We start from the raw sequence: 57,671 nt of genomic DNA, 5'->3' as shown, positions 1-57,671 counted from the left end.
ATCACCAGTGGCACCACGGTAGCCTGCCAGCCCAGACGCGTGCCCACAATGAGCTTCGTCAACGGGAAAAGCGCGACGATACCAATAATGAAAGGCAGGGAGCGAACAATGTTTACCGTGCCGCCCACCACCTGATTCACCACGCGATTAGGGGTAAGCCCAGCCTTCGAGGTCTGCACGAGGAGCAGGCCCAGAGGCAAACCAAAAATCACAGTGAAGAAGGTAGAAAACCCCGTCATCAAGAGGGTGTCAATAATCGCGGGCACAAACTGTTTGGTCAGTGCAGGATTGTCGCCCCACGTGGGATCGTTCGGGCCCGCAGGTAACAGCGTGGCGGCCACTGCGGTGGCCTCGTTCAACGAGGCGAACGCCCCGTGAAGTTGGCTGGAAAAGGCGGACATGGTGGAGACAGCGGCACTCATGCGGTCCTCACTTCCGCGTAAATCTTCTGCTCGCGCAACTGGGTCACAATCTTCTCAGCGTGATAACTGGGCACCGACAAAGCCAAGCGCCCCACCTGCGTGGAACCAATCGACTCGAAACGGCCTGCGGTCACATCCGCACCCATCGAAGCCGTCAAGTTCAGCACTGTTGCACCGGTGGGAATACCCGGGCTGGAGGTAAAAATGACATCCAAAAGAGTGCGATCCTGAGGAATCACGGTGTCATCAACTGAAGGAGCGGGAACGAGCTCTCGCGCCAAGGGAGAGGCAACATCATTGAGGACAGCGTCAACCGTGCCCGATTGGAGGACTTGGCCCGCACCAAGCAGGGTCACAGAATCGCAGATTTCACGCACAACACCCATCTCGTGGGTGATGATGACAACGGTCACGCCAGCCAGGTCACGCACCTGACGGAGCAGTTCAAGGATCTGGCGAGTGGACTCGGAATCAAGCGCAGACGTCGGCTCATCACAGAGCAACACCTGAGGATGATCGGCTAAAGCGCGTGCGATACCCACGCGCTGGCGCTGGCCACCGGACAGTTGCGAAGGGTAAGAGTTACCGCGGCCAGCCAAACCGACAAGCGCAAGCAATTCTTCAACCCGAGCATCAATGTCGGCTTTCTTCATACCAGCCAGACGCAGCGGGTAGCCAATATTAGCTGCGGCGGTACGTCCGTCTAGCAGGTGAGCGGCCTGAAAGACCATGCCGATAGCGCGGCGTGCCTCGCGTAGTTCGCGCCCACGCAGGGTGGCAAGGTCAGTGCCGTCAACAACGATGGACCCAGCGGTGGGCTTTTCCAAGGCCGTCAGGCATCGGATAAGCGTGGACTTGCCTGCACCCGATTGGCCAACGATGCCGTGGATGGAGCCGCGTTCGACGTGCAGATTCACGTCGTCGAGGGCAACGACGTCGCTGCCGCCCTTGACGGGGTACACCTTACGGACCCCAATCAAGTCGATCATGGTGACAAACCTTCCCTACGCTGCCGGTGTGTTCGCTGTGAAAGCGTGCATTGAGCAGCCTCCAGCATAGGCTGGCCCGAAAGGCGCCCCAAATTGTTCGTTACATTGCTCCACATGCTGAAATCCCAGCAATTTTCCAGCCTAAGGCGCAGGCTCCCCAGGCAAACACCCAAACTCCAGCAAATATAAGGGCTCCACCCCACACATACCCTCGACGCACAATCATCCACGCATCAACAACAGCCGTCGAAAAGGTGGTGAACGCCCCTAAAATTCCTGAACCCGTACACAACCACGCAAAGGCAATAACACCCCGCTCTGCCCCCTGAGCCAAACACATCTGGTAGCTGCCAGCGACGAAGCCCGCCGCCCCGCTGCCCAGCACATTAATCACGGCAATTCCCATAAGCGGCGCAAGCACAGTGAACCCCCGCGTAAGAGTTGCCCACACGCACTCTTCTTTCCGCCTACGGCAATCAGCCGCGAGCGCAATTCTTTTCTGGACGGCAGTAAAACGTAAGGTCAGCCATGCATTAAAGCGCCAACGGAAGGTGGCGCCCACAATGCCCATAATCGCACCCGCCATGATGCCCAGGGGAAGCGGCACGGATGCCTCGTCAATCCACGACGGCGGCAAGGGGTATCCCGCACTCGCATGCGTCGCGCTCAAGGCGAGGGCTGAATAGGTGGTGAAGGAGCCGCAAAAGCCCGTGGCCCATATTACCCACGCTCGCTCGCTGATACCGCTATCTTTTGCGAGGAGCATTCCTCCCGTGGTGGACGTGGAAGAAGTCGCGGCCCGATGGCGCCGCGCTGTGAGTCCACACAGAAAAAGGGTGCCCAGCAGGTTCACTGCCACAGTGGAGGCAAAGACTGGAGCGTGCAGTGCGCTTGTAAAGAACGCATCCGCACTGAGCCGAGCCGCACTGCCAAGCAATGCGCCAATGGCGAGGGCCACCCACATGTTGTTGAGGCTCCTGAATGCACGAGTGTGAAGATTCATGGGCGCTCCTCCTTCCGTCTGTGCTTTCTTTCCGTCTGGCATTCTCTCCAGCAGTGTTTTCTTTCCGGCAGCACCCTCTCTGCTTGTGCCTTCTCCTGTTGACGGCGACTGTGCCCGTCTGGGCGGGCAACACTTTACGCCCGAGCCATAGTCTGAGCCCACGCCACAGCCCCGAGTCTGAGCCCGAGCCCGAGTGCAGCAGTGCAGCACTGCAGCAGGGCACAACAGAGCAGTGAAAGTGCGGGTTTATGCTACTGCGCTTATGCCTCCCCCAGAAGCGGGCTGGGCACTATTACTCTGACAGTATGTTGTTTGCATTCTCTGTTGCCCCCATGACCACTCCCCACGAAGATGGGTCTGTCACCGAAGCCGTAGCCCGCGCTGTTGATATTGTCCGCAAGTCAGGACTTCCCAATGAGACTTCCTCAATGTTCACCACCATTGAAGGCGAATGGGACGAGGTCATGCCCGTCATTAAGGCAGCCTGTGCCGCTGTAGCCGAAGTGTCGCCTCGTGTGTCGCTCGTGCTCAAGGCTGACCTGCGTCCAGGCTTCACCGGAGAGATGACAGCGAAGGTGGAACGCCTCAACTCTGCCCTTGAGCAGATGGACCAGTGAGCACCGCATCCTCCGCACAGCCGCCATTGCCGACAACTGCACCTCTTCCCTTTGAGGCTGCTCACGCAGGAGCTGGCCGTTTTGCCCCTTCCCCTACGGGTGATCTACATGTCGGGAATCTCCGCACTGCGCTGCTTGCGTGGCTGTGGGCACGCCAGAGTGGGCGGCGCTTCCTGCTGCGCGTGGAAGACATTGACCGCGTGCGGGCAGGTTCGACGGAACGCCAGCTTGAGGACCTTGCTGAGATTGGACTTGAGTGGGACGGCGAAGTTCTGATCCAAACCACCCGCACCGATGCCCACGAAGCCGCCCTTAATCAGCTTCGCGAAGGCGGGCACCTCTTTGAGTGTTTCTGTTCACGTAAAGATATTCGCGAGGCGGCCTCAGCCCCGCATGTGCCCCCAGGCCACTATCCGGGCACCTGCTTGCACCTGAGCAAGGCTGAGCGCACAGCTCGGCGCGAAGCATTCGCCAGCGCGGGGAGGATTCCAGCCCTGCGGCTGCGAGCGCCCGCCTCGTCCTGGACTGTCACCGACGAATTGCACGGACGCTACACCGGCCCGGTTGACCACTTCGTGGTGCGCCGCAATGATGGCGTCCCTGCCTATAATCTGGCGGTTGTCGTTGATGATGCCTTTCAGGGTGTTGATCAGGTGACGCGCGGGGACGATCTGCTGTCGCAGGCTCCCGCGCAGGCTGCTTTAGCTTCGTTGCTAGAAGTCAGCGAACCCACCTACGTACATGTGCCTCTGGCGCTGTCCCCAACGGGGGCACGCCTAGCTAAACGTGACGGAGCGGTGACCCTGCCCGATCTTCACGCTTTGGGGTGGTCAACTGCTGACGTGCTTGAATGGATTGGACGTTCCCTGGGTGTCGAGGGGGCGCGCTGCGCTGCTGACCTGCGGGAAGCTTTACCACTTGACGCCCTGCGCGGGCTGGGCACGCAGCCGTGGGTGGTACATCCGCCGCAGTTGTGAGCCCCGAGCGTGAGGTTGTGTGCGGCTCAGCGCCTTATGTACAGTTCAGTGCCTTGTGTACGGCTTAGCGCCTTATGTACATGGCATACCACGTACATGTAGCGCCAAGACGTACAAATCAGCCCCCCTTTCAGGGGACTCCTGACAGAGTCAGAGGATACTGACTTCCACCTGCCAGCTTCCGGCATCTGTTTGATGTGCGCGCGCACGGCTGGCCACCACAGCGGATTTTCCCGCCCGCATTCGCGCCAGAGTTGCTGCGGCATCCGCACCACAGATGTGAAGCGCCGTCACGCCACAGACGTCAACATCCAGGGCATCCTCAGTGACCGAAGAAAGGCTTGCCTTTCGGGCCAAAAGCAAGGCGTGGAAATCCACCGGATCAGTCAGATCCCACCCTTCTTTTGCTGCGCGCTTTGACAGGGCGCGATCTAACTTGGGTGAGACAGGCACATCAATCCAGTATTCGCCCTCAAGGACGGTCACTTCAGGAGGTTCAAATCCTAAGAGCTTTGCCCATAGATCCATCGGGGCCTCCTTTGAGATTGACGAACGGCCGTTGTTCGCATGATCTTCCTTGCGCCTGCTGGGCGGAGCGTTGGCATGATTCGACGATCGCCGCACGGGCGGGTATCGTCGAGAGATGGCAACAGATACGCTGAACCCCCGCCAGTGGATCACACCGACGGGGGCCGCTGCGCGCTCGAAGGGACTCGAACCCCCAACCTTCTGATCCGTAGTCAGATGCTCTATCCATTGAGCTACGAGCGCAGTGCCGTTTGGCTGAGAAATACTCTAAAGCACGTTCAGCCTCAGACACAAATCCGTTGAGTGGGCGATGGGTCACACTTGCGCCGGTCGGCGCCATTTCGACGCGAATCGAGGCTCACCCGCACACCCTCTCAAACACCCCGGATACGCAGCCCTAAGACTCCCACCCGGGTGAGAGGGGCAAAGGCACCTACACGAGGCTTGCTGCCTTCGTGTGTTCGTCAATAATGGCAAGTTCCTCGTCGCTGAAGTTCCAGGTTCCGATTGCCCCGACCGAGTCACGAATTTGTGCCACAGAGGATGCTCCCACCAGGACGGTCGTGATACGTGGATCCCGCAGGAGCCACGCCAGGGCCATTTGCGCGAGAGACTGGCCTCGTTCGGCGGCAAGAGCAGCCAGCGCCCGCAAGTGGGCGAGGCGATCATCAGTGAGCACATCGGGAGTGAGGAAACGCTGCTGTCGCATACGCGATCCTTCAGGAATACGTTCCTCACCAAGGTACTTGTTGGTCAGAAGCCCTTGGGCCAGTGGCGAGAACACCGCAAGGCCAAGGCCAAGTTCCTCGCACACATCCGTCAGCCCGTTTTCAATGCCGCGGTTGAGCATGTTGTAGATCGGCTGATGGACAACCAGGGGCAGGCGGATCTCTCGGGCGATACGCACAGCCTCGCGGGTTTGTTCAACGTCATAGGAGGAAATTCCCGCATAGAGGGCCTTACCTGATCGCACGGCCTGATCAAGGGCCAGGATGGTTTCTTCTACTGGCGTGGTGGGGTCGAAACGGTGGCTATAGAAGATGTCGACATAGTCGAGGCCCATGCGGGTGAGCGACTGGTCAAGGGAGTTGAGGACATATTTGCGTCCGCCGCCGCCTTGCCCGTAGGGGCCCGGCCACATGTCGTAGCCTGCTTTGGTGGTGATGACGAGTTCGTCACGGTAGGGGCGGAAGTCGTGGGCGAAGTGCACGCCGAAATTTGTTTCTGCTGAGCCGTAGGGCACGCCGTAGTTGTTGGCGAGGTCGAATTGCGTGATCCCTAGATCGAAGGCGGTGCGCAGGATGTCGCGTTGACGGTTCATGGGGGTATCGCCGCCGAAGTGCTGCCACAGGCCCAGGCTGAGGACTGGCAGGTCAAGGCCAGAGCGCCCACAGCGCCGGTAGTGGGCGCCTGCGGCCTCGTAGCGTTCGGGAGCGGCTAGCCACGGGTGGTCGATTTGCTGTGGAGCAACGGGGGTGCCGAGGTTGTGTGCATGATCCATGGTGGTTCCCTATCGTCGGGGCGTCTCGTCTGGGTTTGCCGCGTAAGTCAGCGGTGACTGCGCGCGAAAGTACCTTGTGACAGTATCGCACGGGGAGCGTTCTTCACCCTGTGGAGCGGCCGAAATTGGCTGGAAACAGCGGGGATGACAAACGAGGCGAGGCGCTCCCTGCGTTGTGGCCTCATGTTTGGGGGAGCCCCGGCCCTGTATGGTGCGTACAGGGCCGGGCCGGACTGTGCCCGTCAGCTCCATTGATAACGAACGGTCCGTTGCAGTAATGCGGCTCGCTTTTCATCATATGTAGGAGATGGCCCACATTTTGTTCTTTGGGGAAACGTAACCAAACTGTGACATACCATCTGGCGAACAGCGGCGTTTTACAGGGTGGGCAGGACTATTCCTCGCCACCCCAAAAGAGGAAGATAGAGGGGCATCCATCCCTTCTTTCACTTTGGAGAGACGTATGGCTTTCGCTACCGGCCAAAGCACTCACCCCACCCCCTCCTCCCCCACGGTTCAAGACCCTGTTGACGCCGTTCCTCCCGTTGCCAAGCTCACCGTCCTTGGCATCCAACACGTCCTTGCGTTCTACGCGGGCGCCGTCGTTGTTCCTCTTGTCATTGCCTCTGGCCTTGGTCTTGATGCTGAAACCACGATCCACCTTATTAACGCTGACCTCTTCACTTGCGGTATCGCCTCTATCATCCAATCGGCTGGCCTGGGTTCGAAGATCGGCGTGCGCCTACCACTGCTCCAAGGCGTGACCTTCACCGCTGTCTCTCCACTGATCGCCATTGGCCTTTCTGCGGGTGGAGGTGTTGAAGGTCTTGCCACCATGTATGGTGCGATCATTGTCGCCGGGCTGTTGACCTTCTTTGCGGCCCCCTACTTCGCCAAGCTTCTGCGTTTCTTCCCTCCCGTTGTCACCGGCACTCTGCTGACCATCATGGGAACCACTCTGCTGGCCGTCTCTGCCATGGATATCGTCCGTTGGGGCAGTGACGCTGCGAATGCCGAGGCCGCCGCCGCTGGCACCCTTAAGGGTCTGACTTACGCCTTGGGCACACTGGCTCTTATTGTGCTCATACAACGCATCTTTAAGGGCTTCATGGCAACGATCTCCGTTCTGGTGGGTCTGATTATCGGCACCTTCGTTGCCTGGATGCTCGGTGATGCTTCCTTCGCTGGCGTGGGCGAGGCCGCAGCTTTCGGCCTGACCACGCCATTCTTCTTTGGTTGGCCGGCTTTTTCTGCCACCGCAATTTTGTCGATGGTCATTGTCATGGCGATTACTGCTGTGGAAACAACCGGCGATGTCTTTGCAACAGGAGAGATCGTGGGCCGCCGCATTACACCTCAGCACATCGCCAACGCTCTGCGTGCCGATGGTCTCTCCACTGCTCTTGGCGGCGTGCTTAACTCCTTCCCCTACACCTGCTTCGCCCAGAACGTTGGCCTCGTGCGCCTCTCTGGCGTGAAATCACGGTGGGTCATCACGATGGCGGGCGCCATCATGATTGTCCTGGGCCTCCTACCCAAGGCTGGTGCTATTGTCGCATCAATCCCCGGCCCCGTGCTTGGTGGTGCTTCATTGGCAATGTTTGCTTCTGTTGCTGTTGTCGGTATTCAAACGCTGAGCAAGGTCGATCTTCACGACAATCGCAACGCCGCCATTGTGTCAACCTCTATTGGCTTGGCCCTCTTGGTGACTCTGCGCCCCGAACTGGGTTCAATGGTTCCTTCCTGGGCACAGGTGTTCTTTGGTTCGGGTGTGACTATGGGTGCCACCATTGCCATCATCCTGAATATCGTCTTTTTCCACATTGGCCGCCAAAAGGGCGAGGATGTGGCCGTCTTGGACGGTAAGCCTGTTGATCTTGAGCAGATCAACGCCATGTCCCGCGAGGATTTTGTCACGACCTTCGGTGGCATGTTTGCCGGAGATACCTGGCCGGTGGAAAACGCCTGGCTGCACCGCCCCTTTGCCTCCACTACGGATCTGCGTCAAGCCTTCCACGAGGCAGTCCTTGCTGCATCCCCCAGCCTGCAAGAGAGCCTGATTGGCAATTACGTGGATATTGTTGAGCTCGTGACGCATGGCAGTGAGGATCCGCAAGCCAACCTTGACATTGCTTCCCTTGCTGCCGGTGATATGTCAGCCGAGGAACGTGAAGCTCTGGAGGCTGTGGGCCAGGCTTACCGGCAGAAGTTTGGACGCCCCCTGGTCATGTGTGTCACGAATCTGACCGGCCATGAGCAGCTTGTCTACCAGGCGTGGCGACGCGTTGATTCTTCGTCTGCGCGCGAGGCTCGGGTGGCCCTGGGTGAAGTGCTGGATATTGCTGACGAGCGTTTCAATATGCTGGTGGCTGATGCTAATCCGATTCGCACTGCTTGGATTCGTAAATTCGACCAGTTGGATTAGTTTTTAGCGTTCCTGCGAACCTTCACATCCTGTGCCCGCGAAAGATATTTTCTTTCGCGGGCACAGTTTTATTGCTATACAATTTCGCGCCCCTACTTTTGATAAAGATCTTGTCACACTCCTTCGATTTCCATCATTCCCGAGAGGAAAATGATTAGACTCTCCCCTTAAGGGAAAGTGCTGTTCACCGGCCCACACATTTCAGAGCGGCCACAACTTTCACCTCCCCTTCACTTTTGGACAATCCGGGAGAAATTGATGACTCGCAAGCGCGTGCGTTTGGCCGATGTCGCCGAAGAAGCAGGTGTTTCTGCTTCAACAGCGTCACGCGCACTTGGATTTGATTCCCATTTGATCAGCCCTGAAACACGAGAACGTGTACGCCTTGTTGCGCAGCGCATGGGTTATCGCGCGAATCCCATCGCTCGTTCTCTGCGAATGTCATCGACGGCATCCATCGGAATGGTTGTCCCCTCGATCATGAATCCATTCTTTATGGAACTCGTCGCGCACGTGGAAAGCTGTCTTGCTGATGAGCAAATGGCCCTCCATCTTTCCAACTCGCGCGACTCACACACCGTGGAAGATCAACACATCCGTGCTTTCTCCTCGGGCTCTGTTGACGGCCTCATCATCGTGCCCTGTCATGAGATTTCCAGTGCTCCTGCGATTGAGCACGCTTCTTTATCTCTGCCGATTGTTCAACTCGATCGCCCCTGCCCAAATATTGGCATCCCTAGTATTGGGGTAGATGATCGCGCGAGCATCACGATGATTATGGATCACCTCCATACCCAAGGGGTCAAGACCCTCGCACTGGTCACGAATACCGGCGCCAACCTGTCCTCCATTGCCCGCGTTCACGAGGCTTTACATGCAGCAAGCAAACTCGGCATGGACCTCCAAGAAAACCGCATTTTCGAAGGATGCCAGTCCATTGAAGGGGGCATTGAGGCCGCACGTGCGCTGCGCTCCCAAGGGCCACTACCTGACGCCATCGTGTGCCTCAATGATCTTTTGGCCCTGGGGGTCATTGCTGAGTTACGCAAGCGTGGCATCCGCGTACCCGACGACCTCTTGGTCACTGGCTTTGATGATATTCAGTTTGCCGCCCTCTCAACGCCTAGTCTGACCACCATTCGTCAACCGCTCATGCAGATTGCGCGAACGGCTGTCCAAATCCTTCTCAAGAAGCAAACTAACACCTACACGCGCACGACTTTCAAGGGGGAACTTATCGTCCGTGAGTCGACGACGCGCCTGTACCCGCCCAGCCAGCCAGGCGCCCTTCCTATTACGGCTCTTCCGAATTAGACCGAACGCCCGATACGCCACCAAAACCCCACAGGGGTGGATCGAGGGCACAGCGGCAAAAATGTGTGGAGGGGCCGCACGCCTCAGCGTGCGGCCCCTCTTCACATGTTTCTCAAGTAGCCCCTCGCTCCCGCATGCCATGCGCTTTGGGAGCAAGCGTTCAGTCAGAGATTGAGCTGAATAGATCGGCCAGGAACTGCCTCGATCAGCTCTCGCGTGTAATCCTGAACAGGGTTTGCGAAGAGCTCATCAGAGGTGCCCTGCTCAACAAGCTTGCCATGCTCCATCACAACCACGTCATCAGCGATCTGACGGACAACGGCCAGGTCGTGGGTGATGAACAGGTAGGACAGACCAAGCTGAGCCTGCAGGTCATTGAGCAAGTACAGAATCTGATTCTGCACGAGCACATCCAGCGCGGACACGGCCTCGTCCAGCACAACAACCTCGGGGTTGAGGGCAAGAGCGCGGGCCACAGCAACACGCTGACGCTGACCACCGGAAAGCTCATTGGGGTAACGGCGCATCACCGAACGCGGCAGTGCCACCAGGTCAAGCAGCTCCGATACGCGAGCAACGCGTTCCTTCTTCGTGCCAATACCGTGAACGCGCAGGGGTTCTTCGATGACACGGAAGATGGAGTACATCGGATCAAGCGACCCATAGGGGTTCTGGAACACGACCTGCAAGTGACGGCGCAGCTCGAAAAGTTCACGATCGTTGAGCGTCGAGCAGTCGCGGCCCTTGAAGTACACCTTGCCTGAAGTCGGATCAAGCAGGTTAAGGATCATGTTTGCGACGGTCGACTTACCCGAGCCGGACTCACCCACCACTGCCAGGGTCGTCCCCTTACGCAGGGTGAAGGAGACGTCGTCAACAGCCTTCAGTTTGGCTGCCTCACCCTTTTGACCGCGAATATCGAAGATCTTGGTGAGGTTTTCGACGCGGATGATCTCCTCTGTGGAGGTCGCACCTGCACCCGAGCCCGTGAGTTCTTCCTCGGTCACCTCAATACCGCGCGCGTGGGCGGACTCGATACGAGCTGAAGCCAACGAGGGCGCTGCCGACACCAGACGCTTGGTGTAGGGGTGCTGCGGGCGCTGGAGGATTTCCAGTGCCGGGCCGGACTCCACGATGCGACCACGGTGCATGACGACAAGCTGTTCAGCGCGTTCAGCAGCAAGGCCCAGGTCGTGGGTGATGAACAAGACTGCTGTGCCGAGGTCCTGGGTGAGCTGAGCCAGGTGATCGAGGATGCGACGCTGAACGGTCACGTCAAGGGCCGAGGTCGGCTCGTCAGCGATCAGGAGCTTCGGACGAGCAGCCATACCCATCGCGATCAAGGAACGCTGACGCATACCGCCAGAGAACTCGTGGGGGTACTGCTTCGCGCGGCGACCGGCCTCGGGCAGGCCCGCTTCTTCAAGGAGTTCGTTGACACGCGCGGGCATGTCGATCTTGTCGCCCTGAATGGCGTTTGACTTACCGGGGCGCTGAGCAGCAGCCTCAATAACGTGAGCTTTATTGGCTTCAAGTGCTTCTTGCACCTGACGCCCGATACGCAACACGGGGTTGAGGTTGGTCATGGGGTCCTGAGGAACCAGACCAATGCCGGAGCCGCGAAGCGCAACCCATTCATCGTCACTGAGGTTGGTAATGTCACGGCCATCAAACTCAATGGTGCCGCCAGTGACCTTACCGGTACCGGGCAGGAGTCCGATAACGGCGGCTGCGGTGGTGGACTTACCGGATCCTGACTCACCCACGATGGCAACAGTTTGACCGGGGTAGATGGTCAGGTTGGCTCCACGAACAGCGGGAACGGTACCGGTGGAGGTCGTGAAGGTGACTTCCAGGTCGGTAATGCGCAGCAGGGGGTTCTGGTCGTCTGCGTGTACTTCAGTGTTCATTTCTTCGCTCACTTCTTACGCGCCTTCGGATCAAGAGCCTCACGCACAACGTCGCCCATCATGATGAAGGATAGAACCGTCGTGCCCAGTGCGATTGCAGGGTAGAAGAGAACCTGCGGGTCGGTGCGGAGCGAGGCTTTCGCAGCAGAAATGTCATTACCCCAGGACACGATGTGCGAGGGCAGACCGATACCCAGGAAGGACAAGGATGCTTCGGCAACGATGAAGCCACCGAGGGCAACGGTTGCGTACACGATGATCGGCGCCATCGAGTTGGGGACGATGTGGGACATGAGAATACGCCAGCGGGATGCGCCGGTAGCGCGGGCTGCGGTGACGAATTCTTCGTTCTTGACCGACATGACGGTGCCGCGCGCAATACGCGCAATCGAAGTCCAACCGAAAACGGTGAGCACCAGAATAACGGTCCAGACGGAACGTTCAGCGGTGAGCTGCATGAACACGATGGCTGCGAGCAGGAAGGGGATGGCGAAGAAGATATCGATCAGACGCGAAAGAATAGCGTCAAGCCAGCCGCCCAAGAAACCTGCGAGGGCACCCAGCAGTGACCCAATGAACGTCACAGCGATCGTGGTGACAACACCAACGAGGACGGAAGCGCGTGCGCCGTAGATAATGCGCGAGTAGATGTCACAGCCCTGACGATCAAATCCGAGGATGTGGCCTTCAGTGGGACCTGCGTGCTTGAGAGAGAGGTCGCAGACACGGGGATCCTGGCTGGCGAAGAGCTGCGGGAAGGCAGCAATGAGGACGACCAACACGATGATTGTGGCCGAGACCCAGAACATGGGGCGGCGACGGAGTTGCTTCCAGGCTTCGCCCCACATTGATGAGGGGGCGGATTCATCCTTGACGGCGTCTACTGCGCCCAGACCTGTTTCATCAACATCGGAAACATAGTGTGCCTGACCCGCGCGAGTGCGGGTGATATTTGCTGAAGGGATGAAATCACTCATAGCGGATCCTCGGGTCAAGTACGGCGTACAGAAGGTCAACGATGAGGTTCGCAATGATGTACACGATCACCAGAACGGTGGTGATGGAGACGACGGTTGCGGGCTCACCCTTGGTGATGCCCTGCCACAAAGTGCCGCCAACACCGGGGATGTTGAAGATACCTTCGGTAATGATTGCGCCACCCATGAGCGCGCCAAGGTCGGCACCCAGGAAGGTTGCCACCGGGATCATCGAGTTGCGAAGGATGTGACGGTTGCGCACCTGACGGTTGGTCAGACCCTTAGCGCGTGCGGTGCGGACGAAGTCAGCGCTCTTGGTTTCAGAGACAGACTGACGGGTCAGACGCAGCACGTATGCCAGGGAAAGTGAGCCGAGTACGAAGGCTGGCATGATCAGCGCGTAGACGCTTGTATTGCCGCCAACAGTGACCGGGAAGAGGGCGAGCTTGACACCCAGAACGTACTGAAGGACGAAGCCGGTAACGAAGGAGGGAACGGAGATGATGATGAGGGACATCACCAGGACGGTGGCGTCAAACTTGCCGCCGCGTCGCATACCCGCAATAACACCGAGGACGATACCGCCGATAGCCTCGAAAATGAGGGCCATCACGGCGAGCTTGATAGTGACGGGGAAGGCCTGAGCCATCACGTCGATAACTTCGCGACCAGAGAAGGTCTTACCGAAGTTAAGGGTGAGGACGCCCTTGAGGTACAGCAGGTACTGCATGTACAGGGGCTTATCAAGATTAAATTCGGCGCGAATACGTTCCTGAACTGCCGGGTCAAGGCCACGGTCACCGCCCAGTGCTGCCACGGGGTCACCGGGCATTAAGTACACCAAGGCGAAAATCAGGAAGGTTGCCCCAAAGAAGACCGGGATGGTCTGCAGGAGCCGCCGTCCGATGTATCGGAGCATGGGTGAGTTCCTTACTGGATGACGTCCTACATGCGCCTGAAGAACCCACGGTTCTCATGAGCAGAATGTTGTGGCTGATGGGGCCAAACAATTCGGTAGGACATGATCCTCATGTCGTGTGTGGATGGGTATCCACTCATGGTCTGAATCGCCATAAGAAGGCAGTCCAGAAGCGATTTTATGCAAACGACCAGTAAATTGCGAGTTAATGAGTCCCCAAACACAGGGACTCATCTCAAGTGCGCGGTATGGCGGGCGGGATAACCCCGCCCGCCATACCGTTCAGGTTTCGGCGTCAGCCGGTGTGCAGCCCTTGGCTGCGCTCACTCACTTACGAGTGATGTTGTGGTACTCAGGAACGGACTTCCAGTTGATCTCAACATTGTCAACGGAATCGCTCCATGCTGCCGATGCGCCACCGTACCAGGTGGGGATAACCGGCATGTCCTGGAAGAGGATCTGCTGAGCCTCGTCGAGGATCTTGTTGGCTTCGTCGAGGGAAGCCGAACCTGCAGCCTTGGTCAGAAGCTCATCGAACTTGGGGTTGGAGTAACCGGTGTCGTTGGAGGAACCGGTGGTGCCGTAGAGCGGGCCGAGGAAGTTGAACTTCGAGGGGTAGTCACCCTGCCAGCCGGTACGGAATGCGGTCTCGATACGACGCTCAGTGATCTCGTTGCGGAAGGACTTGAAGTCGGGGAAGGACTTGCCCTCAGCCTCGATACCGAGGTTGTTACGCAGCATGTTGGTAACAGCGTCAACCCAGTCCTTGTGGCCACCATCGCCGTTGTAGGCGATTTCGAACTTGCCGGAGAAGGGGGTCATGGCGTCAGCCTGTGCCCACAGTTCCTTGGCCTTTTCGGGGTTGAAGGTGAGGACCTCGTTGCCGGGGATGGCGTCGTTGTAGCCTGCGACGACGGGGGAGGTGAAGTCCTTGGCGGGCTTACGGGTGTCGTTGAAGAGGGCCTTCACGAGCTCATCGCGGTTGATGGCCATGGAGATGGCCTGACGGCGAAGCTTGCCTTCTTCACCTGCGAAGTGGCCCTTCTGAGGAATGGCGAAGGACTGGAACACTGCTGCGCCCTGAATGACGGAGCGGCCTTCGAATTCGCTCTGGAAGGTGTCGAATGCGGAGGTGGGGATGGCGTCGAGGACGTCAAGGTTGCCACCCTGGAGGTCGTTGTAGGCGGCATCCATGTCGTTGTAGATGACGATGTTCAGGCCGGCGTTCTTTGCAACGCGGTCGCCGTCGTAGTGGGGGTTGGGAACAAGCTTGATCTGAACGTTGTGCTCCCAGCCGTTCTCAGCCAGCATGTAGGGGCCGGAGGCGATGGGGTTTTCACCCTGAGCGTCCATGTCAGCCAGGGCGGCGTCAGCCAGGGGCTGGAAGACGGAGTAGCCCAGACGTGCGGGGAAGTCAGCCTCGGCCTGCTTCAGCTCAACGGTGAAGGTGTAGTCGTCAACGAGCTTGATGCCCTGAGCGAGGTCGTGCTTTTCACCCTTGTCGTCGTAGCCCTTAACGGGCTCGAAGAAGAAGGCGTTGTCCTGGTTTTCAGCGCCAACCAGCACCCAGGCGTCAACGAAGTTCTTTGCCTTGATGTCGGAGCCGTCGGAGAACTTCTTGCCTTCCTTGACCTTGATGGTCCAGGTGATGTTATCGGAAGACTCGATGGACTCGGCGAGTTCGTTGTGGGTTTCGCCCTTTGCGTCGTAGTAGACGAGGCCAGCGCCGGTGGCGTCGAGAACCTTGCCGCCACCGGTTTCGGTGGTCAGACCCGGCAGCAGCGGGTGCTGGGGCTCGGAGCCATTGGTGCGGATGGGATCGCCGGCAACGACGTCGCCTGCGGGTGCGGCAGATGCGCCGGACTGATCAGCAGAGCCTGCGCCGCCCGAGCACGCGGTGAGCGTGAGGGCCAGAACTGCAGGAACTGCCAGCCAAGACTTCTTGAAGCTCATGTGGAACTCCTTCTGAATGCTGGGGACTAAAACGTCTGGGCATATTCGCCAGATACCTGATGAAGTCTATGCAGATCGTAAAAATATGCGTCTTTTTGTTTCACGATGCGTGCATCACGGTCTGGTTACAATGTGTCACGAAAGGGTAACATCGCAGATCAAAAGCCATTTGGATTTCAGAGATGCTTTAATCTCGCGCATAATTATGTAACGCGAACCACAGCCTTCTTTTACATTGTCCACTGACGAGCGCAAACACCCGTGCCCGTTTTCTTCTCTGAGTTAATCCCTCATCAACTCCGCAGCACAGCTTTCAACCTCAGCCCGCGAAGGACAGGTTGCCGGTCCATGAAACTGTGTCGACAGCGCCCCAGCGCAATTAGCCACAAGTAACGCCCTCTGCCAACTCTCCCCCGCCGCCAATGCTGCACACAGGGCACCCGCATGGGCATCGCCTGCACCGTTAGAATCCACGGGCGTCACAGAAGGCGTCGGAATCGCCACAACCTCTCCTTCATGGGCCCACCAGGCCCCCTGCTGACCGGCGCGCACTAATACGGGCGCGCCCAACGCCCGACTCAACGCCTCAGCCATCACCGAAAGGTTGACCTGAGCACCGCCTGCGGCGGGCGCTTTATCCTCGCCCAATAACGCTGCCAACTCCGTCAGCGCAGCTTCATCACCATCGGTCCGCCAGCCTTCTACCAGCAATCGACGGGCCAAAATGTACGCTTCACGCTCGTTAATCGACCACAGCGGCCGAATACCGCCGATAAGCGCGAGCGTGTCAGCGGGAGCCTCGCCAATCATGGGACCGACGTCAAACAGGACAGCACGCGGCATGGTCGCCGCCGTCTGAAGACGGCGCACGAGACGTTCAACCTCGGCGCGCGTGCGCGGGTGATAGAGGGAATAGCCGCACAGATGGAGCACGTCACCCTCATGAAAAGAAAGAGCATCCCATGCCCCCTCGGGCACCTCAGCCTCGGCTCCCACCGTCGACACAAAGCTCCGTTCCGCATCAGGCTCGGTCAATGCCACGCAATAACCGGTGTCAACACCAGGAATGGTCGGGCCATGATGAGTCACCCCCTCAGCGTTGAGGGCAGCGCGCGCAGCATCAGCCATTGGACCTTCACCGAGCGCCCCATGATGAATCACCTTCGCGCCCATTTGGCGCGCAGCGTAAATGACATTAAAGCCACCGCCGACACACATCTGATGAGAGGAAGCAAAAATATCGCCACCCTTTTCCGGCAGATGATCGACCGTCATCGTCAGGTCAACAATGACCTGGCCCGTGTAGTGGACGCGGCCGAGCACACCGTCAACAACGTCAACGCTGCTGCCAACGACTTTATCGTGATCGCCGGTGTCCTCATCATCGGTGATGACGTCGTCACCATCATCGTGTAGTTCAGGAGCTTTCCACCCGTCCTCCCCCGCCCTCAAGGCTGAGGGGAGCCCCTGGGCTTCACGCACCGCCAACAAAGCGTCAACAATGCCTTCAATATCCAGGTCATTGACAGCGGTGACCTCGTCCAATAAGTCTGGCGGGAGAAGCACATACCCATTCGCCGCCCCCAGAAGAGCCCCAGCAATCGCGCCAATCGTATCCGTATCCCCACCAAGATTCGCAGCCGCAAGCAGGCCATCCAACGGGCGATCCGCGTAAAAAGACGCCAACGCCAGAGCACAGGGCACTGCTTCAGCCGTCGCCACCGACGTCCCAATCAAGTCACGCAAGGCACTCATAATGGCCTGCACCTCCTGCATGGAGGAACTACGCGCCGCCATCACCAAACTCAAAGCCCAACGCGCACGCGTCAATACCGAGGCGCCCTCGGCCCACTCGCCGCGAGGATTAATCGACTGGGCGGCTTCAACCTCGTCAACGGCCCAATAAAGGGCGTCAGGTAAGGTCTGGCCGTCAAGAAGCGCGCTCACCGCAAGGGCAACAACTGCCGCCCCCTCAAAACCTTGACGCGTATTGTGCGTGACCAGACACGATTCATAGACCGCATCAAGGAGGGCGTCCGTATCTCCGGTATCCCAGGCAATACCAACGGGAGCCACCCGCATAGCGGCACCGTTGGTTGTGCCCGAGGTGCCCGTCGTGCGCGGGTCAGCGCCAGCGCGCACCTGCTCCAAAGCCGCCTTCGTTGAGGGGCCAAGCAAATCATGGGAGCCCCGCTCGCACATCTGTTGCTCCCACGCCAGCAGGGAATGGGCCAAAGCCTCGGGAGCAATATGTCCGCCGCCCCCGATCAACAGGTCTGCGACAATCAAAGCCTGCTCGGTGTCATCAGTGACAGTCCCGGCGGGCAGGCCCGGCGCGTAGGGTTGAATATCCGCGCCTGCCAGTAGGCCGACAACCGGGCCATAGGTGTGAACAATGAGGTCAGGAGAGAGGGATTGCGTCGGCATTCCCAGAGCATCCCCCAGGGCCAGACCATACAGACAACCAAGCGCACGATCTTTGAGCACTGTCATAGGTCCAAGCCTAGTGGGTGAGTAGGACAGGCGACAGGGACAAAAAGGCTGCTTCCCCCCCCGCTTTAACACCCTGTAAGGGGCCTACTGTAACGAGCTGTAACGCCTCGGTGTTACAGCAGTGAAAGTCCAAAAAGGCGAAATAGTGCGGAAAAGTTGGGGTGCCTTTCCGCTACTGTCACACTACTGTAACGGTGTTACAGTAGAGCGCTTGAGTTGGGCGGCCAGGAAATAACAGTACCGAAGTACCTTTCCGGCCCTCTGTCGCTATTCTGCCGCTTTCACCTGCTCGTGCAAGCGGAATCCGTCCTCGCCAAACCAAACCGGAATCCCCTCTGGCACATCACGCAAGGCATCGGGGAACAACGACGACAGCGTTCCGTGAGCAAGGAACTGCTCCCGACTCGACAGTGAACGAATGGCAATACCAGCAACATGCTGGGGAAACTCGCGGGCAAACTCGGCATAAATCTCAGGATCACGCTGCCCGTCATCACCAACTAAGAACCAGCGCATATGCGGCAAATCCGCCGCCAAACGCCTCAACTCACGGCGTTTATGCTCTCGGCCTGAGCGGAACCACCCGGTATTCGATGGGCCAAAATCAGTCATCAAATACGCGCCCCGCGGAAAGTGGACCCTTCCCATGAACTCACGCACCGTCGGCACAACATTCCACGCACCGGTTGACACATACACCGTCGGCGCGGGCACACCCTCAAGAGGTTCACCGGCATCACGGGCTGCACGCTGCGAAAGATACGTCAGCAACTTCGCCATGCCAGGCACAGCCTCACGGGCAGCCACCCGATCAATCAAGGCGTGCCGAGCAGCCACGAAAGGACGCGGCACCATCGACACAATCACCGTGTCATCAATGTCAGAGACAACCCCGAAACGCTCAGCATCACCAACAACCCGCACCGCCACCGGCACAGCGCGGCCAGCATCAATACGGACACCGTCAATATCCACCCACGCAGCGGGCTCAACAGCGGAGGTGACTTCCCCTGCGGCAGCCTCGTTATCAGAGGCAGCAGACACAGCACAAGGAAGGGCGCTCAAAGAGGGACACTCACGCACCTGCTCCCTGGACAGCGGTTGAATCCACGCCGTGTGCCAGCCAGGTGTCAGACCATGCCCTTCACAGACCAGATCAACATATCCGCCACGATCAGCAGCCGTCACAACGCGCGCCCGCCCGATCGTCACGGCGACTGGCTCACGAGGCACCTGGGCGTCAAAGAATTGACGCCACCCTCGCCGCTCACTCAACCAACGACGCTGATCGTGCGTGCGGGCCATAATGACACGCCCCAACACGCGCGCACTATCGCAGGAACCATAGCCGCCAAAACCAACAATGCCCGAATCGTATCCGAATCGTTGAAGCACCCTGGCCAAGACGGTATTAAAACGCTCACCAACCGCATTAACCGAGGTCAAAATGGGTGAAGGGGTAACATCATCGATCAAGAACTTCGACCGAACCACAGCTCTCCCTCTTCCATCATCGGTACACAAGCGGCCCTACTGTCACGCCCACGCACATTCATCACAGGCCATCAGCAGTAACGCGCTTCCTTAATTGTGCCCTAGATCGACAATCGTCGACACCAGCCCACAAAAGGAATCCCCAAAACTCTCCCGCACTCAGTGATCCTCGCCTGAGTGCTCCCCGTCATTCTCAATCGCAGGCAGGTGGGAGGCCCGCTCGGCACTCACCGTGTGACGGCGCAAACTTGGCAGCCCCACAATCATCAGCACAACCATGATCCAGGCGAATGCCATCACCACCCAGAAACCACCTGCGGCCCCATTGGCGTCAACCCAGCGCCCTGACAGCATCGACCCCAGGGAAACACCAATATTCATAGCGGTACTCATCCACGTCAATCCCTCGGTGAGCTGCCCAGAGGGGACAACCTTGGCAATAATCATGTTGACATTCGTCATCGTCGGAGCGATCGTCAGGCCCGTCACCAACATGGCCAGGCCTAAGACCCACATATTCGTTGCCAGCAGGAAGCTCGACGTTCCCAGCGCCAAAGCCACAACACCCATGCCGAAAAGCTTCCACAAGGGTTGACGCCATGTGCGCGCGCCGTAAATCAATGCGGCGACCAGCGAGCCAAAAGCGAAGATCCCCAGCAAGACGCCCGCCAAAGCTGGCTGCATGTTTTCCTCAGTGAATGCCACAACCGAAACATCGGTGGCACCAAACATCGCCCCCGCACCCACATAGGTCAAAGCAAGGCCAATGACAACCGGGTGGGTAATAACAGTGCCGGCACGCTGCGTGCGGTCAACGTGAACGATGGGCGGCTCAGTATCGACCTGCGAAAAGAACCCCACAGAGCCGATAGTGATAAAAAGAATCGACAGGATCAAACCCGTTGCCGGGTGAAGGGCCGTGCCCACCATCGTCGCAACAATCGGGCCCACCACGAACACAAACTCATCAACTGCCGCTTCCAAAGCGTAGGCGGCAGTTAATTGGCGAGGTTCTTGCACCACCGTTGACCAGCGGGAACGCACGAGGGCGCCCGGCGCACCCCAGGTCGCGCCAGAAAGTGCGGACGCCACAAAGACCACCCACACGGGCGCTACCCACAGGCTCGCCACAGAAAAGACCGCTAAAGATACTGCGCAGATCACCAGGGACGGAAGCATGACCTTGCGCTGACCATAGCGGTCAACCATCCGCGCAAGAATCGGCGCGCACACGGAAGTCCCCACAATGCTGACGGCAACAACAAGGCCCGCCAGCGTGTAGTTCCCGTAGGCGGCTTTGACGGTGAGAATCATTGAGATGCCCACCATCGACATGGGCATACGCAGAATGGCTCCAGCAAGGGAGAAACGCCACGCGCCGGGGAGTGTGAGGACTTCTGCGTAGTTTGCGAGCACGAGGTTCTATCGTACTCGCCTTCAATGCCCGCTTATAGGCGTAAATTGGCGGAATCGGTCACCTTCGGCTGCGCTTTTACTCGCTCACCTTCAACACCCCGTGGGCGCCCTTTTCTGCCACGCTCATCACGTGGTTAACGAAGGTGTAGGTCCCCGGCTCCGTCGGTGTGAACTCAACGAAACCGCCCTCAGCCGCAACGAGTGGTAACACCTGCGACCCTCCGCCGCCCGCGCCTCGTCCTCGAATGAGGTAATCGCCTTCAGCCCACACCGTATCGAATTGGGTGCCGACAACGTGGAAGGCCGTTGTGATATTTGGGCCGGCATTCAGCACCCACATGCGCACAGTCTCCCCCACCTTGGCTTCAAGAGGGTGGGCGGTGTACTGGAAGGGACGCCCATTGAAGGTGGCCAGGTCTGGGGCCAGTGCTGCAAGCTTGGCGGGGTTGGCGGCCCCACCCTCGCCGCCGAGATAAAGTTCGCTGGCAACCAGCGCGTATTCGCGGTCCACGGGATCCAGGTCGGTGGGGTCGATAATGACCGCACCGTGCATGCCGGTAGCAATGTGAAGCGACATGGGGGCGGTGGAGCAGTGGTACATCCAAATACCTGCGCGTTTGGCCTCAAAAACGTATTCGAGGCTTTCACCCGGCTCAATCGTGCGCATTACCTGATCGGGGGCGATGTCGCCGGCATGGAAGTCAATGGAATGGCCCATCGTCCCATCGTTAATGAGAGTGATGTGGAAGGTGTCGCCCACTTTGCCGCGCAAGATCGGCCCAGGAGTAATGCCATTGAAACTCCACACGGCGCGCTCAACACCGGGGGCAAGAAGATCCATGTGTTCGGAGGCGCGCAAGGTAATGTGGTGAGTTTTCTCTGCGGGCGCGGGCGCTAGGGCTGCTGGGTAGGGGGTGATGGTTGTGTTGTATTCCATGAGTTCATGCATGGTGGGCACCCCCGCTGACGAGGCCACCGCCCCGTGCGCATGCCCGTGTGCGTGATTGTCAGCCGATGGCGGAGTTTGTGAAGAGGAGCCAGTAGCCGCTGCCCCCGTGACGATCACATCGAAGGTCATGCCTGCCGCCCGGTGGCCGGGGAGAGAACACCATCCTTGGAGGTCCGCGCCCAGAGGGTCAAGGGTGAGTTCAACGCTTGCCCCTGGGGAAATCTGGCCGGTGGTCGCTCCATTGGCAAAAACAAGATCGTGGCGCTGATCGCCTTCGTTGCGGATGGTGAGGTGGAGGGCATTCCCTGCTGGAACCTCAACACGGGATGGCACGAAAGCCATGCCGCGGATTGACACCTCCACATGGGTTGTTTGCCCTGTGGGGGTGACCGTTTGTGGGCTCGCACCGTGGGCACCACTGCCTGCTGCAGTGGTGGATGGGGATGCGATGGGGCCGGTCAGGATGATAGCCAGCACGACTGCCGCCACGCTCACCACAGCCATGACAAGGGCGCTAGCGCGTGAAAGCTGAGTATCAGGAGTGGTATCAGCGTTCATTGAGAGTTCTCCTCAGTGGGGGATGACGAGGGTCGGTTGGCCGTTAACAGGCGAGCGCGTGTGCGCTGGATGATCAGTGCGCGGCCCAGGTTCAGTAGATCAACTACGACTGAGAGCACCACCACGATCCACAGCGCCGTATTAATCCGCATCTGTACGAGCACATCCAACGCGACGGAAGGATCAACACTGGTCAGGTCAGCGCCCGCGAGCGCCTCGTTCACTGCCTGAAGGGCCAGTAGGACAAGAGCGATATGGCGCACGGCGATACGTAGGGTCGCGTGTGAGTTCACTGCGCGCACGCCTGTCTTTATCGCTGTCGGACCGCCCCCTGTAGCCACTGGGGTGAGGTAGTTGAGGGCCGCCAGCATAAGCTGGACGAGGCCTCCTGCCCCAATGAGTGGCAGCCACGTCAGACTTTGGGCGCGTATTGCGCTAAGGTCGCTGGCCTGCAATGCAACAAAGGCGAATGCGGCGATTCCGGCGATCAGCCACAGGAGGGCAAGGAGTGCCCCCAATGCGGGGTATTCCTTGAGTTGGGGCGGTGAAGTTGCTGGGCGCAGGCTGCGCCATACGCCTACCCCCACACCCACTGCTGCGGCTACCGCAATGACAGCCGCTCCCACACCCACCGCGCGGGCGGCAAGACGCCCGTCAGGGATGAGAGCCCCGAGCATGCACAGTGCTGTCCCAATGCTCCATACGGGTAAGGCTCGCATGGCGAACTCCACCGCCTGAGGGGCCATGCGAGCGCGCAGCATCGTTGGCCACAGAGTCACCAGAGTTCCTGCGATTGTCAGCCCTACCCAGCCGAAAACGGCGGCGCTCATATGGGCAATCGTCAGGGCATCTCGTGCCTCGACAAACCACGCCGGAAGGTCAACGACAAACATGGTTGTTGCCACTAGGGCTGCGAATAGTGCTGCCGCCACGAAGAATGCTGCGGCCGCCATGTAGTAGCGGATGACCACGGCAAAACGGCTGGCCAATAGTGTGCGCGCAGCGAAAGTGAGGGCCAGTCCGTGCCAGGCAATCATCGTCGCATACACGAGGGTTCCCGCCAGGATGAGCACCATTGACCCTGACCACATGCCAGCCACCAGCGCAATGAAGGCGGCGTTGACGGCGAGGAGGCGGATTGTCGTATCGCGCGAGGGGCCGCGATGCTCGGGGGTCAAGCGTAGAAGAGCGCGGGCAAAAAACCATGTCCAATGCAAGATGGCATTGGTCAGTACCCCCAGCGTGATGACGTGAACCATCGTCCACAAGGGTTGGGGCATGTGCTGTCGAAACGCTAAGGTCGCGGCCGCAGCCACCACAGACACCGCAATCCACACTGGGCTGACCACATCGCGGCGGGCTCGTGGGCGAGAAGGTGAACTACCGTGGGCGGCTGTGGAAGAGCTTGCGTTTCCACCACTCAGCCCCTCCTGCGGCGGCCTCGAACGAAGAGGGATACTCATTGGCTCGCCTCCGTCCGCGCATCTGCCTGACTATGGCGCCACTGACGCTGACGGCGGCGCGCCTGACGAATCGTGAGGGTCGCTGTCACCATCACGAACACCAGGAAAGCGACAACACCCAGGGCTACCCCGAAGCGCCACAGCGCCTCAACATCTCGACCGCCTCCTGTGAGACGCAGGAGAAGGGCCACCTGGATTAACGCCCACCCCACCCACATCAACCGATGGTAGGGAACCTCGCGTCGAATGACAGCAGGGATAATGACCGGGGCGTGCGCCACGATCATCGACAGCGTAAATCCAATCGTCAACGCATGAACAGCAAGATCGTAGGCATACCCTGAGGTCGCCCCCATAAAGATCCACATTCCGGCCGCGCACAGAGCCCAAGCGTAGGCACCAAGCATGCAGGTGGCTGCAAAACGAGGGATACCCGTACTGGTTACCATCCGGCGGGCCACATCATGCCAGGCAACGTCCGCCACCAACACCGCCAACGCCACACCCAGAAGCGCCATCCCAATGCTCGGCGCAATAAGGCTACAGACAAGCGTTGCCACCAGCGCCGCTGACTCAAGAAGAACCCTGAACTCTACACCGGCACCCGCGAAAGTAATGCGCGCCAACTCAAGACGTTCAGAAATGATGGTGAGCACCAGGAACATCAGCCACCAGGCCACGATCGCAGGAACGTCGTAGCCCTTCATCCACAGGGCAATCCCAGAAGCTCCAACGAAGGCACTGAGAATCTGAATGAGGGCGCTCATTGAGGGCTGGCGGCGCAGAGCAATATAAAGGTAGATACCCAGGAGGATCAGCATTGATGCCACCCACAGTGCGCCGGGCATCAGACGAGTGGAAACACCCACATTCTTCACAGCAGAGCTCGCCTCTGGTGATACGGCCATGACGATCGCACTCACGCCACCAACGCCCGCGAATAACGGCGCTGCGTAGGGCCAGAATCTGCGGCGATCGGCTTGAAGGGACACTGCGCGTTCCAGTCCGATAGCGGTCCCCAAGAAGCCGTAGATCATAAGCGGGCCGTGAATATTCCCCAGGTCAGCATGAGGGACAGGGGCAAGTGCCCCCGCGCGCACTAGAGCAGCATTCAGTCCGGCCATGACACTGATGAAGGCGAGCACCAAAAAGACCAGCCGTAGGCGGGGTAGGGGCTCGGGCCGCGAGATTTTCACATGTCTAAAGATAGACACTTTTGCCTGATCCCACCATTGTTATGACAGCGTTGAGCGGATCCGAATCCCTGCGCACCCAGATGTGCAGTCAAGGATTTTCGCGCCTACTAAACGGCGTTTTTTGCCTGGACGCACACGTGGGAACCCGTCAGATACCAACGGGCACGACACGCGGGACACTGCACGAACACGGCATTAGCCAGGTATGAACACACAAAAACTGCCCGAACGAATGGGGCCCGCCGCTTGAAAGCGGCGGGCCCCGATCAGGCAGCTCAGTGCTCTGTCACGTCGGCTCAGTCAGCCAAACCACATCAGATCAATTACTCAAAGCATCAGCCACAAGTTTCTTCGCAGCCTCTTGCACCTCAGCCAGATGCTCAGGGCCTTGGAAGGATTCGGCATAGATCTTGTAGACATCCTCCGTGCCAGAGGGACGAGCAGCAAACCATGCGGAGTCAGTCGTAACCTTCAAGCCACCAATAGCGGCATCGTTACCCGGCGCACGCACCAGCTTGGCGGTGATGGGATCGCCAGCCAGTTCCGTCGCGGTGACATCCTCGGGAGACAGGGCTGCAAGCTTCGCCTTTTCTTCACGGTTGGCAGCAGCATCAATGCGGGCGTAAACCGACGCCCCGAAACGCTCAACCTGCTCTTGATGAAGCTGGGAGGGGGTCTTGCCGGTCACTGCGGTGATCTCTGCAGCTAGGAGGGCCAAGATGATGCCATCCTTGTCGCTTGACCACACGGAACCGTCCTTACGCAGGAAGGATGCTCCGGCAGATTCCTCGCCGCCAAAACCCACCGTGCCAGTCAGCAGACCGGGCACAAAATACTTAAAGCCCACGGGCACCTCAACCAGCTCGCGGCCCATAGACGCCACCACCCGGTCAATCAATGCCGAAGACACGAGGGTCTTGCCCACAGCAGCGGTGGCCGGCCAGTTCGGACGATGAGTGAAGAGGTACTCGATCGCCACAGCCAGGTAATGGTTCGGGTTCATCAAGCCATCAGCAGTGACAATGCCGTGACGGTCAGAGTCAGCATCATTACCGGTAGCAATGTCGTAGGGAGTGTTGCCGTCCTCGTCAGGTGTCATTACCTGACGCAGGGAGGCCATCGCGTATGGCGAGGAGCAATCCATGCGGATCTTCCCATCCCAGTCCAGGGTCATGAAGGGCCATGCGGGATCCACGGTCGGATTCACGACCGTCAGATCCAGGTCGTAACGTTCGGCAATTGCCGCCCAGTAGTCAACGGCAGCGCCACCCAGAGGATCAGCGCCGATACGCACTCCGGCCTCGCGAATCGCATCAATGTCAATGACATCGGCAAGCTGATCAACGTAGTTCGACAGGAAGTCGTAGTTCTCCACACAGGGGTGAGAGAGCAGGTCGGCACCAATCGTGCGAGGCACCTCGCGCCAGCCACTCTCAAGGATTTCATTGGCACGAGCAGCAATCCAACTGGTGGCATCCGAATCAGCAGGGCCACCATGAGGCGGGTTGTACTTGAAACCACCGTCACGGGGAGGGTTGTGCGAGGGCGTGACGACAATACCGTCAGCCAAGCCTGGGCCCTCGGTGCGTAGATTATGGGGAGCACCATTCGCGCACAGGATTGCCACCGATACGGCGGGGGTGGGGGTGTAGGCGCGGGCAGCGACCTTCACCTGTACGCCCGCGGCGGTGAGGACTTCAATAGCGGAACGCCATGCCGGTTCAGAGAGGGCATGGGTGTCACGACCAATAAAGAGGGGGCCATCAATACCTTGGGAGGCGCGGTATTCAATGATGGCTTTCGTGGTGGCCACAATGTGGGCCTCGTTGAATGCCGAGTCCAGGGATGAGCCGCGGTGACCGGAAGTGCCAAAGACGACGCGCTGGTCGGGATTGGTCGGGTCAGGCTCACGTTCGTAATAGGCATTGACGACGGCGTTGACGTCAATGAGGTCTTCGGGCAGGGCGCGGGTTCCAGCTCTTTCATGCATAGGTTAAGTGTGGCACGCCCACCCCGTGCTCTGCATCTCACTGAACGCTCAGAGTGACCGGCAGCGTTCCTCCGCTTACTTTCCTCCTATAGCTGCAGCCCCTGCAATCCTGTGCCACATGGGCGAGGAAAGCAGGGGCTGCAGTGAGCGTAAGCGTCAGGACGTGGCGCTTCAGGCGCGTCGACGCAGGACGAGGCTGACACCCGCCGCAGCAGTCAGAGCAGCCGCAGCGAGGGCAATGCTCACACCGGTGGCACCGGTTGCTGCGAGTTTGCCATTGCTGCCCTTCTTCCCTGGCTTGCCTGAGGCCTTCGCCCCTGCGTCAGCCTTCTTGCCTGCGTCAGTACCGGGCGTGACAGAAGGATTCTTATCCTTCTGGGACTGGTCCGGCTGGGGCTGCGGCTGAGGCTGGGGCTGCGGTTGCGGTTGCGGTTGCGGCTGAGGTTGGGGTTGCGGCTGGGGTTGAGGCTGGGGCTGAGGTTGCGGTTGAGCCTGCTTGTCCTTCACAACATTCAATCCCACAATCTCAGGGTTGTGATCGGAGGAACGGTAGGGGTTGTCGGCCTCGAATGTCAGATGCGCGTTCGTATTCGCACGCGAGTATTCGAGCGCCACCGCCTCTTGCGCATTCAACGCCCACGAGGCCACGCCCGCCACCAGCTTGTCAGCGGCAGCGTTGGCCAGAACGTGATCCAAGGAGCCCACACGACCACCGTAGACGTAGGAGGCTGAGGTCTCACCCGACTTATGCACCCATCCGGCCTCGGTCAGGACGCGGATGGGATCTTCCTTGGAGTAGGAGTTGAAATCGCCCACCAGCAGGGTCGGCTTGCTGGCAAATTGTTCAGCGAAGGCAGCAAGGGCCTTGGCCTGTTCGACACGCAGGGGGTTGTTGTTTCCCTGGCCGTCACCGGCGTCCTTATTGTTCATGCCGGGAACATTGGACACACTGCCCTTGGACTTGAAGTGGTTGACGATCACCACGAAGTTCGTGCCCTCTTGTGCGTCGGTGACGACAGGAGCAAACTCCTGGGCTAGAGGTTGGCGGGCAAGATTGGTGAAGATATCGTGATCGAGAATCTTCGACTCGCCCACCGGGCTGACAGCAGCCTTCTTGTAAATGAACGCCACGCGGATGAAGTCTTCATGAGCGGGGACAGTAGCGGGGCTCAGAACCGGCGCCCACACCTCGGCACCTGCGGCCTCGTTGAGAGCGGCAACCAGGGCTTTCAGAGCGCCGTCGCGGTCGGCACCAAGCTTGGCACCGTTTTCGATTTCTTCAAGGGCGACAACATCAGCCTTGAGAGCGCTAATGGCCTGAACAATCTTGGTCTGCTGGTTTTTAAAAGCAGCCTTCGAGTACGCGCCACGAACCGTGCATTCCTTCGCGGTCAGGCCGTTGCCTTCGCGGTCCTCGTGCGCCTTGCATCCCTTCTCATCTTCGCCCAAATGAATGAAATAGTTGAGCACATTGAAGGTCGCCACCTTCACAGCACCCTCAACGGCGGGTACCGCGGGACGCTCACCACTGATGGTGACGGGCGAACGGTCGGGATGGCCGGCCACCATCTGAGTTGGCTGGAAAGCGAAACCGTTATCACGCGAATCCAACAGAACGGGCTTTGTGAACTGAACGTGGTAGCCGACGCGGGCGGGAACCTCGTTTGACAGGTAGGCGTAGGCGGCCTCTTGGGCCTTCTTGCTCTGCAGGTAGGTCGTCGTACCGTCATCGAGGACGATCGTCTTTGCGGCGTTTTCGGCCTCGTACTGGCGGGCCTCATCGCCGGGGGCAACGACGTCGGTGGCCTGCTTGAGCGGCTCCGTGCCGGGGGTGAGGGTCAGCGTGCCCTCTTGATGAACCTTGTAGTTATCGGTGATGGTCCATGTGCCCTGGGGTGCGACGAGCATGCCCTCAAGAGCTTCCTTCTGGGCTTCCGTGGGCACTCCCGTCAGCGGAGTGGGCGTGACGGGGTCGCAGGCAGACTCGACGGTGACCTTCGGGGAAGTAAGCTGAGTGAGGCTCTGGTGGGTAGGAAGAACCTTCTGCGGCTTCCCATTCTTCTTGGGGAGCCTGACGTACTCGGCAACCTTACCTTTCACCGTCACGCACTGGCCGACCTGGGGGATTTCCATCTTCTTCTTGCCAACGTAAACGAAGATGGCGTCCGAGGCCGCGCGGGCAGGGTCCCATGCGCCTCCGGTTCCCGGGGTCTGGATGTAGAAGCCCTCAATGGTGGGGGTCAGGCCGCCTTCGCCAGCGGGGAATGCGGCTGTCACAACACCGGTCGTGGTGACGCTCGTATTGATCAGCGCTGAATCGTCAGCTTCACCTGGCGTCTGGATAGCTGGAATCGGCGTGATTGCGGCAGCATTCACAGGAAGCGGGGCAACGTCGGTTTCGTCCTCGGAAGAGGAGTCGCCGGATGCAGGGGCCGAGTTAGCGTTTTCCCCTGCCGTAGCTGTTTCTGTTTGCGGGGCTTCAGTAGAGCCTTCCCCGCTTGCAGGGGCAGTATCGGACTCTTTAGTGCCCTCTTGCCCGTCGTTTCCTGATTGTGCGGGAGCGGAAGAAGCGGGTACTGATGCAGTATCAGCATCATCAGGGGCGTCAGTGGCCCACGCTGGCACAGAAGACAGGCTGAGCGCAAGGACTGCGCCACAGGCTGCATAACCGCATACTGTTCGACTCAATGGGGAAAAGGGACTGCCGGGGCGTCGCATGTGACCTCCGTTGGACATGATTGACCGTGTTTGCAGAGAAAAAGACCGTGCCCGAAGGCGTCGGCCACTGGTCACACCACTTGAACATTTTGACCACATGGATCAAAAGCAGTGCTCACAGGGTACAAAATACCCTGCGAACAGTGTGGATACACACTAATATTCGGCGCTTCGCCGGATTTATGCCACATCACGGCGCACACATCCCCTCACAGGTTGTGACCTTCAACCAGATTTTGCCCTGTGGAAAACGATCGCACGCAGGTAAGGTACACTTAATCCCGCTGGAGGGCTGACCGAGCGGCCGAAGGTGGTGGTCTTGAAAACCACTGTGTCAGCAATGGCACCGGGGGTTCGAATCCCTCGCCCTCCGCCAAGCGACTATTTTACGGCTGAATGCATGAGGCAATCCCACGGATTTCCTCTTCATGCGCCCAGCCCGCTAAAGTGGTCGTCACTGGAGCTGTCGCATAGTGGCCTAGTGCGCCTCCCTGCTAAGGAGGTTGGGGTGTTCGCCCCTCGCGGGTTCAAATCCCGCCAGCTCCGCCAGCAGCCCCGCGCTTCCTTCTGGAATCGCGGGGCTTTTACATGCCTTCCCTCGGCTTTGCACACCGCATTGCAGTTTGCTCACCGCATACCCCCCAGAAATGGCAACAGGACGCCCGTGAGCGGTTAGGGGTGTTTGAGTATCCAGGTGCCGACGTGTTCACCGATGAGGCACTTGCTCACTAATCCTGCGTCTTGTTGTTAATTCTGCGTCGCGTGCGGGGCAGTTTGAACAACAAGACGCATGTTTGCGAGGGTGCTGTCACAGGCGAGAGGGCGTAGACAGGCTCAGTCGAGCGCTTGCCGCAGTATGAGGCGGGTGTGATAGAGGCCAGAAGTAGGCAGTCTCCGTCTTGAATGAAGCATGCGGAGTGGCACCGAGCCTTCAAAGCGGCTACATGTGCTGCTGGGTACGCGCTCCTCCAGGAGCAAACTGCCGCAGTAACTGAACGGTTCCGTACCGTCATCAAAGAGCAAGCTCCGGCCATGCGAGATGCTGTCACTCAAGGGTACGAATAGTCAGATATATGACTGTCTGTATGCGGCGGAGATAGTAATCAGAATAAAGACTGGCAGCAAAAGTCGTCGCCACATATTCATAAGCACATGATACCAATGTGCTTATGAATAATAAATATATCGACTCAGGTTTACTTCAGACTGTCGGGCAGCTTATCAAGTGTAACCACATAACCAGTCCGAATAACAGGGATCGTTACCTCTGACTTAGGGTGCCCAAACGAAACCGGATAGTCCTCTGGGTTTATAAGAGCCTCCATGATTCGCGTGTTACCATTAAAGTCTGGAATCTGACCCGCTGCATCACTCAACGATACGGCAGTTACCGCCTGGATAAGTGCAATATTATGAGGATTGCCATCCTTCGGAGTGACTTTAACCCAAAATGTTGGATATTTTTCACTTACAGGTGGCTTGTATCCATTCTCAAGAATGCCGATCACTGCCACATCCTCGTCAGAGATGCGTACGGTTCGCGTTTCTGGCTGAGTCGGCTCTTCGTTTGGATCTTGTAGCAAAGCATGGAAATGTGCTCGCTCAAACCCTAGGCTCTCGGAGTTTGGGTACGGCCTGATATGCCCCTTGAGCGCGTGAAAAGTCTTATAGTTAATCTCCTGTACCCTATCTTGCTTGCCATTATGAAACGCCTCAAGATTTGCTAATACAGGGAATAGATATTGAGCGCTTAGTGCCGAATTGAGATCTTTGTCACTGCATGTAAGTATGTCGCTACCAAATATTGGATTAGCGCTGTTGTCGAGGCGGTCGTCTAGTCCAACGTAATTATTTTGCAAAACTTGTCTAGAGTCCTCTTCTGTATGCTTAAGATATAGCGCCGCAATAAACTGTGCCCGTTTCTCAAGGTCTTCGTCGGTGTCACTTTCACCAATTACTTGAGTTACTTCTATATCCTGTTTATACCAATTATCGATCACCTCTTTATAGTCCGGTCGGTTTTCTGGCTTCTTGTACTCTGCTTGTGGCTGTTCAGTTTCTGTCGTCGCGTCGCTTTCTGGTGTTTCTACGACCTCGGTGCTTTGCGTCGCGAAGTCGTCAGACGATGCATTCGTCGAGGCACAGCCAGACAAAGTAGAGAGCGCCAGGATGGCGCTTGCAACTACCAGGGGGCGCCACAAGAGCAACGGATTATGTATCGAGTGAGTGTAGCTGGTTGACATTGTGGCTCCCCTTCACCGGACTGCTTGTTGATTCTTGTGACATGTTACATGATTTGTGCCGTCTCAGACAGGAATTTTTCCCCCATAAAACGCCGCAATCTACATGTAAGCGTGGCGCATAAATATTTGCGCAGGTCAATTCATTTTGTCCCACAGCAGACCCCTATGTACCCCACGCACCCTCCTCATTCCTGGCGAAAGTCGGTCGATTGTGCGCGAAGAAAGAGCGCACACCCGATCGCCTGTAGTACTGTCCTTGTCACATACAACATGCAGCGCATACACCGACGTGTGCCTGACAGGACTCACCGCCACAAGGAGACCGACCGTGGACATCGCAGTCATCGGTTCAAACAATATTGACCTCATCACCTACATCACCCGCATGCCCGAAGAAGGCGAAACCATTGAGGCCCCCGACTTCCGCCTCGGCTTTGGTGGAAAAGGATCCAACCAGGCCATTGCCGCCGCCCGCCTGGGCTCCTCAATCCTCATGGTGACCTGCGTAGGAGATGACCTCTTTGCCAACTCCACCATGCAGAACTATCGCGATAACGGCATTGACACCCGCTACGTCAAGCAGGTGCCCGGCGCCTCTGGCGTTGCCCCGATCTTCGTTGACCCCCAAGCTCGTAACTCCGTCATTATCGTCAAGGGCGCAAACAACGCCCTCACCCCCGACGATCTTGAAGCCGCAGCAGAGGATATTGCCCGCTGCGAACTGATTGTTCTGCAATTAGAGATTCACCTCGACACTGTTCGCGCAGCTATTGCCCTGGGCAATCGACTGAACGTGCCCGTACTGCTGAATCCCGCCCCCGCAACGAAGGAACTCGAAGTGGAGTGGGTGGCCCGCTGTGAATACTTCATGCCCAATGAAACCGAGCTTGCTCTGCTCACCGACATGCCGGTAAGCAACCTTGATGAGATTCGCGAGGCCGCCCGCACCCTGCTGGCTTCAGGATGCGGCAACGTCATCGTCACCATGGGTGAGCGCGGCGTTCTCTGGCTGGGCTCACATGGCGAGGAACTACACGTACCGCAGTTGAGCGTCAACGCCGTCGATACCGTGGGGGCGGGGGATGCCTTCATCGGATGCTTTGCCCATTGCATCACTGACGGGCGAAGCATTGAGGACTCTTTACGGACAGCCAACGCCTACGCGGCTCATTCGGTGACAGGCCACGGCACGCAGACCTCGTATGCGACGGCTGCTGAGTTTAAAGAGTGGCTCGCTGAACACTGATTCTGAGGCGCCCCTCTTCTTGGGAAGAAACTCCGTTCTTTCGGCCGTCATTAGGTGAATTTTTTGGTGCGATTGGGGCATCCAAATCATCTCGGAATGATAACGATTGCACGCTATTTTTCAAGGGAAAAGGGGTGGCATCGGCACAATTGCAGGGAATAGCACCCGCTTTCCTCTATGCAAATTTTGCACGCTTGAATTTTTGTGTACCTTCTCCCACACTTTTGAGGATTGGAGCCGGTATCCTCATGCCAAGCCTCCCGCGCACAGTAGCGCGACGGCACAGAGCCTCTCGCTCTCATACCCGGCCAAAGACGGCCAGGCACCTTCTGTCAACGCCGATAGATCACAGGAAAAGAATATGAAGCTCACAAAGTTCTCCCGCAATGCCCTCGTTGCAGCAGCAGCCCTGGGCCTCACCCTCACCGCCTGCACCACCGGCGGCAGTGACACAGGAACCTCCAGCGCCGACGGCGCAACTCCCGCACCCGCAGCGAGCAGCGGTGACCACTCCATCGTCATCGTCCCCAAGGACTCCACCAACCCCTGGTTCGTGCGCATGGAAACCGGCGTCAAAAAGTTCGCTGAAGACACCGGCATCAACGCCTACCAAAAAGGCCCCGCCGAAACAGACGCCACCCAGCAGGCACAGGTCATCCAAGACCTCATCGCCCAGGGTGTCTCCGCCATCGGCGTCGTCCCCGTTGACCCAGGCGTGCTTGAGCCCGTCCTCAAGGAAGCCATGGATGCGGGCATCATCGTCATCACCCACGAAGGCGCCTCGCAAGAAAACACCATGTACGACATCGAAGCCTTCAACAACTCGGCCTACGGCGCGTTCATCATGGACAACCTCGCCAAAGCCATGGGTGAAGAAGGCGTCTACACCACCATGGTCGGCCACGTCACCAACGCCTCCCACAACGAATGGGCAGACGGCGGCGTCGAACACGCCAAGAAGACCTACCCCAAGATGACCCTCCTGGAAGCCAACCCCCGCGTCGAATCCAACGACGACGGCGAAAGCGCCTACCAGGCCGCAAAGGAACTGCTCAAGACCTACCCCGAACTGAAGGGCATCATGGGCACCTCCTCCTTCGACGCCCCCGGCGTCGCCCGCGCCATCGAAGAACTCGGCCTGACCGGCAAGGTCTTCACCGCAGGCACCGGCATGCCCGCCGCCAACGCTGAAATCCTCAAGAAGGACCTCGTCTCGGCCCTCACCCTGTGGGATCCCGCCGACGCCGGCTACGCCATGGCTTCCCTGGCCAATAAGATCCTCAACGGCGAAGAAGTCAAGGACGGCATCAACCTGGGCGTCCCCGGCTACGAAAACATGAAGTTCGCTGAAGGCTCCACCAAGGTCCTCGAAGGCAACGGCTGGATCACCATCAACAAAGACAACGTTGACAGCTTCGGCTTCTAACCCCCTCTGAGCCACTGGGCCGGGTGAGCTACACTCACCCGGCCCACAACTCACCCCCTCACGATCCGGCCCGCAACGACGCGGGCACCACGGTTACTGTTGGAAAGAGCGGCCCCATGACCGAACAACACACTGCCACACCACTGATTTCGGTGTCGCAAATCAACAAGTCTTTCAAGGGCGTCCACGCCCTCAAAGACATTAACCTCGACATTGCCCCCGGCGAAATCCACTGCCTCGCCGGCGAAAACGGCTCCGGGAAATCCACCCTCATCAAAGTCATCTCCGGCGTGCACGCCCCCGACTCAGGCACCATCACCATCGCCGGGCGCAGCTTTGAAAAAATGACCCCCCTAGAAGCTATCGACGCTGGCGTACAAGTCATCTACCAAGACTTTTCCGTCTTCCCCAACCTCACGGTCATGGAAAACCTCGCCCTGAATAGCGAAGTCGCCGCCGGACGGAAAATCGCCAACTGGAAACGCTTCCGCCAAATCGCCCAAAAAGCCCTCGCCACCATCGGCATCACCATCGACCTTGATGCCCGCGTTGGAGACCTCTCAGTTGCCGACAAGCAGCTCGTCGCCATCTGCCGCGCCCTCGTCAGCGACGCCAAGCTGCTCATCATGGACGAACCCACCACAGCGCTCACCAAACGCGAAGTCGCAGCACTCTTCAGCATCGTCCTCGAACTACAAAAACGAGGCATGGCAATCCTCTTCGTCTCCCACAAACTCGAAGAGGTCTTCGAAATCGCCGACCGCTTCACCATCATCCGAAACGGTCAACACATCATCACCTGCGACAAACACGAACTCGACCGGCGCTCCTTCGCCCGCTACATGACCGGACGCGACTTCGACGAAAGCCGCTTCATCCCCGGCGAACTCAGCCCCGCACCCGTTCTCTCCGCCCGAAACATCAGCCTCGAAGGCGCCTTCAGCGACGTGTCCTTCGACCTGCACGGCGGAGAAATCCTCGGCATCACCGGACTGCTCGGCTCAGGCCGCACCGAACTCGCCATGGCACTCTTTGGCGCCTACGGCATCGACTCAGGCACACTCACCCTCAAAGGCGAAAACGTCACCTTCAACAACGTCGGTGACGCCATGAAAGCAGGCATCGCCTACGTCCCCGAAGACCGCCTCACCGAAGGCCTCTTCCTCGAACGCTCCATCGGCTCCAACATCACCGTCTCCATCATGGACAACTTCGCCGGCGCCCTCGGCATCCTCGACCGAGACGCCATGACCGCCGAACAACACCGCTGGGTAGCAGACATTGGCGTGGCCACCAAAGACCCCACCAACGCTGTCAACACCCTCTCCGGCGGCAACCAACAAAAAGTCGTCCTCGCTAAATGGCTCGCCCAAAAACCCGACGTCCTCATCCTCAACGGCCCAACCGTAGGCGTCGACATCGGCTCCAAACACACAATCCACAGCATCATCCGCGAGCTAGCCGCCCAAGGCATGGCCGTCATCATCATCTCCGACGACATCGCCGAAGTCCTCGACAACTGCAACCGCCTCCTCATCATGAAAGCCGGGCGACTCTCTGGCGAGGCCAACCCCGCGACCACCTCCGAAAAAGAACTATCCGACATGATCGCCTCCGACGCCGACCTTGAAGGAGTGAAGTGACATGAATAAACTCCGCTCACGCCTACTGCGCTCCAACGAGTTCTACGTCGCACTCGTCATCCTCGCCGTCGCCCTGATCATTCAGGCGCGCTCGGGCCAGTTTTTCACCAGCAATAACCTCGTCGACATCGCCAACGCCATGGTCGTACCCGGCCTCTTCGCCATCGGCACCCACCTGGTCCTCGTCTCCGGCGGCATCGACGTGTCCTTCCCAGCCCTGGCTTCGCTCGCGGTGTACGCCACCACGCGATTCCTCGTCGACCAAGGCTTTGAAGGACCCGTCATCATTCCCTTCCTCATGGCCATGGCACTAGGTGCCCTCCTTGGCGCCTTCAACGGCTTATTCACCTCACGCCTGACCGTACCCACACTGATCATCACCCTGGGCACTGCCTCAGTATTCAACGGTGTCATGCAAGGGGCTTTGGCATCCGTTCAGATCCCGAACATTCCCCCCTCTATGAAAGCCTTCGGCGCATCAAACCTCTTTGTCGCAACGAACCCAACCTCGGGGTTGACCTCGCCAATGCCCACCAGCTTCCTCCTACTCGTCGCAGTACTGGCGGTGGCCTTCTTCATCACCCGCTACACCATGTTCGGACGCGGTATCTTCGCCATCGGAGGCGACCGGGCAGCAGCAGAACGCGCCGGATTTAACGTCCAACGCACACTATTCCTCCTCTACATCCTGGTCGGCATAATCGCAGCCCTTGCAGGCATGGTACGCACCAGCGCCATGGGACAAATGCACCCCACCAACCTGCTGGGCATGGAAATGATGGTCATTGCAGCCGTTGTCCTAGGCGGCACCGCCATTACCGGCGGCACCGGCTCACTCACAGGCGCCATGCTCGGCACCGCACTGATCGTCATCGTCCAAAACTCCATGATCCTCATGGGCATCTCGACCTTCTGGCAACGCTTCGCCCTGGGCCTACTGGTCATCATCGGCACCGGCGTTTCCGCCATGCAGATCTCCCGCTCGCGCGGCCGACAACTGAAGTCCGCATAAGGAAAGGGGTACTCACCATGACTGCTGCAACCGCACCCGCTCGCCTGGGAATACGCGACCGCCTTGCACGCGACCCCTACCTCACCCGCATGATTATCGTGCTGGTCGCCCTGCTGGCCTTCTTCGCCATCGTCAAACCCGGCCAATTCTTTGGCCTACGCACCTGGACCGGCATGGCCGTACAATTCCCAGAATTTGGCATCATGGCCCTGGGCGTCATGATCACCATGTTCACCGCAGGCATTGACCTGTCCATGGTCTCGGTAGCCAACCTGACCGGCATCATCACCGCCTACACCCTCAAAGCCGCACTAACTGCTGAAGCCACCGGCACCAACTACGTCATGTCCGTCCTCATCGCCTTCCTGATGGCCATGATCGTCGGCGGCGCCTGCGGCGCATTCAACGGTTTCCTTATCTCCCGCGTGAAGATCCCACCCATCCTGGCAACCCTGGGCACCCTTGAGCTGTTCGGCGGCGTCGCCATCGTCATCTCCGAAGGTAAGGGCGTGCCCGGTTTCAAACCCTTCAGCGACGTCATCACCGGCAAACTACTGGGCGTCATCCCAATCCAACTAGTCGTGTTCCTTGTGTGCGTGGCCGTGATCGGCTCCCTGCTGACCTTCACCGGATTTGGTACAAAGATCCTCATGCTCGGCACCAATGAAACCGCAGCCCGCTTTTCTGGCATGAAGGTGAACTCGCTGTTGATGCGCACCTACATCCTGTCAGGCGTGCTGGCCGGCATTGCAGGCGTCATTATGCTCGCCACCTACAACTCCGCCAAGGCCGGTAACGCCGAGCCTTACACCCTGCTAACCATCTTGATCGTGGTGCTTGGCGGTGTGAACCCCAACGGCGGTAAGGGACGCATTACCGGCGTCATCCTGGCCATCTTGACCCTGCAGATCCTGGCCTCTGGCCTGAACATGTTCCCCAACATTTCCAACTTCTACCGCCCCCTGATCTGGGGTGGCGTGCTGTTGGCCATCATCACCATGGATGAATTCAAAGGCGGGGCAGTACTGTCGCGCCTCCTGACTCGAAAGGCTGAATCATGATGCAGGCAAAGAAGACTGCTGCTGATAAGCATGTTGTAGTGGGAGCCGACTTCGCAGGCTTCCCCCTGAAAGAAGCCGTCAAGGCCCACCTGGAAGAACGCGGCTGGACCGTCACCGATATGACGCCAGTTCTGGAAGACTGTCCGATGTACCACCGAGTAGGTTTCCTGGTGGGCGCACAGATTGCCGAGGGCGAATTTGACCGCGCGCTCGCCTTCTGCGGCACCGGCATGGGTATTCACATTGCGGCCTCGAAGGTGCCCCACGTCCACGCCGCCGTGGCCGAGTCGCTGCCTTCTGCTCGCCGCGCGGCTGCTGCCAATGGCGCAAACCTACTGGCCATGGGCGCATTCTTCACCGCCCCACCCCTGGCGATGGCCATGGCCGACGCCTTCTTGGAATCCTCCCTGGGGTCGGGCTATGAGGATTGGGACGGCTTCTACGAGTACCACCTGATCGGCTTTGAAGACTGCGAAAACTTCGACTACGAGGCCTACAAAGCCAATGGCTTCGAGGTGCCTAACGCCCGGTATTGGGACCTGGGGCCAGCGCCGAAGGGGCTGGCGTTCTAGGTCGAAGTGGCTAGTGCGCGCATCCAATGGAGGGAGCGGACTAGTCGGTAGTCCAGTTACGTGACAGTTGCGACTTTTTGTGACGGCTATAGGGGTCACAAAAAGTCGCAACTGCTACGCCGTGCAACAAGTGCTCCACAACTATTGCTGACGAGGGCGATGCTGTGCAGACTCTCAATCGCAGAGGGTGTGCACAGCGCCAAGACGCTGAGAAAGGGACTGCTCCATCATCGCGATTTCTCGCTGAGCAATTCCCTTCAGCGCAGCTATCTGGCGCCACTGTGAAGCTGCCGCGGCTATTCGGCGAATTCTTGCTTCCGCCTGCTCAACACTGAGGCTACATTCCGCAGCAAAGTCCATCAGCATCTCAGCCTCTTCTGGCATCATTTCTGCACCAAAAGGGGAAACTTCGCGATAGCGAGGTGTACGCCCCTCGTCACGCGCAGCGAGAGGTTCTGCTTTATCAATGAGATTTCTTCCCCACCGCTCCGGAGCACTGTCACCAAAGGCCGGTAGTCATCCGTCGAAGTATTGCGCCCCAGCAACAAGTTGCAACGAGGGGTCAATGTTCATCCCACCTTGGGAGAGGTAGGAGGCCTCGTCAACGAAGGTCGTGGAGACTTTACGTCTGTCGCGCGTGAAGAAGGCCCGACCGACAAGGCGCATTCCATGGGCGTCATCTGCATAGATTTCGACCTCAGTCATCGAGCCCTCCTTTTGTGTATTGCGCCTACGCGGAGCCTTCCGATTTCTGAGTTCAGAGGATCAACACTGTTGACAACAGCATCGAGCTGCCCAAGTGCGCGAAGGACCTGGGCGACGTTGGAAAAGCTCACTGAAAGCTCTCCGTTTTCGATCTTGCGAAGAGTTTGCCTGGAAATATCCGCCCGCTCACACACCTGCTGAGCGGTCAGCCCGAGCACCCCCTCTCGCGTATGCCTCCCCCAAGCTGAATGTCACAGCCACACAGCGGGATCCACCGGGCATAGCAGATGAAGTTAGGTGGATAGCCTTATGACTTCTGCATTGACGGCTTCGCCCTCGTCCCTCACCCTCACATCTCGCGCTCAGGTCGCCACCGATCGTCCTGTCCGCTACGCCAAGCAGCTTGTCGCTCACATGGGTCGCAAACTTCAAGCCGACTGGGATAGCGAGGCCGAACAGGGCTACCTCAACTTCATTCGCGAGGACGAACTTGCCGCCTCCTGTGCGCTAAAGGCCCAGGACGGCACCCTCGTTATGGAGATTTCACTGCCCAACTCCCCCGCCGCTGACGATCTTGCCCACATTGAACAGGTTGTCGGTATTCACCTGGCGCGTTTTGGTTCCAAGGATTCTCTGGCTGTGCAGTGGCAGCGCGAGGACGGGAGTGCGGGCACCTCGCAAGGCCCATTAACCCCCGAAGAGGTTGCCGCCCACCACCGCGCGAAGGAAGAACGCGGCACATGAAGCATCTGAATATTGCCTGCTCTCAGGTGCATCTCCAAAAAGTTATCCACAGGGGAGCCGTTCGTTACGCATTAGCTCTTCAAGGAGAGACAATGGAAGATGTCCTGCACTACGACGGACGCAGAGTAAAAGTCGAGTTGCGAGCCATCCGGGGGTATCCATGACCAGCATGCCGTCAGTCCGTCACTCTTCCCAGCACTTCCTCATCTTCACAACCGATGCGAATTCCAGCCTTGAAGTACGTTACGAAGATGGCACTATATGGTTGACTCAGAAAGCTCTAGCAGAACTCTTCGACGTTGATGTCAGAACCATTAACGAGCACTTGCTTAACATCTACGACTCCGGCGAACTGCAGATGGATCGAACTGTCCGGAATTTCCGGATAGTTCGATCCGAGGGCACCCGCGAGGTCACTCGATCAATCAAGCATTATGACCTTGATGCCATAATCTCTGTTGGTTACCGCGTCAACTCCATCCGTGCGACGCAGTTCAGGCAGTGGGCCACCAAAGTACTGCGAGACTTCACCTTACGAGGTTTTGTGATTGACCGAGAGCACATGGAATCAGGAGAGATTCTGGGCGTTGATTACTTTGAGCAGCTCCTACAACAGATTCGCGAGATTCGTCTATCCGAAAGACGCCTCTACCAAAAGATCACGGACATCTACTCCACCGCCGTTGACTACTCCTCAGATTCGCCAACAACGCGCCGATTCTTCTCGACTATTCAGAATAAACTGCATTTCGCTGTGCATGGACAGACGGCAGCTGAACCCATCAAAGCCCGTGCAGATGCCACCAAACCTCATATGGGACTGACATCTTGGCACAACGCCCCCAAGGAAAGATACTTCCAGCGGATGTTACGGTTGGCAAAAACTACCTCACTCGCGAGGAGTTAGATGAACTAGGACGGATTGTCGAGGCCTATCTGAACCTGGCAGAGTCTCAAGCTAAGCGCCATCTGATAACAACCATGGAGCAGTGGGCTACCCTCCTTGATCAAGTTCTCACGCTTGATAGCCGAGAGATTCTTGACCATGCCGGAAAGCTCACCAAAAAAGCTGCGGATCAACATGCTCTCGCACAATATGCAGCTTTCCGGGAGCAACAAGACCATAACTATGTCAGCGATTACGACCGTTTTGCTGACGAAGCTGTAAAAGCCCTCGAGCAAAGGCACCCATAGTCAACGGATTTTCACGATTTCTCCATAGCCACAGAAGAAGTGCGGATGTCGAAACGAACCGTCACCGCACACCCGAAGCAGAGGCAAAAACAGTAGAAAACCCCTCCTGAGCAGCACCAGACACAAATGGGATCAGCTTGGCGAAGGCGGCCAGATGCGCCGGCACCGCATTCATCTTGTTTCTGACGGGGATGGATAGGAAAGCTCAGCCGAAGGCAGGGAAGGGATGCGGGTGCCTTTTACCTCCTGGGTACCATGCCTGGACTCCACGCCTAGAGTCGCTGCCTGGGCACGGCTCGATGCCTCAGATCGAGACCTCAGATCAAGGCCCGGGACCGGAGCTTAACGAAGCCGCGTCTATCCAGAACCACCCACCCGCATATGTACTTCTTTGGCCCGAAAAGGTACACGTTCGAGCGATATGTACTTTTTGAGGCCGAAAAGGTACATATCAGCGGGATATGTACTCGCGGAGTACATAACAGGATGAAACTACTACTTCGCTAAGCGGCAGAGGACAGAGGGGTAGATCTAGCGCCGCACAAGAACAGCGCTCGTCATTCACGCCAAAGGAGCCTCGAAAAGGATGTCAAGCAAGGCAGCATTGACGAAGATCTTGCCTCGCCCGATCTTTTCCTCTTCCAAGATTCGTGCACGAACGAGATCCGATAACCAACGCGATGCGGCTTGGCGCTGTGCGTAACCAGCCTCCGTAATATTCTCGATTCGGATGTAAGGCTGCGTGAACAGCAGCCGCGCGAGGTCAGCGGCAGGAGCCCTGGGTACGAGAGTGCGAATACGCCCCTCAACCTCCGCTTGCATCGCGGTGATGGTCTCAATCAGTTGCAGGGTCCACGCTGCCGTGACCTCACAGGCGGATACCATGAACAGGATCCACGGCTCCCACTCATCTCTTTCTGTCACGCCGCGCAACAGCTTGTAGTAATCCTGCTTGTGGCGAACAATGTAGCCCGAAAGATACAAAACAGGGTCCCCAAGGAGATCTTTCTCCATCAAGGTGAGCATATTGAGGACACGACCAGTTCGACCATTCCCATCACTAAAGGGATGAATAGCCTCGAACTGATAGTGCTGCAGCGCCATGACGACCAAGGGATCAATCCCATGATCGCGGTGAAGGAAGTCCTCCCATAAACCAAGATGCTTCGTGATCACCTCACGCCCCTCAGGAGGGGTGTAGATGCGCTCCTTCGTTCGCGGATTACCAATGAAGGTTCCACCGTGATCGCGAATCCGGGCCTGGACACCTCGAATCTGCGTGCACACTTCGATCGCTGTTGAGACACCCAAGGGCCTCTCTGCGATCAGGTCAGACCCTACCCTCATTGCCTGGCGGTACCTCAACGCCTCTTTCACAGCAGGAGTAATCGGCTGATCGGAGGCATTGTGAACAGCGCGGAAGAGCTCATCGTTAGTGGTGACGATGTTTTCAATTTCGCTTGAGGCTTGCGCTTCCAACAATGGGATGGTGTTAATAAGGATTGCCGGGTCGGGCAGACGTGAGCACGCCACTTTCAGCGCGGAAAGCTGGCGACTTGCCGCAATAACTGCCTTCAGGACAGCGGGGGTCTCCACTTCCTCGCTAGGAGGAAGTGGCGGAAGATCCTGGCGCGGCAGCTCGGGTGTTGTCCACATGGGACCAGCTTAGTCCGATATGTACTTTTTCGACCCGAAAAGGTACACGTCCGCCGGATATGTACTCGCGGAGTACATATCGAGGACGCCCTGCCCAGCCTCCCCTACGAACAACGCAGCACAAGGCAGTCAGCGCACAAGGCAGCACGCGGCACACTATATCCGGTGCAGGCGACACTCAACACTCAGCACTCAGCCCGGCCCAACCTCCAATACCCCATGAAGGCCACCGATCGACGATCCATGCCCCGCTCAGCCACCAGGTGGCGCCGCAGGGTCTTCACGGCTCCGGCCTCGCCAGCTAGCCAGGTGTATAAAGAAGCGCGTTTGAGTGCAGCCCCGCCCTTCGCATGGCGAGGCACCTCCCATAAAATGTCGTGATCAATGTCGATCTCTTCCACCTCGTGGGCTACACCCGGCGGGGATAGCTCGGCGGCCGCCCGCATCACCTCGGCCACCAGACGCTCACCATGAGGGCGATCGCCCCGCCCAAATACGCGCACCTCAATGCCAGGATGGGTGGGCAGATACGAACAATCCGCATCCGAGGGCAACTCCACCACAGCAACGCCCCTGGCGCTCGCCGGCAGTTCTTCCATCATGCGCGCAATTGCGGGAGCAGCCGTCTCGTCCCCGCCAATAAGGAAAGCCTCCGTGAGGGCTGGAGCGATGAAATCTTGCCCACCGCAGTCCCCCACAAAGTAGCGGTTGCGACCCAGGATCATGGCCTCGTCCCCCACGCGCGCGTTGCGAATCCACCGCGCGGCAGGTCCCAACCCACGCTCCTCCGCTTCCTCGTCGGCGGCCATCACATGTCCGCCCTCATAAGCAGGCTCGCCATGTGCCACGCTCAGCGGAGGGTGGACAACCATATCGACATCAACCTCGCCCTGCTCGTAACGCACGGCTCGTGTGGTGTAGGTGCGGATGACAGGCCGCGTGCTCGGATCCATTGCTCGCCAGGTTCCGTACCAGTCGGGGGTGTCCCACAGGGACGAGGCCCACGCCCACGCCGTCGCGTTGAGATCAGGCATCTGCGCGCCGCCACCATTAGGAGGAGAAGTAGATGCGGTGGTGAAAGTGGAGGCAGTCTCTTGGGGCGAGGCCGAGGGAACGGTGCGAGTCGCGCTTCCCACAGCCTCTCCGCCAGCGGGCAAGATGACCTTAATGCGCTGATCCAGGCCAGGATCGCCGAAGTGCTCCACATCCTCACCCTGGAAGGTGAAACGACGAATCGACGGGGTGAGGTCCTCAATGGCACTCACCGTCATGCGGAAAAGCCGGAAGGGTGGCAGGTCAGCGGGCGGGCAGGCGTCGAGGGCGTAGCTGGTGGACTCAGTCATTGCCGAAACCTTCCTGTGGCACGCCCTTGAGCGCGAACTGCGCTTCACCTCCGGCCGCATGGTGGCGTCCAATCGGCACAATGAGCGGCGTCCCTGACACGGGATCGGCAATGACCTGCGCGCGCAAGCCCAGCACCGAATACACCATCTGCTCGGTAACGACCTCGCGTGGTGCGCCCTCAGCTTCCACCTGGCCATTCCTCATGGCAATAATGTGGTCGGCGTAGCGGGCGGCCAGGTTAATGTCATGCAGGACCATGACCACGGTGGTGCCTCGTTCACGGTTCACATCAGTGAGCAGGTCCAGCACCTCCACCTGGTGGGTGAGGTCCAAGAAGGTGGTGGGCTCGTCAAGAAGCAGCACATCCGTACGCTGGGCCAGAGCCATGGCAATCCACACGCGCTGACGCTGCCCACCCGAGAGTTCGTCAATACTGCGCTGAGCGAGGTCCGCAATCCCTGTTGCCTCTAAAGACTCAGCAACAATCTGAGCATCCTCCCCGCTCCAGGCGCGGAAAAGACGCTGATGGGGGTGTCGGCCTCGTCCAACGAGGTCAGCCACCGTGATCCCTTCAGGCGCTAAGGGGTGCTGGGGGAGCATGCCAAGCTGACGGGCAAGTTCTTTGGTGGGGATGGCAGTAATCGCGTGACCATCAAGGACAGTCGCCCCAGAGATGGTGGGGATAATGCGGGCCATTGTTTTGAGAAGCGTGGATTTTCCGCAGGCGTTGGCGCCAACAATGACGGTGATTTTCCCTGGAGGAATATCCACATTGACGCTGCGCACAACCGGGACATTGCGGTATCCAGAGGTCAGGTCGCGCGTGGAGAGTGCGCGCGATTGAGCACGGTCATGAGGGTGGCCAAGGCGCTGAGCGCCGACATGGCTGGGATGCTGGGCAAGTGCGCTCATGCGCTGGTCCCCTGTCGATTGATGCGGATAAGTTGCGTCAGAAGGTAGGGTGCGCCAATCAAAGACGTGACAACACCAACGGGAAGGCGCACAGGAGCCAGATGCTGTCCAACGAGGTCGGCTCCCAAAACCAGGCAGGCCCCCATGAGGGCTGAGGGGATCAGTGCCGAGCGGTCGACGGGGCCAAGAAGGCGCACAGCGATCGGCCCAGCCAGGAAAGATAGGAAGGCAATGGGGCCGGTGGCCGCGGCCGATGCGGAAGCCAGGCCCACAAGGGCGAGGATAATGCTCACGCTCGCAGCGTTGACGGGAACGCCGAGGGCGGTAGCGGCCTCATTACCGTGAGCGAGCAGGGACAAGTCACGGCTGCGCCACAGGAGGATGCCTCCAAAGATGATGAGAGCCCCGGACATGAAGGGAACATGGCCCCATTGTGCGGCCGAAAGAGAGCCGGAAAGCCAACGGAGGGCGTCGTTCACGTCGTAGATCTTTGCTTCAAGCTGCAGGTAGGAAATGAGTGAGGTGAACATGGCCGACACGCCAATACCAATGAGGATCAGGCGTCCACCTTGGGCGCTGCCACTTCCCATACTGAGCTGGGGGCGCGGCTGGCCACTTGCTGCGGCCCGCATGTAGGCCCAGAGTGCCCCGAGGATACCGGGGGTTGCCAGTAGATATATGAGCAGCGCGGTGGTGATACCTGCAATAAGGGCAAGCACGGTGACGCGCATGCCCGACCAGTCCAGCACGAGGATGGCGAATACAGCCGACGCGCTGGCTCCCGAGGTGATGCCGATAATGTCAGGGCTGGCCAGTTGATTGCGGAGCAGAGTTTGGGAGGCGTGTCCGGCCATCCCCATTGCCATGCCGACCAGCATGCCAAGCAGCGCTTTAGGGAGGCGGATTTCCCCGACCGCAAAGCCTGCGCCAGGCACGTCGTTACCAGCAATAACGCCCATGATTTCAACGGGGGTGAAGATTTTTTCACCGTAGGCGAGGGTCATCCAGAACAGAGCAAAGACCAGGGTGGCCAGGCTGATGGTGACAAGAGAGTGACGGCGGGCGCGTCGGCCTCGTTCTACGCGAATGTCAGCGGCGAGGGCGTGCGCGCCGCCCGTTACCTGAGAAGCGGGCGCGCCTGGAGGGAAGGAGGGGGCGCTCATAAGTCACGCACCTTGGTTGCCCGGACAATGGCAATAAGGATGGGGGCGCCAATGAAGGCGGTGATGATGCCGACGGCAACCTCGTTGGGGCGGCCGATAATGCGCCCTGCAACATCAGCAAAAGTCAGGAGGGCTGCGCCTCCAAAGGCACTCAGGGGCAGGATGAGGCGCATGTCCTGGCCCCACAGGGCGCGCAGCGTGTGGGGCACCATGAGGCCGACAAAACTAATCGGGCCGGCCACGGCTGTTGCTGCAGCGCAGAGCGCCACGCCAGCGGAGACGGCAATAATGCGGGTGCGTGCCACATTGACGCCGAGGGCGGTGGCGGCCTCGTCTCCCAGAGCGAGGGAGTTGAGGGCTCGCGCACAGAGGATTCCTACCAGGAGGGCGACGCCGAGTAGTGGGGCAACAGTGCCGAGGGTGTCCCAACTGCCACGCCCTAAAGACCCTGTGTGCCAGTAGCGGAACTCATCTAGTGCCTGGTCCTGGGGAAGGCGAATAGCGGTGACCAGGGAAGATAGCAGTGCTGTGGTGGCAACGCCAGCGAGGGCGAGCTTAATGGGGGTGGTTCCTCCGGGCCCCAAGGATCCAATGAGGTAGACGAAGCAGGCGGTGGTGAATGCCCCAGCCAGGGCAAGCCAGAGGGTGATACGTAGGTCGGAGGTGTGCCACAGGGTCATGCCGAGGATGACGCCCAGGGCTGCGCCGTGGTTGATGCCGAGGATGCCGGGGTCGGCAATGGGGTTGCGGGTGACAGCTTGCATAAGTGTGCCCGAAACGCCAAGAGCGGCCCCGACGGCCAGGGCGATAGCAGTGCGGGGGAGGCGTTCGGCAACGGCCAACGCGGCAACACTGTGTGCGGCATCGGCGGAAGCATCGGTAGTGCCTGGGAGCGCCACGCCGACGGCGCGGAGCCCGTCAAGGATTTCAGGCAGGGTAACGATGCGGGCACCGAAGGCCACGGAGCATGCCGCAGCGGCCCCGGTCACCGCGAGGGCAACCAGGACCGCTACGAAAAGACGCTGGATTCTCACAGACGTTGAGTGATCGGTGTGGATCACTTGACCTTGTCTGCGGCTGCGGCGATCTTCTGGGTGTATTCCTCAACGACCCAGGGGATGGACAGGGGGCTGATGCCAACGGCTGCGGAGAATGCGGTTTCACCGTTACCCACGAAAACGACCGATCCGTTCTTGAAGGCGGGGATAGTGCCCAGGAGGGGGTCAGCCTGGTACTTGGCCAGGTCAGCGTCGGAGCCGTACATGACGATGACGTCCACGTCAGAGAGGGTGTCGGCGTTTTCGGCTGAGACTTGAATGTGGAAATCCTCAGTGGTTTCGGTAGCGGCCGCGACGGAGGCGGGAACCTTCATGCCAAGGTCAGAGAGGAATGCGGTGCGGGGGTCGCGGGTGCCGTAGAAGCCGACCTTGGAGAGATCTTCGGTGGAGCCGTAGAAGAATGCGGCCGACTTACCGGCGAGCTGGGGGTACTTGGCGGCGGCCTCGGCGATCTTTGCCTCGGTGTCGGCGACGAGTGTGTCGCCCTCGTCCTTCTTGTTGATGGCAGCGGCGTTGATGGTGATGAGGTCACGCCAGGGGGTGCCCCACGCGGTGGTGGGGTAGGCGATGGTCGGGGCGATCTTGGAGAGGGTTTCGTACTCTTCCTTGGTAATGCCCGAGTAGGTAGCGAGAATAATGTCAGGCTTGGTGGCTTCGATGGCTTCGAAGTTAATGCCGTCGGTCTCGTCGAAAAGAACGGGGGCTTCACCACCAATGGCCTTCACAGCATCAGCAGTCCAGGGGTGCATACCTGAATCGTCGGTGACGCCCCAGCTCTGCTTGGCCATGCCGACGGGCATGACACCCAGGGCGAGGGGAACCTCGTGGTTGCCCCAGGCAACGGTGGCGATGCGCTCAACCTTTTCGGGGATTTCAGTGGTGCCGTAGGCGTGGGTGATGACATTGCCCGAGACTGCAGACTCGGTAGCGCCAGAGGCGTTGGTGTCGGTTGCGGCGGCGCCGGATTGGCTGGTGCCACCTGCACAGGCGGTCAGGGCGAGGGCGGCGACGGCCGCGAGGGCGGAGAAGCGGGTGCGAAGGGAGGTCATAAGGCCACTTTCTTCGGGGTGAGTATCTGGCTACCCACCCAAGCAGGTATTTCAGATCTCTCAGTACTCAATGATTGCAATAGGAAAGGCTAGCCTTAGTTAATTCACTTCGCCTCATGTCATCACACTTTGTGGGACATCCCTCGATATATCCGAACTCACCGTCAGAAAAGCGCGTTATTTCAACGATTACCACGATTTCAGCTAAATGCCGTTAACGCAGCTCAACGCCCACGCACGTCACATCACCCTCAGCAGATCGGATAAACGCAGCTCAAAAAACCACAGGCAGATCACATAACTACCGGACAGTTGCCCAGATCAACCTCCAGCTCCACCAGGGCACCCACCAGATCCGAAGCAGCCCCAAGATGCGGCAAAGCCTGTGCTTTCAAGGTTTTATCCCCCATCTGCACCTCAACCAGACTGTGTCCACGCCCTCCGCGCGCATCGACAATGACACCTACAGGGCGCACAGTCGCAGCGTTTTCCTCAGGTGCCAGAGCTTCACCAGCCTGGCCACCAGCACTCGGCACATCAGCACTCAAGCCACCAGCATCCAGCCCACCAGCACTGACAGCCGCCACCAGTGTTTCAAGTTCCGCCTCCGTTGTCAGCGCGGCGGCCTCGCCCTCGCCAATCACACGACGCACCCGCACTGCTCCCGGTGCCACGGCGTGCCAACGCCCCTCCCCCACGGGGATAAACGGCCCAAACCCCAAGAACTGGGCCACGTCACGGTGGCCAGGGGAGGCCCACAACTCTTGTGGCGACGCGAGCGCCGCCACACGACCATCAATCATCACGCCAATCCGATCGGCCACGGCAAAAGCCTCGTCCTGATCGTGGGTGACGTAAATGCAACTTGCCCCCGAATCGCGCAAAATCTGGCGAATCTCGCCAGAGAGGCGCTCCCGCAAGGAACGATCCAAAGCGGACAACGGCTCATCCAAAAGCAATAGCTCCGGCCGGGGAGCCAAAGATCGAGCAAGAGCAACGCGCTGGGCCTGCCCGCCCGACAGGGACGTCACCGAGCGGGAGGCGTACTCGCCCATACCCACCACATCCAACACTTCCCGCACGCGCTGGGCGCGCTCAGCGCGCGGAAGGGCGCGAATACCGTAGGCGACATTGCCCGCCACATCCCGATGCGGGAACAACTGCCCGTCCTGGAACATGAGGCCAAAGCCGCGCCGATAGGTCGGCAGGTCAACAATCGATCGGCCCTGCCACAGCAGATCACCATCAGCGACGGGCTCAAGGCCAGCGACCGCCCGCAATAATGACGACTTACCCGACCCCGACGGCCCCAGCAGAGCAATAATCTGCCCAGCTTGAACCTCCAGGTCCACAGCATCAACGGCAACGGTGCTCCCGTAGCGGACTGTGACACCTTGCAGGCGTAAATCTGGCGCAGTCGTCATGAAAACTCTCCTGCAGTTGACGGGCGGCCTCGCTCAACAAGAACCATCACCGTAGCGGCAATCACCGCCAAAAGAACCGAGGCTGCAACCGCCACCCCCTGCTCGGGGGCACCCGGGCGCGAAATCAAACGATAAATCATCACCGGCAGCGTCGGCGCCTCCGGGCGTGCCAGGAAGGAGGTCGCCCCAAACTCCCCCAGAGAGGTCGCAAAGGCAAAACCGACGGCCACCGCCCCCGCCCTGACCAGATGCGCGCCATCCACGGTGAGCAGCACCCGTAGCGGGTGCGCGCCCAGGGCGGAAGCGGCCTCACGCTGGCGAGGATCAATCGCGCGCAACACCGGCGCCACCAGGCGCACCACCAGGGGGATTGCCACCACCGCCTGCGCGATGGGGATGAGCAGCGGCGAAGAGCGCAGGTCCAGGGGCGGCTGATTCAAGGTGATAAGGAAACCAAAACCCACTGTCACCGCCGACACCCCCAGGGGCAGCATGAACGCCCCATCCAGTAGTGCCAGCGCCCGCTGTGCCCCCACTGAACGAGGTGTGCGCGTCACCACCAGCGCCACCAGCACCCCCAGGACGAGGGCGATCGCCGCCGCCTGCGCCGCGATAACCAGCGAGTTCCACGCCGCCTCAAAAGCACTGACGCGCACTGCCCTGGACAGGTTCGCATTGGCCAGATCCAGCCAATTGTCAACGGTGAACTGGCCCTTACGCTGGAAGGAGCGAACCAGGAGAGCCACCAGGGGTAACAGGATCACGCCGCACACCACCGCGACCGTCACCGCTAAGGCTGGGAGGTCGGCCCTGCCCAGGGGGTGCTCGACGGCGTCAGAGCGCAACTTCAATGCGCGTTCTCCTCGTCGGCGGGCCATACCCGCCACCCACAGGGCGCCCGTAATCACCAGGAGCTGCACGATGGACAAAACGGCAGCCGAACGCAGGTCCAAGAAGGCGGTGGTCAGCAGGTAGATTTCAGACTCGATCGTGGCCAGCTCCACGCCGCCGAGGATCAACACAATGCCAAAGGCGGTCGCGCAGAAAAGAAAGACGACCGATGCCACCGAGGCAATCGCGGGCGTTATGGCGGGCACAGTGACGGTGAGGAAGGCGCGTAGGGGAGTCGCTCCCAGGGCTTGGGCGGCCTCGGCCATGCGCGGATCAAGGCGCGACCAGACCGTGCCGACGCTGCGCACCACCAGCGAATAGTTGAAGAACACCATGGCCGCAATGACGGCCGTGACCGTGCCATCCCATTCCAGGAATCCCAGCCAGCCATGACGGGCCAGCAGGCTACGGAAAGCCACGCCCACCACGACGGTCGGCAGCACGAAAGGCACGGCAACGATGCCGCGCACAATCCCCCGCCCAGGGAAGCGGCAACGATACAAAATATGGGCGCCGGGCACTCCCAGCACAACCGACAGGACCGTGGCAACGGCCGCCATCCCCAGCGTCAGACCAATAATGCGCCAGGTACGAGGCCGGGCAAAGACCTCGTGAAAAGCCGAAAGGTCAAGGGCGCCAGCCTCGTTGGTAAACCCGCGAGCAACGAGCGTCGCAGCAGGCCAGGCGAAAAAGAGGAGGAGAAAAATACTCGGGACGAGGACGGCCGGGGACCACCACAACAGGGTGGTCCAACGGCGCGCGCCTCGTCCCGAGTACATGAGGGTCTCAGGTCAGCCGATGACGGTGGCTTGCCAGGTCTTGAGCCACTCTTCTGCCATCTTCGCGATGGTGTCGGCAGGGACGATAACAGGAGTATCAGACAGGGAGCCGAACTTCACGAGGTCTTCGGGAGCATTGGCTTCCTTAACGGTGGGATGCATGTAGGTCACCTCGGAGATGGCCTCTTGCACCTCGGGGGTGAGCATGAACTCCACGAACTTCTTGGCAGCCTCGACCTTGTCCGAACCGGCCAGGACGCCCGCGTACTCAACCTGGCGGTAGCAGGTTGCTGGCAGGGATGCGGTGGTGGTGTCGGTGCCGTCCTCGGTGATGGAGTAGGCGGGGGAGGAACCGTAGGACACCATCATGGGGTAGGGGCCTGCGCCTTCACCGGCGGAGTAGTCAACGCTGAAGGCGTCCGACCAGCCTTCGGTGACTTTCAGGCCGTTGTTCTTCAGGGACGTCCAGTAGTTGGTCCAGCCGTCCTCACCAAAGTGGTTGATGGTGGCCAGCATGAAGGCCATGCCGGGGGTGGAGGTGGCGGGGTTCATGGCCACCAGCATGTCCTTGTATTCGGGCTTGGCGAGGTCTTCGAAGGTTGCCGGAGGGGTCAGGCCCTTGTCAGCGAACCACTTCTTGTCGATATTGACGCACACGTCGCCCTGGTCGATGGGCACCAGGCCAGGTTCGCCCGCGAAGTTGAGTTCTCCTTGGGGAGAGAGCACGCCTGCGTCCTCGATAATGCCCTGGCCAGCAAGGCGGTGGGAGACCGTGTTGTCCACGCCGTAGACGACATCGCCCAGGGGGGCGTCCTTGGACAGGACGAGTTGGTTGGCGAGGCTGCCGCCGTCCCCAACTGCCTGGATGGTGACGGCCACGCCGGTGTCCTTTTGGAATTGGTCGAGGAGTTCTTGGGGGAACTCGAAGGAGTCGTGGGAGAGGACGACAATGCTCTCTGAGGCCTCAGCAGCGGCAGCGCCGGAAACTGCGGTGTCGGAGCCTGCGGCGTCAGCGGCAGATTGTGGGCTCTGGCCAGCGCAGGCGGTCAGGCCCATCATGGCGGTGGCGGTGAAAAGAGCAAGTGCCGCAATGGGGCGCTTGATGGTCATGAAGGAATCCTCCACATGTTGGTGTTGGAGGGGTGCGGTGGCTTCGTGGCCACCGGAGATGCGACTTCCTACGCCGGTATTAACCGATTCAGGTTCGAGGGTCTGCGTGCGCACTCTCAGCTGCCAGCGTGAACTGGCGGCTCCCCTGTCTTGCGGAAAACCAGTGTAGCCGAGTCCGTCAGGGTGAGATTTCCCCGTGCTGGAAGCGTGACATCTGTCATGCCATGACCCCTCACCTCTCACACTGTTTCACACTCCCCGCCGCACCCACACTTGAGGGTATGACAGATGCACTTGCAGTTCACGGCGTGACGAAGCGTTTTAAAGCGCTCACGGCCGTTGACAATGTTTCCCTGACGATCCCGCGCGGGCAGATCGTGGCTCTTCTGGGCGCTAATGGCGCAGGAAAGACCACCCTGCTTGATATTGCTCTTGGCCTGCAGGCCCCCAATGAAGGCAGCGCCACCCTGTTTGATATGGAACCACGCGAGGCGATTTGCCGCTCGTTGGTTGGCGTCGTCCATCAGACCGGGGCACTTTTGGAGGACTACACCGTCACCCAGATGCTCACCCTCTTTGCTGCCACCCACCCCCAGGCTTTGCCCGTTGCGCAAATCTTGGAGGAAACGAACCTCGTTGAGCACGCGAAGAAGCCGATTGTGAAACTCTCTGGCGGCGAGAAGCAGCGTGTGCGCCTAGCCCTGGCCCTGCTGCCTGATCCACAACTCCTCATTTTGGATGAGCCGACCTCGGGTATGGATGCCATGGCTCGCCGCGCGTTCTGGGATCTCATGCGCGCTCAGGCTTTGCAAGGCCGCACAATTATCTTCGCCACCCACTACCTCGCTGAGGCTCAAGATTTCGCTGAACGCACGATCATTATGGCCGGTGGGCGCGTGGTTGCTGACGCCGCCACCGCTGATATTCAGCGCCTGGCCGCCTACTCGACCCTCAGTATCGCCTTCGACCAGTTGGCATCCTCTGGAGCTACCGACCCAATTGACGAGGTCGAAGCCGCGTTGCGGGCTCTGCCTGGAAGCGCCGACTGGCAGGTGGGCTGGGAGGGGGAGCGCCTCACCATCCAAGGCGCTGATCTTGATGATGCCGCCCGCTACCTGCTGAGCGTGCCCGGCGCACACGGCCTGGAGATTGTGCCCTCCAGCCTGGAGGACGCCTACGCCACCATTACCAACGGCCGGGCTGAAGCCGCCCCCACCTCGACTGCCACGAAAGGACTCTGACGATGACCACCCCACTGCACGCGGCAACGGCCTCGTCAAACGGAAAAACTGAACTAGCACCCTTCGTTGCCCCTGCGCCTGCCTCACCGTGGCGAGGCTTTGGGCGCCTCACCTGGATGAGTCTGTATAAGGTACTGACGAACCCCTACAACCTGGGTTTTAGCCTGGCCCTTCCCATCGTCATCTACCTGATGTTCGGTGTGGGGAAGGACTACTCAGACACCTGGGTGGGGCACGGCAATGTGGCCTCCTCAATCCTGGCATCGATGGCACTCTACGGCGTCATGCTCACCTCATCGTCCCTGGGAGCCAATGTCTCCCTGGAACGCTCTAACGGTGTCTCGCGCCTCTTTGCCCTGACCCCAATCTCAACAGTTGCCCAGATCGTCGCCCGTTTGACGGCGGCTTTCTTCCTGAGCGCCGTCACCATTCTCATCACCTACAGCATCGGCTACGCCACCGGTTCGCGTATGGAACCCCTGGTGTGGCTCATGACGGGCGCACTCATTGTTGTCGCCTCCACTATGGCTAGCGCCATTGGCTTAGCTGCCGGTTTTGCTGTGCGCACCGATGGGGCCTTTTCTGCCTCATCAATGGTGATTCTTATTGGCGCTTTCCTGTCTGGCATGTTCTTACCATTGGATCAGATGGGGAGTTTCTTCCAAACAATCGCGCCTTACGCGCCGCTTTATGGGCCTCTTCAACTGGTCATGTCTCCCATCTACGGTGCCGAGATTAAAGCCTGGTGGATTGTCTCCCTGGTGGCGTGGATGCTGTTCTTCGTGGCCATTGCCGTGTGGGGGCAGCGTCGAGACACGGCACGCTAGGGTGCGAGCCTGCTCCAAGGGGAGTAGGCCGATAGAGTCAAGGTACTTCCGATGCTGCAGATCGCGTCGACCTTAACCACAGCGCCTGCGGACGGAATCTTTTTCCGCCCGCAGGCGCACACCTCGCACATCTCAGCGCCAATACCGTCACTCACCGCAGAACAGGGGGCAGCGTGAACAGCACACACACAGACGAGCGCGTGTTTGGGCTCAACATGAACTCAAGAGCCTTTTCCCTCCTATGGGCGACCCCTTTCCTCCTGTTCACTATTTTTCCCTTTTACGGGGCCTATCAATATGGCCTCCATCGGCCCCTCGGGCTGGCTCTGGCGACAACCACCGTCGCCTTCATCGCCAGCTACCTTACAACCTGGATTACCAACCCTGTTTCCCCTCATCCTGGCCCTGTGCCTCGGGTTTTTTGGCTAACTCACGCCCTTCTTCTTGGCCTGCAGTTTTTAGGGGCACTGCTGGTCTACGCCATAGGAAGCTCTGGGGGCAGTCAAATGCTCGGGTTTCCTGCAGCGGCGTGGGCGCTCCAAGCACCTCGCCGTCTTGTCGCGCCTGGTATGGCCGGACTGTTCGTTATTGCGCTGGGCGAGCATCTGGCCTTTGAAAGCGGCTGGTTCCTCCCTTTCGCTTTTCTTGGAGCAGCCTTTAGCACCGTCCTATCGCGTTTCACCATGGATGCCGGTATGCGCCAAGAAGCCCGTAACACCCAGCTTTTGGCTTTGGCGCGCGAGCGCGAGCGCGACCGTATTAGCGCCGATCTTCACGACATCTTGGGCCACACCCTGACCGGCATGACTATCAAGGCTGACCTGGTCAAACGACTACTGGAAAAGGATCGCCCGCAGGAGGCCCACGCACAGGTGAGTGAGCTTTTAGAACTGTCACGCTCAGCGTTGACGGAAGTGCGTGCGGTGGTAACAGATAATCGCCAGCTCAACCTGGATGAGGAGATTGCCTCAGCTGCCACCCTGCTGGCCGCCAGCGGCGTTGATCTGCAGGTCCATCGGGAGGGCACACCGCCTGTGGGCATGTCCTCAACACTGATTGCCCGCGTCATCCGTGAAGGGACGACGAATATCGTCGTCCACTCCAAGGCCAGCCGCGCCGTGTTGACACTCCGCCATAATGGCGTTGAGCTGCGCAATAACGGCTACAGCGAGGCCTATTCGCGTAAGACTCGGGGGGCGGGATCAGGATTGGATGCGTTGGCCGAGCGCACCCGGGAGTACGGCAGGCTGTCCTGGGGGCGGGAGGCGAATTGGTGGGTGCTGAGTGTGAAGCTTGACGAGGCGGCCACGCCCCTGCCGACTACGTCCACTCCTCAAGGGTTACCAGTAGGGTCGGCCTCGCCCTCATCCTCGCAAGCCGAATCACCTGCGGCATCTCCGGTGACTGATTCCGCTCCCCCGGCGCCTTCTCGCCCGCTGGCTTCACCAGCCGCACCAGCCGCAGCATCAGATCCGCCCTCGCCAGCCAGGCCGTCTTTGCCACCTTCTTCACCCGCGGCACCTGAGCATTCGGAGGTAACCCCATGACTGCCCCCATTCGTGTTGTTGTTGTTGACGATCAGGCGATGGTGCGCGGAGCGTTGGCGTCTTTGCTCAGTTTGGAAGACGACATCGAGGTGTGCGGCCAAGCAGCAAACGGGGCCGAAGCCATCGCTTTACTCGCTGAGCTCACAGGTGGGAGCGCGCAGGCGCCCTCGGCACCCAAACCATCACCGGGCGTTGACATACTCCTGACTGACATTGAAATGCCCGTCATGGACGGCATTGCCACCACCGAGGCCGTGCACGCTCGTTTCCCCCATGTGCGCATCCTCGTACTCACTACCTTCGGCCGACCCGGTTATGTGCAGCGTGCCCTCAATGCGGGAGCCAGCGGATTCCTCGTTAAAGATGCCCCCTCTGAAGAACTTGCCGAGGCGATCCGGCGCGTCCATGCGGGACTGCGTCAGGTTGACCCCTCGCTGGCGGTGGAAGCGTTGACGGCGGGGGCCTCGCCTCTGACCGATCGCGAGGTGGAGATTCTGCGCGAGGTTGCCCGGGGCGGCACGGTGGCCGATATTGCGCAGGAGGTGGGGCTCAGTCAGGGCACGGTGCGCAACCATATTTCGGCGGCCATGGCGAAAACCGGGGCGCGCACCAGGGCCGAGGCCGCCGCGCAAGCCACGGCGAACGGGTGGCTGTAGGTGCGCTTCTGTCACACCGCCATCATTGCAACTTTCTTCATCTTCTGAGTAACGGTTGCGACCTGTCCTGCGACGAATGTGGCCGAAAGCGAGTCGAGAGAGTGATTCGTTTCTCGCCGCGCGCTCCAACTTTTATCTACCATTAGGTTAACCCCGATTGTTCGGCAGACAGTGACAAGATTTGGAGTGCGTGTATGCGGTGGGTTGAGTTTGATGTGTCTGCGGCGCATGCTCTGGCGTATCAATGCACTGTTGCTTCTGATGTTTTGCGTGCTCAAGGGTGGGGGCGTAGGAATAGTGTTGAAGTTGCTTTAGAGGATTTTCATGGGGCCTACGCGTTACTGTTTGCTGATGCT

45 protein-coding genes, 3 tRNA genes and 1 pseudogene (1 of these 49 running past the window's edge) are annotated in these 57,671 nt (G+C 59.2%); 18 read left to right on the top strand and 31 right to left on the bottom strand.

Annotated features, from left to right (window positions below; genetic code table 11):
• From EII11_RS08775 to EII11_RS08765, 3 genes are all read right to left on the bottom strand, one after another.
• Positions 1 to 401 carry the 5' portion of a methionine ABC transporter permease gene (locus EII11_RS08775; protein WP_124871738.1) on the bottom strand. Its footprint begins 361 nt before the window's first position, so 401 of the gene's 762 nt are visible here — the first part of the coding sequence; it begins with the start codon at positions 399 to 401; the stop codon falls past the left edge of the window.
• A gap of 17 nt (positions 402 to 418) precedes the next feature.
• Positions 419 to 1,411 (bottom strand): methionine ABC transporter ATP-binding protein, encoded by a 993-nt coding sequence (locus EII11_RS08770; RefSeq protein ID WP_124871672.1) that lies wholly within the window; start codon positions 1,409 to 1,411, stop codon positions 419 to 421.
• 100 nt (positions 1,412 to 1,511) lie between these two features.
• A complete protein-coding gene (locus tag EII11_RS08765; protein WP_165867127.1) occupies positions 1,512 to 2,414 on the bottom strand; it encodes a FluC/FEX family fluoride channel in 903 nt (300 codons plus the stop codon).
• Between the two features lie 305 nt (positions 2,415 to 2,719).
• On the opposite strand from EII11_RS08765, the gene EII11_RS08760 reads away from it, so the two are divergent.
• Both EII11_RS08760 and gluQRS read left to right on the top strand, forming a co-directional pair.
• The gene (locus EII11_RS08760) at positions 2,720 to 3,031 is read left to right on the top strand and encodes a thiamine-binding protein (RefSeq protein WP_124871667.1); all 312 of its coding nucleotides are present in this window, start codon (positions 2,720 to 2,722) and stop codon (positions 3,029 to 3,031) included.
• Positions 3,032 to 3,057: 26 nt separating this feature from the next.
• Positions 3,058 to 4,008, top strand: a complete 951-nt coding sequence (gene gluQRS, locus EII11_RS08755) for a tRNA glutamyl-Q(34) synthetase GluQRS (RefSeq protein WP_124871736.1) — start codon at positions 3,058 to 3,060, stop codon at positions 4,006 to 4,008.
• 150 nt (positions 4,009 to 4,158) lie between these two features.
• On the opposite strand, the gene EII11_RS08750 is transcribed toward gluQRS, so the two are convergent.
• The 3 genes from EII11_RS08750 to EII11_RS08740 all read right to left on the bottom strand — a co-directional run bounded on the left by EII11_RS08750 (position 4,159) and on the right by EII11_RS08740 (position 6,037).
• A complete protein-coding gene (locus EII11_RS08750) occupies positions 4,159 to 4,536 on the bottom strand; it encodes a hypothetical protein (RefSeq protein WP_124871664.1) in 378 nt (125 codons plus the stop codon).
• A gap of 170 nt (positions 4,537 to 4,706) precedes the next feature.
• Positions 4,707 to 4,779 (bottom strand) — tRNA-Arg (locus tag EII11_RS08745).
• A gap of 190 nt (positions 4,780 to 4,969) precedes the next feature.
• The gene (locus tag EII11_RS08740; RefSeq protein WP_124871661.1) at positions 4,970 to 6,037 is read right to left on the bottom strand and encodes an aldo/keto reductase; all 1,068 of its coding nucleotides are present in this window, start codon (positions 6,035 to 6,037) and stop codon (positions 4,970 to 4,972) included.
• Between the two features lie 463 nt (positions 6,038 to 6,500).
• Between EII11_RS08740 and EII11_RS08735 the strand changes: the two genes are divergently transcribed.
• Positions 6,501 to 8,462, top strand: coding sequence for a solute carrier family 23 protein (locus tag EII11_RS08735; RefSeq protein WP_124871658.1), 1,962 nt, complete (start codon positions 6,501 to 6,503; stop codon positions 8,460 to 8,462).
• 258 nt (positions 8,463 to 8,720) lie between these two features.
• Positions 8,721 to 9,776: a LacI family DNA-binding transcriptional regulator gene (locus EII11_RS08730; RefSeq protein ID WP_124871654.1), complete on the top strand. Its 1,056-nt coding sequence runs from the start codon at positions 8,721 to 8,723 to the stop codon at positions 9,774 to 9,776.
• Between the two features lie 164 nt (positions 9,777 to 9,940).
• Here EII11_RS08730 and EII11_RS08725 read toward each other — a convergent pair whose 3' ends face one another.
• The 12 genes from EII11_RS08725 to EII11_RS08670 all read right to left on the bottom strand — a co-directional run bounded on the left by EII11_RS08725 (position 9,941) and on the right by EII11_RS08670 (position 29,719).
• Positions 9,941 to 11,686 carry a dipeptide ABC transporter ATP-binding protein gene (locus EII11_RS08725; protein ID WP_124871651.1) on the bottom strand — a complete coding sequence of 582 codons (1,746 nt, stop codon included), beginning with the start codon at positions 11,684 to 11,686 and terminating at the stop codon, positions 9,941 to 9,943.
• An 8-nt stretch (positions 11,687 to 11,694) separates the two neighbouring features.
• Positions 11,695 to 12,663, bottom strand: coding sequence for an ABC transporter permease (locus tag EII11_RS08720; protein ID WP_124871648.1), 969 nt, complete (start codon positions 12,661 to 12,663; stop codon positions 11,695 to 11,697).
• On the bottom strand, positions 12,656 to 13,582 hold the full coding sequence (locus tag EII11_RS08715; RefSeq protein ID WP_124871644.1) for an ABC transporter permease: 927 nt from the start codon (positions 13,580 to 13,582) through the stop codon (positions 12,656 to 12,658). Before EII11_RS08715 ends, EII11_RS08720 begins: the two co-directional genes overlap by 8 nt.
• Positions 13,583 to 13,909: 327 nt before the next feature.
• On the bottom strand, positions 13,910 to 15,535 hold the full coding sequence (locus EII11_RS08710) for a peptide ABC transporter substrate-binding protein (RefSeq protein WP_124871641.1): 1,626 nt from the start codon (positions 15,533 to 15,535) through the stop codon (positions 13,910 to 13,912).
• A 282-nt stretch (positions 15,536 to 15,817) separates the two neighbouring features.
• Positions 15,818 to 18,028, bottom strand: a complete 2,211-nt coding sequence (locus tag EII11_RS08705; protein WP_124871638.1) for a PfkB family carbohydrate kinase — start codon at positions 18,026 to 18,028, stop codon at positions 15,818 to 15,820.
• A gap of 267 nt (positions 18,029 to 18,295) precedes the next feature.
• Positions 18,296 to 19,522, bottom strand: a complete 1,227-nt coding sequence (locus EII11_RS08700; RefSeq protein WP_240623123.1) for an App1 family protein — start codon at positions 19,520 to 19,522, stop codon at positions 18,296 to 18,298.
• 159 nt (positions 19,523 to 19,681) lie between these two features.
• On the bottom strand, positions 19,682 to 20,938 hold the full coding sequence (locus EII11_RS08695) for an MFS transporter (protein ID WP_124871636.1): 1,257 nt from the start codon (positions 20,936 to 20,938) through the stop codon (positions 19,682 to 19,684).
• 76 nt (positions 20,939 to 21,014) lie between these two features.
• Complete coding sequence (locus EII11_RS08690) at positions 21,015 to 22,445, bottom strand: multicopper oxidase domain-containing protein (RefSeq protein WP_124871633.1); 1,431 nt, start codon at positions 22,443 to 22,445, stop codon at positions 21,015 to 21,017.
• The gene (locus tag EII11_RS08685; RefSeq protein ID WP_124871630.1) at positions 22,442 to 23,908 is read right to left on the bottom strand and encodes a hypothetical protein; all 1,467 of its coding nucleotides are present in this window, start codon (positions 23,906 to 23,908) and stop codon (positions 22,442 to 22,444) included. Before EII11_RS08685 ends, EII11_RS08690 begins: the two co-directional genes overlap by 4 nt.
• The gene (locus EII11_RS08680) at positions 23,905 to 25,032 is read right to left on the bottom strand and encodes a hypothetical protein (protein WP_205649277.1); all 1,128 of its coding nucleotides are present in this window, start codon (positions 25,030 to 25,032) and stop codon (positions 23,905 to 23,907) included. Before EII11_RS08680 ends, EII11_RS08685 begins: the two co-directional genes overlap by 4 nt.
• 391 nt (positions 25,033 to 25,423) lie before the next feature.
• Positions 25,424 to 27,094: a phosphoglucomutase (alpha-D-glucose-1,6-bisphosphate-dependent) gene (gene pgm / locus EII11_RS08675; protein WP_124871627.1), complete on the bottom strand. Its 1,671-nt coding sequence runs from the start codon at positions 27,092 to 27,094 to the stop codon at positions 25,424 to 25,426.
• Between the two features lie 171 nt (positions 27,095 to 27,265).
• Positions 27,266 to 29,719 (bottom strand): ExeM/NucH family extracellular endonuclease, encoded by a 2,454-nt coding sequence (locus EII11_RS08670; RefSeq protein WP_240623122.1) that lies wholly within the window; start codon positions 29,717 to 29,719, stop codon positions 27,266 to 27,268.
• Between the two features lie 379 nt (positions 29,720 to 30,098).
• Between EII11_RS08670 and EII11_RS08665 the strand changes: the two genes are divergently transcribed.
• Both EII11_RS08665 and EII11_RS08660 read left to right on the top strand, forming a co-directional pair.
• Positions 30,099 to 30,188 (top strand) — tRNA-Ser (locus EII11_RS08665).
• An 83-nt stretch (positions 30,189 to 30,271) separates the two neighbouring features.
• A tRNA-Ser gene (locus tag EII11_RS08660) sits at positions 30,272 to 30,361 on the top strand.
• Positions 30,362 to 31,008: 647 nt separating this feature from the next.
• Here EII11_RS08660 and EII11_RS08655 read toward each other — a convergent pair.
• Positions 31,009 to 32,055 (bottom strand): hypothetical protein, encoded by a 1,047-nt coding sequence (locus EII11_RS08655; RefSeq protein ID WP_124871621.1) that lies wholly within the window; start codon positions 32,053 to 32,055, stop codon positions 31,009 to 31,011.
• A 328-nt stretch (positions 32,056 to 32,383) separates the two neighbouring features.
• Here EII11_RS08655 and rbsK point away from each other — a divergent pair, with 328 nt between their 5' ends.
• The 6 genes from rbsK (at position 32,384) to EII11_RS08625 (ending at position 39,015) form a co-directional block, all read left to right on the top strand.
• Positions 32,384 to 33,301 (top strand): ribokinase, encoded by a 918-nt coding sequence (rbsK, locus tag EII11_RS08650; RefSeq protein WP_124871619.1) that lies wholly within the window; start codon positions 32,384 to 32,386, stop codon positions 33,299 to 33,301.
• Positions 33,302 to 33,662: 361 nt separating this feature from the next.
• Entirely contained in the window at positions 33,663 to 34,727 is a 1,065-nt protein-coding gene (locus EII11_RS08645; RefSeq protein WP_124871616.1) for an autoinducer 2 ABC transporter substrate-binding protein, read from the top strand.
• Between the two features lie 116 nt (positions 34,728 to 34,843).
• Positions 34,844 to 36,370, top strand: coding sequence for a sugar ABC transporter ATP-binding protein (locus EII11_RS08640; RefSeq protein ID WP_124871613.1), 1,527 nt, complete (start codon positions 34,844 to 34,846; stop codon positions 36,368 to 36,370).
• A 1-nt stretch (position 36,371) separates the two neighbouring features.
• Positions 36,372 to 37,382, top strand: a complete 1,011-nt coding sequence (locus EII11_RS08635) for an ABC transporter permease (RefSeq protein WP_124871610.1) — start codon at positions 36,372 to 36,374, stop codon at positions 37,380 to 37,382.
• 17 nt (positions 37,383 to 37,399) lie between these two features.
• On the top strand, positions 37,400 to 38,443 hold the full coding sequence (locus EII11_RS08630; protein WP_124871608.1) for an ABC transporter permease: 1,044 nt from the start codon (positions 37,400 to 37,402) through the stop codon (positions 38,441 to 38,443).
• A complete protein-coding gene (locus tag EII11_RS08625; RefSeq protein WP_240623121.1) occupies positions 38,440 to 39,015 on the top strand; it encodes an RpiB/LacA/LacB family sugar-phosphate isomerase in 576 nt (191 codons plus the stop codon). The genes EII11_RS08630 and EII11_RS08625 overlap by 4 nt, the downstream gene beginning before the upstream one ends.
• 174 nt (positions 39,016 to 39,189) lie before the next feature.
• Here the strand turns inward: EII11_RS08625 and EII11_RS08620 are convergent, their stop codons facing one another.
• From EII11_RS08620 to EII11_RS08610, 3 genes are all read right to left on the bottom strand, one after another.
• Entirely contained in the window at positions 39,190 to 39,402 is a 213-nt protein-coding gene (locus EII11_RS08620) for a hypothetical protein (protein ID WP_124871605.1), read from the bottom strand.
• Between the two features lie 129 nt (positions 39,403 to 39,531).
• Positions 39,532 to 39,720: a hypothetical protein gene (locus tag EII11_RS08615; protein ID WP_124871602.1), complete on the bottom strand. Its 189-nt coding sequence runs from the start codon at positions 39,718 to 39,720 to the stop codon at positions 39,532 to 39,534.
• Complete coding sequence (locus tag EII11_RS08610; protein WP_124871599.1) at positions 39,717 to 39,938, bottom strand: helix-turn-helix domain-containing protein; 222 nt, start codon at positions 39,936 to 39,938, stop codon at positions 39,717 to 39,719. The genes EII11_RS08615 and EII11_RS08610 overlap by 4 nt, the downstream gene beginning before the upstream one ends.
• A gap of 91 nt (positions 39,939 to 40,029) precedes the next feature.
• On the opposite strand from EII11_RS08610, the gene EII11_RS08605 reads away from it, so the two are divergent.
• Both EII11_RS08605 and EII11_RS08600 read left to right on the top strand, forming a co-directional pair.
• Positions 40,030 to 40,464: a DUF2218 domain-containing protein gene (locus tag EII11_RS08605; RefSeq protein ID WP_124871596.1), complete on the top strand. Its 435-nt coding sequence runs from the start codon at positions 40,030 to 40,032 to the stop codon at positions 40,462 to 40,464.
• Between the two features lie 160 nt (positions 40,465 to 40,624).
• A pseudogene (locus EII11_RS08600) lies at positions 40,625 to 41,658 on the top strand (virulence RhuM family protein).
• Between the two features lie 561 nt (positions 41,659 to 42,219).
• On the opposite strand, the gene EII11_RS08595 reads toward EII11_RS08600, so the two are convergent.
• The 9 genes from EII11_RS08595 to EII11_RS08550 form a co-directional block, all read right to left on the bottom strand.
• A complete protein-coding gene (locus EII11_RS08595) occupies positions 42,220 to 43,314 on the bottom strand; it encodes a Fic family protein (protein WP_124871593.1) in 1,095 nt (364 codons plus the stop codon).
• A 185-nt stretch (positions 43,315 to 43,499) separates the two neighbouring features.
• Positions 43,500 to 44,657 (bottom strand): siderophore-interacting protein, encoded by a 1,158-nt coding sequence (locus tag EII11_RS08590; protein WP_240623120.1) that lies wholly within the window; start codon positions 44,655 to 44,657, stop codon positions 43,500 to 43,502.
• Entirely contained in the window at positions 44,650 to 45,570 is a 921-nt protein-coding gene (locus EII11_RS08580) for an ABC transporter ATP-binding protein (protein ID WP_124871590.1), read from the bottom strand. The genes EII11_RS08590 and EII11_RS08580 overlap by 8 nt, the downstream gene beginning before the upstream one ends.
• Positions 45,567 to 46,733, bottom strand: a complete 1,167-nt coding sequence (locus EII11_RS08575; protein ID WP_124871587.1) for a FecCD family ABC transporter permease — start codon at positions 46,731 to 46,733, stop codon at positions 45,567 to 45,569. Before EII11_RS08575 ends, EII11_RS08580 begins: the two co-directional genes overlap by 4 nt.
• Positions 46,730 to 47,794: a FecCD family ABC transporter permease gene (locus EII11_RS08570; RefSeq protein ID WP_240623119.1), complete on the bottom strand. Its 1,065-nt coding sequence runs from the start codon at positions 47,792 to 47,794 to the stop codon at positions 46,730 to 46,732. Before EII11_RS08570 ends, EII11_RS08575 begins: the two co-directional genes overlap by 4 nt.
• Positions 47,791 to 48,840, bottom strand: a complete 1,050-nt coding sequence (locus EII11_RS08565; protein WP_124871584.1) for an iron-siderophore ABC transporter substrate-binding protein — start codon at positions 48,838 to 48,840, stop codon at positions 47,791 to 47,793. The genes EII11_RS08570 and EII11_RS08565 overlap by 4 nt, the downstream gene beginning before the upstream one ends.
• 293 nt (positions 48,841 to 49,133) lie before the next feature.
• The gene (locus EII11_RS08560) at positions 49,134 to 50,264 is read right to left on the bottom strand and encodes an ABC transporter ATP-binding protein (RefSeq protein ID WP_124871582.1); all 1,131 of its coding nucleotides are present in this window, start codon (positions 50,262 to 50,264) and stop codon (positions 49,134 to 49,136) included.
• Positions 50,261 to 51,934: an ABC transporter permease gene (locus EII11_RS08555; protein WP_124871579.1), complete on the bottom strand. Its 1,674-nt coding sequence runs from the start codon at positions 51,932 to 51,934 to the stop codon at positions 50,261 to 50,263. The genes EII11_RS08560 and EII11_RS08555 overlap by 4 nt, the downstream gene beginning before the upstream one ends.
• 12 nt (positions 51,935 to 51,946) lie before the next feature.
• Positions 51,947 to 53,158: a thiamine ABC transporter substrate-binding protein gene (locus EII11_RS08550; RefSeq protein ID WP_476707466.1), complete on the bottom strand. Its 1,212-nt coding sequence runs from the start codon at positions 53,156 to 53,158 to the stop codon at positions 51,947 to 51,949.
• A gap of 167 nt (positions 53,159 to 53,325) precedes the next feature.
• On the opposite strand from EII11_RS08550, the gene EII11_RS08545 reads away from it, so the two are divergent.
• The 4 genes from EII11_RS08545 to EII11_RS08530 all read left to right on the top strand — a co-directional run bounded on the left by EII11_RS08545 (position 53,326) and on the right by EII11_RS08530 (position 57,315).
• On the top strand, positions 53,326 to 54,285 hold the full coding sequence (locus EII11_RS08545) for an ABC transporter ATP-binding protein (protein ID WP_124871574.1): 960 nt from the start codon (positions 53,326 to 53,328) through the stop codon (positions 54,283 to 54,285).
• Positions 54,286 to 54,287: 2 nt separating this feature from the next.
• Positions 54,288 to 55,112 (top strand): ABC transporter permease, encoded by an 825-nt coding sequence (locus tag EII11_RS08540; RefSeq protein WP_124871570.1) that lies wholly within the window; start codon positions 54,288 to 54,290, stop codon positions 55,110 to 55,112.
• Positions 55,113 to 55,327: 215 nt separating this feature from the next.
• Entirely contained in the window at positions 55,328 to 56,659 is a 1,332-nt protein-coding gene (locus EII11_RS08535) for a sensor histidine kinase (protein ID WP_124871567.1), read from the top strand.
• Positions 56,656 to 57,315: a response regulator transcription factor gene (locus EII11_RS08530; protein WP_124871563.1), complete on the top strand. Its 660-nt coding sequence runs from the start codon at positions 56,656 to 56,658 to the stop codon at positions 57,313 to 57,315. The genes EII11_RS08535 and EII11_RS08530 overlap by 4 nt, the downstream gene beginning before the upstream one ends.
• Positions 57,316 to 57,671 lie beyond the last annotated feature (356 nt).

This window comes from Schaalia canis (genome assembly GCF_003858455.1).
In the GTDB taxonomy this organism is placed as follows: Bacteria; Actinomycetota; Actinomycetes; order Actinomycetales; family Actinomycetaceae; genus Pauljensenia; species Pauljensenia canis.
This window is presented reverse-complemented; position numbering and strand designations above follow the sequence as displayed.

Bases quoted from the DNA above. Each gene is read 5' to 3' on its own strand.
- EII11_RS08770 (WP_124871672.1), bottom strand. From the start codon at position 1,411: ATGATCGACTTGATTGGGGTCCGTAAGGTGTACCCCGTCAAGGGCGGC.
- EII11_RS08765 (WP_165867127.1), bottom strand. From the start codon at position 2,414: ATGAATCTTCACACTCGTGCATTCAGGAGCCTCAACAACATGTGGGTG.
- EII11_RS08760 (WP_124871667.1), top strand. From the start codon at position 2,720: ATGTTGTTTGCATTCTCTGTTGCCCCCATGACCACTCCCCACGAAGAT.
- EII11_RS08750 (WP_124871664.1), bottom strand. From the start codon at position 4,536: ATGGATCTATGGGCAAAGCTCTTAGGATTTGAACCTCCTGAAGTGACC.
- EII11_RS08740 (WP_124871661.1), bottom strand. From the start codon at position 6,037: ATGGATCATGCACACAACCTCGGCACCCCCGTTGCTCCACAGCAAATC.
- EII11_RS08735 (WP_124871658.1), top strand. From the start codon at position 6,501: ATGGCTTTCGCTACCGGCCAAAGCACTCACCCCACCCCCTCCTCCCCC.
- EII11_RS08730 (WP_124871654.1), top strand. From the start codon at position 8,721: ATGACTCGCAAGCGCGTGCGTTTGGCCGATGTCGCCGAAGAAGCAGGT.
- EII11_RS08725 (WP_124871651.1), bottom strand. From the start codon at position 11,686: ATGAACACTGAAGTACACGCAGACGACCAGAACCCCCTGCTGCGCATT.
- EII11_RS08720 (WP_124871648.1), bottom strand. From the start codon at position 12,663: ATGAGTGATTTCATCCCTTCAGCAAATATCACCCGCACTCGCGCGGGT.
- EII11_RS08715 (WP_124871644.1), bottom strand. From the start codon at position 13,582: ATGCTCCGATACATCGGACGGCGGCTCCTGCAGACCATCCCGGTCTTC.
- EII11_RS08710 (WP_124871641.1), bottom strand. From the start codon at position 15,535: ATGAGCTTCAAGAAGTCTTGGCTGGCAGTTCCTGCAGTTCTGGCCCTC.
- EII11_RS08705 (WP_124871638.1), bottom strand. From the start codon at position 18,028: ATGACAGTGCTCAAAGATCGTGCGCTTGGTTGTCTGTATGGTCTGGCC.
- EII11_RS08690 (WP_124871633.1), bottom strand. From the start codon at position 22,445: ATGAACGCTGATACCACTCCTGATACTCAGCTTTCACGCGCTAGCGCC.
- EII11_RS08685 (WP_124871630.1), bottom strand. From the start codon at position 23,908: ATGAGTATCCCTCTTCGTTCGAGGCCGCCGCAGGAGGGGCTGAGTGGT.
- EII11_RS08680 (WP_205649277.1), bottom strand. From the start codon at position 25,032: ATGGCCGGACTGAATGCTGCTCTAGTGCGCGCGGGGGCACTTGCCCCT.
- pgm (WP_124871627.1), bottom strand. From the start codon at position 27,094: ATGCATGAAAGAGCTGGAACCCGCGCCCTGCCCGAAGACCTCATTGAC.
- EII11_RS08655 (WP_124871621.1), bottom strand. From the start codon at position 32,055: ATGTCAACCAGCTACACTCACTCGATACATAATCCGTTGCTCTTGTGG.
- EII11_RS08645 (WP_124871616.1), top strand. From the start codon at position 33,663: ATGAAGCTCACAAAGTTCTCCCGCAATGCCCTCGTTGCAGCAGCAGCC.
- EII11_RS08640 (WP_124871613.1), top strand. From the start codon at position 34,844: ATGACCGAACAACACACTGCCACACCACTGATTTCGGTGTCGCAAATC.
- EII11_RS08635 (WP_124871610.1), top strand. From the start codon at position 36,372: ATGAATAAACTCCGCTCACGCCTACTGCGCTCCAACGAGTTCTACGTC.
- EII11_RS08630 (WP_124871608.1), top strand. From the start codon at position 37,400: ATGACTGCTGCAACCGCACCCGCTCGCCTGGGAATACGCGACCGCCTT.
- EII11_RS08625 (WP_240623121.1), top strand. From the start codon at position 38,440: ATGATGCAGGCAAAGAAGACTGCTGCTGATAAGCATGTTGTAGTGGGA.
- EII11_RS08620 (WP_124871605.1), bottom strand. From the start codon at position 39,402: ATGATGCCAGAAGAGGCTGAGATGCTGATGGACTTTGCTGCGGAATGT.
- EII11_RS08615 (WP_124871602.1), bottom strand. From the start codon at position 39,720: ATGACTGAGGTCGAAATCTATGCAGATGACGCCCATGGAATGCGCCTT.
- EII11_RS08605 (WP_124871596.1), top strand. From the start codon at position 40,030: ATGACTTCTGCATTGACGGCTTCGCCCTCGTCCCTCACCCTCACATCT.
- EII11_RS08595 (WP_124871593.1), bottom strand. From the start codon at position 43,314: ATGTGGACAACACCCGAGCTGCCGCGCCAGGATCTTCCGCCACTTCCT.
- EII11_RS08590 (WP_240623120.1), bottom strand. From the start codon at position 44,657: ATGACTGAGTCCACCAGCTACGCCCTCGACGCCTGCCCGCCCGCTGAC.
- EII11_RS08580 (WP_124871590.1), bottom strand. From the start codon at position 45,570: ATGAGCGCACTTGCCCAGCATCCCAGCCATGTCGGCGCTCAGCGCCTT.
- EII11_RS08575 (WP_124871587.1), bottom strand. From the start codon at position 46,733: ATGAGCGCCCCCTCCTTCCCTCCAGGCGCGCCCGCTTCTCAGGTAACG.
- EII11_RS08565 (WP_124871584.1), bottom strand. From the start codon at position 48,840: ATGACCTCCCTTCGCACCCGCTTCTCCGCCCTCGCGGCCGTCGCCGCC.
- EII11_RS08560 (WP_124871582.1), bottom strand. From the start codon at position 50,264: ATGACGACTGCGCCAGATTTACGCCTGCAAGGTGTCACAGTCCGCTAC.
- EII11_RS08555 (WP_124871579.1), bottom strand. From the start codon at position 51,934: ATGTACTCGGGACGAGGCGCGCGCCGTTGGACCACCCTGTTGTGGTGG.
- EII11_RS08545 (WP_124871574.1), top strand. From the start codon at position 53,326: ATGACAGATGCACTTGCAGTTCACGGCGTGACGAAGCGTTTTAAAGCG.
- EII11_RS08540 (WP_124871570.1), top strand. From the start codon at position 54,288: ATGACCACCCCACTGCACGCGGCAACGGCCTCGTCAAACGGAAAAACT.
- EII11_RS08535 (WP_124871567.1), top strand. From the start codon at position 55,328: ATGAACTCAAGAGCCTTTTCCCTCCTATGGGCGACCCCTTTCCTCCTG.
- EII11_RS08530 (WP_124871563.1), top strand. From the start codon at position 56,656: ATGACTGCCCCCATTCGTGTTGTTGTTGTTGACGATCAGGCGATGGTG.